General features: G+C 61.2%; 50 protein-coding genes (2 of these 50 only partly in view). 25 read left to right on the top strand and 25 right to left on the bottom strand.

Going from position 1 to position 57,671, the window contains the following annotated elements:
• Together minD and minC are read right to left on the bottom strand one after the other, a co-directional pair.
• Positions 1-163, bottom strand: the 5' end (the start) of a protein-coding gene (gene minD / locus AC4CWF_RS25995; protein WP_491288177.1) for a septum site-determining protein MinD. 653 nt of this gene lie to the left of the window's left edge; only the first 163 of its 816 coding nucleotides appear in the window; its start codon is at positions 161-163; its stop codon lies off the left edge, out of view.
• Between the two features lie 29 nt (positions 164-192).
• Positions 193-924 (bottom strand): septum site-determining protein MinC, encoded by a 732-nt coding sequence (gene minC, locus AC4CWF_RS26000; protein ID WP_491288178.1) that lies wholly within the window; start codon positions 922-924, stop codon positions 193-195.
• Between the two features lie 588 nt (positions 925-1,512).
• On the opposite strand from minC, the gene AC4CWF_RS26005 reads away from it, so the two are divergent.
• Positions 1,513-2,253, top strand: a complete 741-nt coding sequence (locus AC4CWF_RS26005) for a FadR/GntR family transcriptional regulator (protein WP_491288180.1) — start codon at positions 1,513-1,515, stop codon at positions 2,251-2,253.
• An 18-nt stretch (positions 2,254-2,271) separates the two neighbouring features.
• Here the strand turns inward: AC4CWF_RS26005 and AC4CWF_RS26010 are convergent, their stop codons facing one another.
• Positions 2,272-3,057 carry a discoidin domain-containing protein gene (locus AC4CWF_RS26010; RefSeq protein WP_491288182.1) on the bottom strand — a complete coding sequence of 262 codons (786 nt, stop codon included), beginning with the start codon at positions 3,055-3,057 and terminating at the stop codon, positions 2,272-2,274.
• A 76-nt stretch (positions 3,058-3,133) separates the two neighbouring features.
• Complete coding sequence (locus tag AC4CWF_RS26015) at positions 3,134-4,927, bottom strand: heparinase II/III domain-containing protein (RefSeq protein WP_491288183.1); 1,794 nt, start codon at positions 4,925-4,927, stop codon at positions 3,134-3,136.
• Positions 4,928-5,185: 258 nt separating this feature from the next.
• Between AC4CWF_RS26015 and AC4CWF_RS26020 the strand changes: the two genes are divergently transcribed.
• The 7 genes from AC4CWF_RS26020 (at position 5,186) to AC4CWF_RS26050 (ending at position 13,249) form a co-directional block, all read left to right on the top strand.
• Positions 5,186-6,115: a carbohydrate ABC transporter permease gene (locus AC4CWF_RS26020; protein ID WP_491288230.1), complete on the top strand. Its 930-nt coding sequence runs from the start codon at positions 5,186-5,188 to the stop codon at positions 6,113-6,115.
• A 3-nt stretch (positions 6,116-6,118) separates the two neighbouring features.
• Positions 6,119-6,955, top strand: a complete 837-nt coding sequence (locus tag AC4CWF_RS26025) for a carbohydrate ABC transporter permease (protein ID WP_491288185.1) — start codon at positions 6,119-6,121, stop codon at positions 6,953-6,955.
• 4 nt (positions 6,956-6,959) lie between these two features.
• On the top strand, positions 6,960-8,132 hold the full coding sequence (locus AC4CWF_RS26030) for a glycoside hydrolase family 88 protein (protein ID WP_491288187.1): 1,173 nt from the start codon (positions 6,960-6,962) through the stop codon (positions 8,130-8,132).
• 15 nt (positions 8,133-8,147) lie between these two features.
• On the top strand, positions 8,148-9,257 hold the full coding sequence (locus AC4CWF_RS26035; protein WP_491288189.1) for an ABC transporter ATP-binding protein: 1,110 nt from the start codon (positions 8,148-8,150) through the stop codon (positions 9,255-9,257).
• 21 nt (positions 9,258-9,278) lie between these two features.
• Positions 9,279-9,992, top strand: a complete 714-nt coding sequence (locus AC4CWF_RS26040) for a DUF624 domain-containing protein (protein WP_491288192.1) — start codon at positions 9,279-9,281, stop codon at positions 9,990-9,992.
• 55 nt (positions 9,993-10,047) lie between these two features.
• The gene (locus tag AC4CWF_RS26045; RefSeq protein ID WP_491288194.1) at positions 10,048-11,328 is read left to right on the top strand and encodes an ABC transporter substrate-binding protein; all 1,281 of its coding nucleotides are present in this window, start codon (positions 10,048-10,050) and stop codon (positions 11,326-11,328) included.
• A 76-nt stretch (positions 11,329-11,404) separates the two neighbouring features.
• Entirely contained in the window at positions 11,405-13,249 is a 1,845-nt protein-coding gene (locus AC4CWF_RS26050) for a DUF2264 domain-containing protein (protein WP_491288196.1), read from the top strand.
• Positions 13,250-13,287: 38 nt separating this feature from the next.
• On the opposite strand, the gene AC4CWF_RS26055 is transcribed toward AC4CWF_RS26050, so the two are convergent.
• Positions 13,288-13,923, bottom strand: a complete 636-nt coding sequence (locus tag AC4CWF_RS26055) for a nucleoside/nucleotide kinase family protein (RefSeq protein ID WP_491288198.1) — start codon at positions 13,921-13,923, stop codon at positions 13,288-13,290.
• A 421-nt stretch (positions 13,924-14,344) separates the two neighbouring features.
• Between AC4CWF_RS26055 and AC4CWF_RS26060 the strand changes: the two genes are divergently transcribed.
• The gene (locus AC4CWF_RS26060; protein WP_491288199.1) at positions 14,345-16,111 is read left to right on the top strand and encodes a putative bifunctional diguanylate cyclase/phosphodiesterase; all 1,767 of its coding nucleotides are present in this window, start codon (positions 14,345-14,347) and stop codon (positions 16,109-16,111) included.
• 17 nt (positions 16,112-16,128) lie between these two features.
• On the opposite strand, the gene AC4CWF_RS26065 is transcribed toward AC4CWF_RS26060, so the two are convergent.
• Positions 16,129-17,028 carry a LysR family transcriptional regulator gene (locus tag AC4CWF_RS26065; RefSeq protein WP_491288200.1) on the bottom strand — a complete coding sequence of 300 codons (900 nt, stop codon included), beginning with the start codon at positions 17,026-17,028 and terminating at the stop codon, positions 16,129-16,131.
• A 125-nt stretch (positions 17,029-17,153) separates the two neighbouring features.
• Between AC4CWF_RS26065 and AC4CWF_RS26070 the strand changes: the two genes are divergently transcribed.
• Positions 17,154-18,086, top strand: a complete 933-nt coding sequence (locus tag AC4CWF_RS26070; protein WP_491288202.1) for a ring-cleaving dioxygenase — start codon at positions 17,154-17,156, stop codon at positions 18,084-18,086.
• A 45-nt stretch (positions 18,087-18,131) separates the two neighbouring features.
• Positions 18,132-18,833 (top strand): pirin family protein, encoded by a 702-nt coding sequence (locus AC4CWF_RS26075; RefSeq protein WP_491288204.1) that lies wholly within the window; start codon positions 18,132-18,134, stop codon positions 18,831-18,833.
• Positions 18,834-18,889: 56 nt separating this feature from the next.
• Here the strand turns inward: AC4CWF_RS26075 and glpD are convergent, their stop codons facing one another.
• Together glpD and AC4CWF_RS26085 are read right to left on the bottom strand one after the other, a co-directional pair.
• Complete coding sequence (glpD, locus tag AC4CWF_RS26080; protein WP_491288207.1) at positions 18,890-20,401, bottom strand: glycerol-3-phosphate dehydrogenase; 1,512 nt, start codon at positions 20,399-20,401, stop codon at positions 18,890-18,892.
• 91 nt (positions 20,402-20,492) lie between these two features.
• Complete coding sequence (locus AC4CWF_RS26085) at positions 20,493-21,281, bottom strand: DeoR/GlpR family DNA-binding transcription regulator (RefSeq protein ID WP_491288209.1); 789 nt, start codon at positions 21,279-21,281, stop codon at positions 20,493-20,495.
• A 288-nt stretch (positions 21,282-21,569) separates the two neighbouring features.
• On the opposite strand from AC4CWF_RS26085, the gene AC4CWF_RS26090 reads away from it, so the two are divergent.
• Genes AC4CWF_RS26090 through AC4CWF_RS26100 form a run of 3 tightly spaced genes read left to right on the top strand, consistent with a single transcriptional unit; the run spans position 21,570 to position 24,602 of the window.
• On the top strand, positions 21,570-22,679 hold the full coding sequence (locus AC4CWF_RS26090) for a hypothetical protein (RefSeq protein ID WP_491288210.1): 1,110 nt from the start codon (positions 21,570-21,572) through the stop codon (positions 22,677-22,679).
• A complete protein-coding gene (locus tag AC4CWF_RS26095) occupies positions 22,660-23,514 on the top strand; it encodes a DUF4198 domain-containing protein (protein ID WP_491288212.1) in 855 nt (284 codons plus the stop codon). Before AC4CWF_RS26090 ends, AC4CWF_RS26095 begins: the two co-directional genes overlap by 20 nt.
• Positions 23,511-24,602: a HupE/UreJ family protein gene (locus tag AC4CWF_RS26100; RefSeq protein ID WP_491288214.1), complete on the top strand. Its 1,092-nt coding sequence runs from the start codon at positions 23,511-23,513 to the stop codon at positions 24,600-24,602. The genes AC4CWF_RS26095 and AC4CWF_RS26100 overlap by 4 nt, the downstream gene beginning before the upstream one ends.
• A 9-nt stretch (positions 24,603-24,611) precedes the next feature.
• Here the strand turns inward: AC4CWF_RS26100 and AC4CWF_RS26105 are convergent, their stop codons facing one another.
• From AC4CWF_RS26105 to AC4CWF_RS26145, 9 genes are all read right to left on the bottom strand, one after another.
• The gene (locus tag AC4CWF_RS26105) at positions 24,612-27,476 is read right to left on the bottom strand and encodes a patatin-like phospholipase family protein (RefSeq protein ID WP_491288216.1); all 2,865 of its coding nucleotides are present in this window, start codon (positions 27,474-27,476) and stop codon (positions 24,612-24,614) included.
• Positions 27,477-27,508: 32 nt separating this feature from the next.
• Complete coding sequence (locus AC4CWF_RS26110) at positions 27,509-29,401, bottom strand: GMC family oxidoreductase (protein ID WP_491288218.1); 1,893 nt, start codon at positions 29,399-29,401, stop codon at positions 27,509-27,511.
• 65 nt (positions 29,402-29,466) lie between these two features.
• Complete coding sequence (locus AC4CWF_RS26115; protein WP_491288220.1) at positions 29,467-31,998, bottom strand: hypothetical protein; 2,532 nt, start codon at positions 31,996-31,998, stop codon at positions 29,467-29,469.
• A gap of 390 nt (positions 31,999-32,388) precedes the next feature.
• Positions 32,389-33,678, bottom strand: a complete 1,290-nt coding sequence (locus AC4CWF_RS26120; protein ID WP_491288222.1) for a Gfo/Idh/MocA family protein — start codon at positions 33,676-33,678, stop codon at positions 32,389-32,391.
• Positions 33,679-33,745: 67 nt separating this feature from the next.
• Positions 33,746-34,852, bottom strand: coding sequence for an ABC transporter ATP-binding protein (locus AC4CWF_RS26125; RefSeq protein WP_491288224.1), 1,107 nt, complete (start codon positions 34,850-34,852; stop codon positions 33,746-33,748).
• A gap of 29 nt (positions 34,853-34,881) precedes the next feature.
• Positions 34,882-35,727, bottom strand: a complete 846-nt coding sequence (locus tag AC4CWF_RS26130) for a carbohydrate ABC transporter permease (protein WP_491288232.1) — start codon at positions 35,725-35,727, stop codon at positions 34,882-34,884.
• A 52-nt stretch (positions 35,728-35,779) separates the two neighbouring features.
• Positions 35,780-36,673 (bottom strand): carbohydrate ABC transporter permease, encoded by an 894-nt coding sequence (locus AC4CWF_RS26135; protein WP_491288226.1) that lies wholly within the window; start codon positions 36,671-36,673, stop codon positions 35,780-35,782.
• 71 nt (positions 36,674-36,744) lie between these two features.
• Positions 36,745-38,028 carry an ABC transporter substrate-binding protein gene (locus AC4CWF_RS26140; protein ID WP_491288228.1) on the bottom strand — a complete coding sequence of 428 codons (1,284 nt, stop codon included), beginning with the start codon at positions 38,026-38,028 and terminating at the stop codon, positions 36,745-36,747.
• A gap of 282 nt (positions 38,029-38,310) precedes the next feature.
• Entirely contained in the window at positions 38,311-39,060 is a 750-nt protein-coding gene (locus AC4CWF_RS26145) for a FadR/GntR family transcriptional regulator (RefSeq protein WP_491287848.1), read from the bottom strand.
• A gap of 281 nt (positions 39,061-39,341) precedes the next feature.
• Between AC4CWF_RS26145 and AC4CWF_RS26150 the strand changes: the two genes are divergently transcribed.
• The 4 genes from AC4CWF_RS26150 (at position 39,342) to AC4CWF_RS26165 (ending at position 42,533) form a co-directional block, all read left to right on the top strand.
• Entirely contained in the window at positions 39,342-39,725 is a 384-nt protein-coding gene (locus AC4CWF_RS26150) for a hypothetical protein (RefSeq protein ID WP_491287849.1), read from the top strand.
• A 198-nt stretch (positions 39,726-39,923) separates the two neighbouring features.
• Positions 39,924-41,336 carry a PepSY-associated TM helix domain-containing protein gene (locus AC4CWF_RS26155; protein ID WP_491287850.1) on the top strand — a complete coding sequence of 471 codons (1,413 nt, stop codon included), beginning with the start codon at positions 39,924-39,926 and terminating at the stop codon, positions 41,334-41,336.
• Positions 41,337-41,445: 109 nt separating this feature from the next.
• Positions 41,446-41,943 carry a copper chaperone PCu(A)C gene (locus AC4CWF_RS26160; RefSeq protein ID WP_491287852.1) on the top strand — a complete coding sequence of 166 codons (498 nt, stop codon included), beginning with the start codon at positions 41,446-41,448 and terminating at the stop codon, positions 41,941-41,943.
• Positions 41,940-42,533 (top strand): SCO family protein, encoded by a 594-nt coding sequence (locus tag AC4CWF_RS26165; RefSeq protein WP_491287854.1) that lies wholly within the window; start codon positions 41,940-41,942, stop codon positions 42,531-42,533. Before AC4CWF_RS26160 ends, AC4CWF_RS26165 begins: the two co-directional genes overlap by 4 nt.
• A 6-nt stretch (positions 42,534-42,539) precedes the next feature.
• Here the strand turns inward: AC4CWF_RS26165 and AC4CWF_RS26170 are convergent, their stop codons facing one another.
• From AC4CWF_RS26170 to AC4CWF_RS26200, 7 genes are all read right to left on the bottom strand, one after another.
• Positions 42,540-44,177 carry an acyltransferase gene (locus AC4CWF_RS26170; RefSeq protein ID WP_491288234.1) on the bottom strand — a complete coding sequence of 546 codons (1,638 nt, stop codon included), beginning with the start codon at positions 44,175-44,177 and terminating at the stop codon, positions 42,540-42,542.
• A 145-nt stretch (positions 44,178-44,322) separates the two neighbouring features.
• Positions 44,323-44,721, bottom strand: a complete 399-nt coding sequence (mnhG, locus tag AC4CWF_RS26175; protein WP_491287856.1) for a monovalent cation/H(+) antiporter subunit G — start codon at positions 44,719-44,721, stop codon at positions 44,323-44,325.
• On the bottom strand, positions 44,718-44,999 hold the full coding sequence (locus tag AC4CWF_RS26180) for a K+/H+ antiporter subunit F (protein WP_491287858.1): 282 nt from the start codon (positions 44,997-44,999) through the stop codon (positions 44,718-44,720). Before AC4CWF_RS26180 ends, mnhG begins: the two co-directional genes overlap by 4 nt.
• Positions 44,996-45,472 carry a Na+/H+ antiporter subunit E gene (locus AC4CWF_RS26185; RefSeq protein ID WP_491288236.1) on the bottom strand — a complete coding sequence of 159 codons (477 nt, stop codon included), beginning with the start codon at positions 45,470-45,472 and terminating at the stop codon, positions 44,996-44,998. Before AC4CWF_RS26185 ends, AC4CWF_RS26180 begins: the two co-directional genes overlap by 4 nt.
• Positions 45,472-47,103 carry a monovalent cation/H+ antiporter subunit D gene (locus tag AC4CWF_RS26190; RefSeq protein WP_491287860.1) on the bottom strand — a complete coding sequence of 544 codons (1,632 nt, stop codon included), beginning with the start codon at positions 47,101-47,103 and terminating at the stop codon, positions 45,472-45,474. The genes AC4CWF_RS26185 and AC4CWF_RS26190 overlap by 1 nt, the downstream gene beginning before the upstream one ends.
• Positions 47,100-47,438: a Na+/H+ antiporter subunit C gene (locus AC4CWF_RS26195; RefSeq protein ID WP_491287862.1), complete on the bottom strand. Its 339-nt coding sequence runs from the start codon at positions 47,436-47,438 to the stop codon at positions 47,100-47,102. The genes AC4CWF_RS26190 and AC4CWF_RS26195 overlap by 4 nt, the downstream gene beginning before the upstream one ends.
• Position 47,439: 1 nt before the next feature.
• A complete protein-coding gene (locus tag AC4CWF_RS26200) occupies positions 47,440-50,370 on the bottom strand; it encodes a monovalent cation/H+ antiporter subunit A (protein ID WP_491288238.1) in 2,931 nt (976 codons plus the stop codon).
• An 84-nt stretch (positions 50,371-50,454) separates the two neighbouring features.
• Here AC4CWF_RS26200 and AC4CWF_RS26205 point away from each other — a divergent pair, with 84 nt between their 5' ends.
• The 6 genes from AC4CWF_RS26205 to AC4CWF_RS26230 all read left to right on the top strand — a co-directional run bounded on the left by AC4CWF_RS26205 (position 50,455) and on the right by AC4CWF_RS26230 (position 56,337).
• A complete protein-coding gene (locus tag AC4CWF_RS26205) occupies positions 50,455-50,742 on the top strand; it encodes a helix-turn-helix domain-containing protein (RefSeq protein ID WP_491287864.1) in 288 nt (95 codons plus the stop codon).
• Positions 50,743-51,039: 297 nt separating this feature from the next.
• Entirely contained in the window at positions 51,040-52,383 is a 1,344-nt protein-coding gene (locus AC4CWF_RS26210; RefSeq protein WP_491287865.1) for an extracellular solute-binding protein, read from the top strand.
• A gap of 87 nt (positions 52,384-52,470) precedes the next feature.
• Positions 52,471-53,361: a carbohydrate ABC transporter permease gene (locus AC4CWF_RS26215; RefSeq protein WP_491287867.1), complete on the top strand. Its 891-nt coding sequence runs from the start codon at positions 52,471-52,473 to the stop codon at positions 53,359-53,361.
• Positions 53,362-53,368: 7 nt separating this feature from the next.
• Entirely contained in the window at positions 53,369-54,253 is an 885-nt protein-coding gene (locus AC4CWF_RS26220; RefSeq protein ID WP_491287869.1) for an ABC transporter permease subunit, read from the top strand.
• 39 nt (positions 54,254-54,292) lie between these two features.
• Positions 54,293-55,435, top strand: coding sequence for a sn-glycerol-3-phosphate import ATP-binding protein UgpC (locus tag AC4CWF_RS26225; protein ID WP_491287871.1), 1,143 nt, complete (start codon positions 54,293-54,295; stop codon positions 55,433-55,435).
• A complete protein-coding gene (locus AC4CWF_RS26230) occupies positions 55,432-56,337 on the top strand; it encodes a sugar phosphate isomerase/epimerase family protein (RefSeq protein ID WP_491287873.1) in 906 nt (301 codons plus the stop codon). The genes AC4CWF_RS26225 and AC4CWF_RS26230 overlap by 4 nt, the downstream gene beginning before the upstream one ends.
• Positions 56,338-56,419: 82 nt before the next feature.
• Here AC4CWF_RS26230 and AC4CWF_RS26235 read toward each other — a convergent pair whose 3' ends face one another.
• Complete coding sequence (locus AC4CWF_RS26235) at positions 56,420-57,004, bottom strand: TetR/AcrR family transcriptional regulator (protein WP_491287875.1); 585 nt, start codon at positions 57,002-57,004, stop codon at positions 56,420-56,422.
• A 218-nt stretch (positions 57,005-57,222) separates the two neighbouring features.
• On the opposite strand from AC4CWF_RS26235, the gene AC4CWF_RS26240 reads away from it, so the two are divergent.
• Positions 57,223-57,671 carry the 5' portion of a (2Fe-2S)-binding protein gene (locus AC4CWF_RS26240; protein WP_491287877.1) on the top strand. It continues 28 nt past the right edge of the window, so only the first 449 of its 477 coding nucleotides appear in the window; the start codon lies at positions 57,223-57,225; its stop codon lies beyond the right edge, outside the window.

Raw genomic sequence — 57,671 nt, forward strand, 5'->3', positions numbered from 1 at the left:
GGCGTTCTGCCCCCATGACGAGATCGAGATTGCGAAGCCCGACGTCGAAATCCACGACGACGACCTTTTCGTTGCGCTGCGCAAGCGCGGCCCCAAGGGCTGCTGTCGAAGTGGTCTTGCCAACCCCGCCCTTGCCTGACGTGACGACGATTACCTTGCCCATCTTGCTCTCCTGTTCTTGCCGCATGCGGCTCACATCAGTTTTTCGGCGATGATCGCGTCGCCCTCGAGCCATAGCTGGACCGGTTGTCCATGAAGCTCGGGGGCCAGATCCTCGGCCATTTTGTAAACACCGTCGATTGCCACCAGCTCGGCTTCGAGCTTGCGGCAGAAGATGCGGGCCGATGCATTGCCGACCGATCCCGCCATGGCCCGCCCGCGCAGCGCGCCGTAAATATGCACAGAACCCCCGGCGATGATTTCCGCGCCCGAGGCCACGGAACCGACGACGGTTACGTCTCCCTCGGTAAAGATGATCGATTGCCCGGACCTGACCGGTTCGCGGATCACCAGCGATTGCAGCGTCTGCCGGGGCTCTGCCATCTGGGGCCGGTTATCGACTTTCGATGGTTCGACGGGGGCCTCATTTTCCGGCACCTCGACGTCGGCTGCCGGGCGGCCCCCCTTCAGCGCCGGCGGCATGCCGGGGCCGATGGCGGAATGGCGCGCCCCTTCGATGCCCATGATGCTGACATTGCGCTCGCCAAGGGCTGCGATCAATTCCTTCATCTGCGCACGGTCGAGGCCAAGGTCGGTGACATCGAGCACGACCGGCCGGCCGAGGAAAAACCCGGCAGACCGCTGCGCCAGATCGTCCAGGCGCGTCAGCCAGTCGTCGAGCGGCATGTCCGGAGACAGTACCACCGCCAGGAATGAGCGGCCTTTGATGCGGATGGAGCGGGCGTCTGTTAGCACTTTGGTCATCTACGTAAACAAATCGTTGATCATGCCTAGCGCCGGCATGGTTAACAAAGGGTTAACGATGGAGCATGGGTGAAGCTTGCGCGGCAGTGCCATTGCCGGGCGCCCGTTGATTTCATGAGGATTTTTTTAGCTGCCTTTGCGTTAACGGAATGGACCGGAAAGGCCTTGCGGCGGTTAACCCCTTGGCATGCAAGGGTTCCGGCAAGGCCTGTGTCATCGCCACAACAGAGGGACCGGAATATCTGTTGAGAGCGGTTCATAACGATCTGGCTTTGCGTCCTTCACCCGTTTTCACTGTTGGTGCGCAAGGACGCATCACCTCCGGCGACAGAAATGACTTATTAACCGCATGCGCGCGGGCGCGCGCGGGATCGCATGCCCGCATGCGAGGGCGATTCGCCTGTTTGCCGATGACCGAAGAGGGCCTGGAGATAGGGGAACGGATTTTTCGCGTATTGGTCAGACAGTTTCCGACGTTTTCTCGATATTCCATTGAGTTTTGCTAGAATTCATCATACCTATTTGCGACAAACTGCCTGTCATCGCCGTTCCTGCGAACGCCAGGCGGGCAGACACGGGGGAACGGATGTGACGGTTGAGGTGAAATCGCGCGGCAAGGGCAGCGGGTCGCTGGTGGCGAAGGTGGAGGAGGCCCTGCGCGGGGCCATCGTCTCTGGAACCTATCAGCCGGGCGAGCGACTTCCGAGCGAAATAGAGCTGACGGAGGCGCATGGCGTGAGCCGCACGGTGATCCGCGAGGCGGTGACGGCGCTGCGCTGCGACGGGCTGGTGGAGGTGCGCCAGGGCGCCGGCATTTTCGTGCTGAAGGCGGAGGTCGCGGCTCCTGCCCCACCGAAACTGGATCGGGCGCGCCTCTCGTCGGATCTCGAAATTCTCGAAATCCGCACGCCCTTGGAAATCGAGGCGGCCGGCCTTGCCGCGCAGCGTCGCTCGCCGGCGCAAGAAGAAGCCATCTTCGACTGTCACGCGCGACTGCTGGAACTGATCGAGGCAAACCAGTCGATCCGCGAGGCCGATCTGGCGCTGCACATGGCCATTGCCGATGCCACCAACAATCCGCTCTTCACGCAGTTTCTCGAAATGCACGGCCCGGCGGTCATTCCGCAGTCGCGGGTGGTCTCCGACAATCGCGGCGCCGATCAGACGGCCTATCGCCGGCTGATCCACAAGGAGCACGAGGCGCTGGTGCTGGCAATTTCCGATGGCGACGAAAAGGCCGCCCGCGCTGCCATGCAGGTGCATCTGCGCGGCAGCCAGTCGCGCTACCGCGATCTGCTGAGAGATATGCGCGGCCTCACCGCCGGATAGGGCGGCTGACGGCAGACATCAGGCTTCGGTTCCCCAGACCTCGATCTGCGTCAGCGCCGGATAGGGCGAGGGATCTTCGGCCTTTATCAGGCTGTGCAGGCGCACCCACTCTACGATACGGGGCGGGATGGCAAAGCGTTGGCCGGCCGCGGACTTGCGCAGATCCACCCTCATTGTTTCGCCATCGGAGAAGGTGAGGCTTGCCTTTTCCCACCAGGCATCGTGGGGAAAATCGGCGCGCAGATAAAGCACGAGTTCATCCACCAGAACCGGGCGGCCGAAATCCACGGTGAGGGCGGCCTCCGGATCGCGGTTGATGCCCCAGCTGGTATAGGGCCAGCTGCCGTGGTCGTTATTGGCCTTTTCGCCATCGATGGCGTTTCGGGCCGCAAAGGCGGCTTCGCCGCGGGTTTCCACATTGGCGGAGGCATGCGGGAAAAGCGTTGAATTGCTGTGATCGTCAAGCGGGTTGAAGGCGAGATTGCGCCGCAGCGCCACTTCGGCCGCCGTTGCCTTGCGCACATGAAGCCGATGTAGCTCACCTGAAAATGCCTGCGGTGCATAGGGCACGCGCCGATCACCGAAAGGAACCGGCAGACTGAAACTGGGCTCGCGCAGATAGACCAGGGCTGGTGCCAGAGCCGCATCGAAGGAGACGACGACATGCCCGGGTTCGGAGGCCTGAAGTACCAGCCGATCTCCCGGCTGATAGGCGGCGCGATGGACCAGAAACACCTCGCCTGCGGCCTCCGCCCTTGCCACAACGGCATCTGCGCCATCGGCGATCGCGAGCATCAGGTTCATGGGTCGTCCTCTCATGTTTTTGTCGCGTCCGTTTCCATGCTCTCCAGCCTGAAGGCGGATCGCGCGGTCATGGGCGCTAGACGATGTCGATCTGCAGGCGTGGGCCGGTAAAGGGCACCAGCACCCGGTAAAGGCGCGATGGCCAGGATTGCCTCAGCCGCGCATCATCAATGGGGATGGGTTCAATGGTGGGCGTGCCGGCACCGGCAAGGTGCATCTCGGCGAGACCAGGCAGAACGAGGCGTCCCGCCTCCACCACCGGCTCGATCTCCGTCATCAGCGACAGCATTGCCGGCAGGTCGCCGTCGTGATCATCGACAATCTCGACGCCAAGGCCATGGTGAAGGCGAACGCTGCGCCGGTAGCTGCGCAACCCCGCTTCCGGCGGATAGGCACCGGCAAGCTCCAGGCAGATGCGCGCCTCCTCGGCCAGAAACTCCGCTTTCACATCGCGTGCGTAAAAATTCTCGCTATCGGCCTGCATCACGCCCCCGAAGGTCGCGAGATTGTGGAAGGCCGATTGCATGGTCCAGATCTCGTAGCGGCGGGGCGAAAAGGTCTTTGCCGTGTAGGTTTCCACACCAATATCGATCAGCAGCGGCCGGCCGTTCTTGTAGAGCGTGATGCTGCCGACATCGTTGTGATTGTGGCTTTCGCCATTGGAGCCGCCCTTCACCGCCAGCGCATACGGTCCCTTGCGGGCAATGAAGAGGCCAATGCCGGGATAAAACATGTCCGGCGCGGGTGCGACATCCGGTGTGAGGGCACGGATAGAGCCTGCCGAAACCACCGCCTGGACGCGGTACCAGAGGTTCCATTCGCGGCCCATCAAAGGGTCGGGCGATCGCTTGAAATCCGCTGCGGCAAAATTCGTGAGAACATGCGAGCCGACGGCGGTTCCGAACAGATATTCACGCGCACCGCAGGGTTCCACCACGGCAGCGCTGTCGGCGAAATTGAAATAATGGTCGTCCGCGACGTGCATGTGGACGATGTATTCGGCCATGGCGCGGATTTTTGGCGCTTGCCAGACGTCGGCAAAACAGCCGGGCGCCACCGCATCGAGTACGGTCATTGCGCCGAACAGGCAGAGCGCTGCATGGCGGTAATAAACGACGCCTTCCTCGCAGGCGCCATCCTCGGCATAATCCTTCAGGAAGGCATCGAGGCTTTTCAGCGCTTTTTGCAGAACCGCGCGGCGGATCTCCTGGGATGTCGGAAGGCTGAAGGTGGCGATGAGAACGTTCTGGGTAATCCAGGCCGTCCAGTTGTTCATCCGCTCATCACCGTTGCCCATCCACCAGAAATGCCGGGAGAGATAAGGCTGAAGGATGCGCCGGTCGATGTCCTGCTCGATGCGGCGGCAAACGGCCGGATCGACGGCATCAAGGCTCTCGCGCAGAAGCGAAAGTGTGGTGGCCAGAATGGCTGCGGTTTCGGCGGCAAACAGGTCGATGACCGGATCGAACGCGTCCGGCAGCGGCAGGCGCGGCCCGCCGCGCTGATAGGAATTGTGGGCCGGCAACTGCCAGCCGCTTTCCTCGCAGAGGAGGAAGATGCCATCGATGATGGCACCGAGAAAGCGCCCCTGCCCCTCCACCTTTTCGGCCAGAACCAGATCGTTCAGCATCAGACGGCGCTCGAAATACAGTGCCTCGAAGCGCGAGCGATTGCCGTTTTCGCCGTATTCCCGGTAGTGCGAGGCGAGAAGCACAGGCCAGCTCTTGTCCAGCGCTGCAACACCTCTGGCGATCAGCGTTGCCGCATCCGCTGGCGACACCGCCTCCCAGCCGCCAGCGCCTGCCACGCTGAGATCGGGCCTGAAATCGGCCAGATCTTCCGGCAGAGTGTTCACCCGTTCGAAAAACAAAGACAGCGCTCCCGGTTAGCGGCGCACCTCCTGCCGCAAACACTGCCTATCATACCTATTTTTCAGTTTCCAGCATATTTGTCTGACTGCATAGCAAGTTGTTTGACCAATGCAAAAATTGTGTTATGCAGGGTCCGGGAGGCGGGATGCACCATGAGTGCAAACCCGCGCGAAACGTGCAAATCAAGGCGTGAGACAGCGAACCCTCAAGGAGCGCGTCACACGGGGAGGAAGCTGGTGAGCATCACGAGTCCGGCCATGTCTGACAGCCCGGCGGGGTTTGCGCCCAAGAAGAAGGTGCGCGTCGTCTCCAAGCGCCGCCGGCGCGTCGAAAATGCGCTGATCGCCTATTCCTTCATCGCGCCGAACTTTCTGGGTTTTGCCGTCTTCACGCTCGGGCCGATCCTGTTTGCTTTTGCACTGGCCTTCATGCACTGGGATGGCTCCAACCCGATTACCTTTGCAGGCCTTGATAATTTCTGGCGCCTGTTCGAGGACAAGGCGTTCATCGACGCCTTGTGGAACACCATCGTCTTCACCGTCGTCTCGGTGCCCGCCACGCTTGCCTGTGCGCTGGGGCTTGCGGTCCTGCTCAACCAGAAAATCTTTGGCCGCGATTTCTTTCGCACCGCGATGTTTTTCCCTTATGTCGCCTCGCTGGTGGCAGTCGCCGTGGTCTGGAACATGATCTTCAACCCGGAAATGGGTCCGGTGAACATGATCCTCTATACGCTGGGGATCGCGCCGGAAAACCTGCCCGGCTGGGCGGCAGACCGCCACTGGGCCATGGTCACCGTCATCCTCTTCGGCATCTGGAAGAGCATGGGTTATTACATGGTGATCTATCTCGCCGGCCTGCAGGGCATCAATTCCGAGCTTTACGAGGCAGCCGGCCTCGATGGCGCCAATGCCTGGCAGAAGTTCCGCCATGTCACGCTGCCGCAGCTCGCGCCCACCACCTTCTTCGTCACCGTGATGCTGACCATCCAGTCCTTCAAGGTCTTCGATCAGGTCTACATGATCACCCAAGGGGGGCCGGGCACCTCGACGCTGGTTCTCGTCTACCACATCTATAACGAGGCCTTCATCTCCTGGGATCTTGGGTATTCCAGCATGATCGCACTCGTCCTGTTCTTCCTGGTGCTGGCTGTCACCGTCGTCCAGTTCCGCCGCCAGAGGGAGGATTGAGCCATGCGCATTGCCGGGAAAAAGATCTCAGCTGGCACCATCGCCGTCTACCTGACGGTGATTGTCGTCACCATCATCATGCTCCTGCCGTTTGCCTGGATGCTGTCGGCCTCGCTGAAGCTCAGCCGCGACGTGTTTGCCTTCCCGATCGAGTGGATCCCCTCGCAGCCGAGATGGGAAAACTACTTGGATATCTGGACAAAAATCCCGCTGGCGCTGTTCATCTACAACACGTCGAAGCTGACGATCATCGTGACGGTGCTGCAGCTGCTGACCTCGAGCTTTGCGGCCTATGCCTTCGCCAAGCTGCATTTTCCTTACAAAAACACGCTGTTTCTCGGTTATATCGCCACCATCGCCATGCCCTGGCAGGTCTACATGGTGCCGCAGTTCCTGCTGATGCGCGAGTTCGGCCTCAACAACACCCATCTGGCACTGATCTGCCTGCAGGCCTTTACCGCGTTTGGCGTCTTCCTGATGCGCCAGTTCTACATGTCGATCCCCACAGAGCTTTGTGAAGCGGCCCGCATCGATGGCATGAACGAATACCAGATCTGGGCGAAAATCATGCTACCGCTGTCAAAGCCGGCGCTGTCGACGCTCACCATCTTCACCTTCGTCACCACCTGGAACGATTTCCTGGGGCCGATGATTTATCTTACCCGCACGGAACTGAAGACGATCCAGATCGGCCTTCGCATGTTCATCTCGCAATATTCGGCCGAATACGGGCTGATCATGGCCGCCTCCGTGGTGGCGCTCATCCCCGTGCTGATCGTTTTCCTCGCGCTGCAACGCTTCTTCGTCGAAGGCGTCGCCTCATCAGGGATCAAGGGCTGACCTTATGAATGCACTCTCCCCCACCTCCTCCGCAGCCATCACGGATGACGAAGTGCGGGCCGCACTTGATCAGGCAGTTGCCCAGGTGCGCCGCAACCTGCCCGCCTTCACCTATACCGCGCAGAACCATTCGAGCGTCGGCAATGTCTATCCGCCGGTTGCCAACGACCAGTGGACGGCGGGTTTCTGGCCGGGCGAAATCTGGCTTGCCTTCGAGCATAGCGGCGACAAGATCTTTCAATATGCGGCGCAGATCCAGGTGCAGAGCTTTCTCCATCGCATCGAAAACCGCATCGAGACCGACCATCACGACATGGGCTTTCTCTATTCGCCCTCCTGCATCGCCGCATGGAAACTGGTCGGCGACGAAGACGGCCGCAGGGCAGCGCTTCTCGCCGCAGACCAGCTGATCGAGCGTTTCCAGCCCATCGGAAAGTTCATCCAGGCCTGGGGCCGCCGCGACAATCCGAACGAATATCGCTACATCATCGACTGCCTGTTGAACCTGCCGCTGCTCTATTGGGCAAGTGCGGAGACGGGCGATGTGAAATACCGCGACATCGCGCTGACCCATGCGCGCACGACGCTTGCCCATTCGGTACGCCCGGACAACTCCACCTATCACACCTTTTACCTGGACCCGGCAACCGGCGAACCGGTGCGCGGCGTGACGAAACAGGGGTATGCCGACGACAGTTTCTGGGCGCGCGGACAGGCCTGGGGCATTGCCGGCATGGCCTTCTCCTATCGCTATGAGCCCTTGGCCCAATACCGCGAGACGTTCGAGAAGCTTTTGTCCTTTTATCTGGAGCGGCTGCCGGCCGATCTCGTGCCCTATTGGGACTTGATCTTCACAGAAGGATCGAGCGAACCGCGCGACAGTTCTTCGGCCTCCATCGTCGCCTGCGGACTGCTGGAAATGGCGGATCTCGTTGGTGGCGACGATGCGGTGCGTTACCGCGACCTTGCCCGGCGCATGATGAAAAGCCTGGTCGATCATTATGCCGTGACGGATCCCAGCCTTTCCAACGGGCTTGTGCTGCACGGCACCTATTCGAAAAAAACCCCACACAACACCTGCCGCGGCGAAGGCGTCGATGAGTGCGTGTCCTGGGGGGATTATTATTACATGGAAGCTTTGACGCGCCTTGCGCGCAGCTGGTCTTCCTACTGGTGAGCGCGTGAGGGATTGATGGCAAGCATTTCGCTGAAGAAGCTGAACAAGACGTTTGGTGCGCTGACCGTGGTGCACGATATCGATCTCGAAATCGCCGACAAGGAATTCATCATCCTCGTCGGCCCCTCCGGCTGCGGCAAATCCACGACGCTACGCATGATCGCAGGCCTTGAGGAAATCTCCGGCGGCGAGCTTCTGATCGGCACAGACCTGATGAATGACGTGCCGTCGAAGGATCGCGACATCGCCATGGTGTTCCAGAACTATGCGCTCTACCCGCATATGACGGTTTACAAGAACATGGCCTTCGGGCTGGAACTGCGCAAAGCCCCACGCGACGTGATCGACCGGAAGGTGCAGGAAGCCGCAAAAATCCTCGACATCACCCATCTTCTGAACCGCAAGCCGAAGGCGCTCTCCGGCGGCCAGCGTCAGCGCGTGGCGCTAGGGCGCGCCATGGTGCGCAATCCGGAAGTGTTTCTGCTCGATGAACCGCTGTCGAACCTCGATGCCAAGCTGCGCGGCACCATGCGCGCCGAAATCACCAAGCTGCACAAAAGGCTGGATGCCACTTTCATCTATGTGACGCATGACCAGGTGGAGGCCATGACCATGGCCGATCGCATCGTCGTGATGAAGGACGGCCATATCCAGCAGGTGGATACGCCCCAAAACCTCTATGACCGCCCGGTCAACATGTTCGTCGCCGGCTTCATCGGCGCGCCGCAGATGAACCTTCTGCCCGCGACGATCCGGCGCGAGGCAGGGCGGTTCAGCGCAACGGTCGACGGGCAGGTGCTGCCCCTACCGCACGCCTTCGATGAGGCCCGCATCGCACCTTACGAGGGGCGCGAGGTCATGCTCGGCATCCGGCCTGAGAATTTCCATGAGCTGGCCCCGGCCGATATCGACCCGCAAAACACGGGCCCCTTTGCCGCGGTCGTGGAACTGACCGAACCGATGGGCTCGGAAGTGCATCTCAACATGCTGGCCGGCGGACGTCAGCTGATCGCGCGCGTTTCGCCGCGCTTCAAATCGAAAATCGGCGATGCGGTGACGCTCACCGCCGACATGACCAATGCGCAGCTGTTCGACCCGCAAACCGAACGTTCGATCCTGTACTAATCCAAAGGGAAGAGACAACAGATGCAGTGGCTGGACGCCATGTGGACGAAGGAGGGCAAGGGCATCGACAAGGATGCCCCGAAGCGGACCGGCCTTGCCCTCTTCGTCCAGATTTTTGCGCGGGAATGGTGGGAGCTGGTGAAATTGAACCTGCTCTTTATTCTCGCCAGCCTGCCGCTCGTCACCCTGCCTGCCGCTACCTTTGCCACGGCCAGCATCTGCCGGTCGATGGTGGAGGATCGCAACGTCTACCTGCTGCGCGATTTCTCGGAAGCCTTCCGACGCCATGCGCTGGTCGCCACCGTCTGGGGCATCGTCACAGGCGCAGTCCTGGCGCTTGGCATCTTCGCCATTGCGATCTATGGCGCAGCGGCCCGCGAAAACCTCGTTTATGCAGCACCGCTGACGGTCAGCCTCGTGGCAACAGTCTTTGCCGGTCTCTGGGCCATGCATTTCATGGTGCTGAGCGTGACCGCAGAGGCGCGCCGCTTGCGCGATCTGCTGCGGCTTTCAGCGCTCGCCACGCTCTGGCGTCCCCTGCCGCTTCTCGCCGCGCTCGCCTTCGTGGCAGCGCTCTGGCTCGCACATATCCTGTTTTACCCCGTCTCCGTCTTCATGCCGGCGACATTCAATTTCTCTCTTGGACTGTTCGCCGTGATGTTCGGCGCGCAGCGGGCCGCGACACTGGTTCTGTCGCGGCCGGCAGAGGCATCCGGGGAGAAGGAACCATTCTAAGGGCACCGCAGAAGCGGCGCTTCAACCAGGCACAATCAGGGAAGGAGACTTGAGGATGTATCTGGAGATTTTCGGGAGAACGATGAAGGCGGCGGTTGCCGGTTTCACCATGGCAGCAGCGCTGGGAGGCACGGCACTTGCGCAAGGGGCAGCACCCGTCACGCTCAAATGGGCGCTGTGGGACTGGGACAAGGTGGCTTTCTACAAGCCGCTGATCGAGGCCTACACGGCAAAACACCCCAATGTGAAGTTCGAGCATATCGATCTCGGCTCGCAAGACTACACGCAGATGATCTCGACGCAGCTGACCGGCGGCTCGACGGATATCGACATCGTCACCATCAAGGACGTGCCGGGTTACGCCAACCTCGTGCGCGCCGGCAATATCGCCCCGCTCAACGAGTTCATGACGTCGCAGAAGATCGAATCCGCGCCTTACGGTGGCCTGATCGAGGCATTGACGGTGGACAGCAAGGTCTATGCCCTGCCCTTCCGCTCGGATTTCTGGGTGGTCTATTACAACAAGGATATTTTCGACAAGGCAGGCGTCGCCTACCCCACCAATGACATGACCTGGAAGCAGTTCGACGAGACCGCCGAAAAGCTGAAGGGCGGTTTTGGTGCCAACAAGACCTATGGTGCGCTTCTGCACACCTGGCGCTCAGCCGTGCAGCTTCCCGGCATCCAGGACGGCAAGCAGACGCTGGTGGACGGCGATTATGCTTTCCTGAAACCCTGGTACGAGCGGGCGCTGGCACTGCAAAAGAGCGGCGCGATCCCCTCCTACGCCTCGCTGAAAACATCGAACACGCATTATTCGGCGCTGTTCTTCAACGGCACGATCGGCATGCTGCCGATGGGTACATGGTTCATCGGCACGCAGATCGCCAAGGTGAAATCGGGTGAATCCAAGAGCGTGAACTGGGGCATCGTGAAGTTTCCGCATCCGGACGGCGTTGCAGCCGGCACCACGGCAGCGCAGATTTCGGGCCTGTCGGTCAACACCAATTCCAAGCAGAAGGAAGCGGCGCTCGACTTCATCAAGTTTGCGAGCGGCCCGGAAGGGGCGGAAATCGTGGCAGCCACCGGCACCCTGCCGGCCATTCGTTCGGCTGACGTGGCAGACAAGATCACGGCACTGCCGGGCTTCCCGACGGATGCCAACAGCAAGGCAGCACTTCAGGCCGGCAAGTCCTATCTGGAAATGGCCGTCAACCCGAACGCTGCCAAGATCGAGGTGGTTCTGAACCGCGTGCATGATGCCATCATGACCGACAATATCGCTGTCGATGCGGGCCTGAAGGAAATGACCGATGGCGTAAAGGCCATCAAGTAAAGCAACAGAGGCGGCCGTAGGCATAACGCCCGCGGCCGCAACTGATCTTCAATGTCCAGCATCCGGATACAAGCTCGTGATCTATGATCCTGCCAAGGCAAACCCGCTCTTCGGAAATCCGCTAAAAACCCGCGCCGATCTCGCCAAAGCGGTCACCGACCTGTTCGAGCCGCTTCTTCCCTATTTTTCCGAAGGCGGCGCGCGCGTGCGCCTGAGCGCTGCCGGCGCGATCTTCGATCATGCGGCAGCCGATCTCGAAGGTTTTGCCCGTCCGCTCTGGGGCATCGTGCCGCTTGTGGCCGGTGGCGGCTTTTTTGCCTATTGGGATCTTTATCGCCGCGGCCTCGACAACGGCACCAATCCCGAACATCCCGAGTATTGGGGCGATGTGGCCGACCGCAACCAACGTCTGGTGGAACTCGCCGCCATCGGCTTTGCACTGGCGCTTGTGCCGCAGCATCTCTGGGAACCGCAGCCTGAAGAGGCAAAGCAGCGCATTGCTGCCTATCTGAAGGCAGCGCGCGAGCGCGACTATGTCGACAACAACTGGAAATTTTTTCGCGTGCTGGTCGACCTCGGGCTGGAACGGGTGGGCATCCCGGTGGATGCCGCAAAGACCGTTGCCTATCTCGATGAGTTGGAAGGTTTCGATATCGGCGAGGGCTGGTATCGCGACGGACCGGTGCGGCGCGTCGACCATTACATTCCGTTTGCCATGCATTTTTATGGCCTCATCTATACGGTGGTCGCCAAGGACGACGAGGCCCGCAAGTCCCGGATGCGGGCGCGGGCGGAAAAATTTGCCGGCGATATCCGCCACTGGTTCGGGCCGGACGGGGCAGCGCTTGCCTTCGGCCGCAGCCAGACCTACCGCTTTGCCGCCGGCGGCTTCTGGGCCTCGCTTGCGTTTGCCAATCTGGAAGCCCTGCCCTGGGGTGAGATCAAGGGTTATTACATGCGCCATATCCGCTGGTGGTCACAGTTGCCGATTGCCGATCGTGATGGCGTGCTCTCTGTCGGTTATGGCTATCCGAACCTCCTGATGAGCGAGAGCTACAATTCCGCAGGCTCGCCCTACTGGGCCTTCAAGTTTTTCCTCGCGCTCGCCTTGCCGGAGGATCACCCGTTCTGGCAGGCGGAAGAGACCGAACAGCCGCAATTTGCCGATCCGATCCCGCTCGAAAAGCCGGGCATGGTGGCCATGCACACGCCCGGCAATGTCGTTGTCCTGTCATCCGGGCAGGAGCACGACAAGATGCGCGGCTCCAACGAGAAATATGCGAAATTTGCCTATTCGACGCGTTACGCCTTCAATATCGAGGCCAATGACCGGCATTTCGATGCGGCAAGTTTTGACAATATGCTGGGCCTGTCCGATGACTGCGTGCATTTTCGCATGCGCGAGACACTGGAAGAGGCACTGATTGCTGACAACATGCTCTATTCCCGCTGGAAACCCTGGGGCGACGTCACCGTCGAGACCTGGCTCATTCCTGCCAATCCCTGGCACATCCGCCTGCACAAGCTCGTCACGCCACGCGTGATCCACTCGACCGAAGGCGGCTTTGCCATTTCCCGCGCCGATTTTGCCCGTGACCGGAGCGAGGAAGGCGAAGGCCGCGCCGTCTGGCATGGGCAGACGGATGTGAGCGCCATCGTCGATCTGGGCTTGGTCAAGCGTCAGGGGCGCGCCCATCTGCCGATTGCCAACACCAACCTCATCCATGCCAAGACCAACCTGCCGCAATTGCGCGGGCAGATCGCAGCAGGCGAAACATGGCTCGCCACAGCCGTTCTTGCGCTGCCGCTTGGCGATGCGGCAAACACTGCACTCGACAAGCCCCCGTCCCTGCCGAACAGGGCCGAGATCGAAAAAATCTTTGCCGACGACGGCCGCAGGGTCGCAGCCTTCGATATCTGAGGCGTTTTTGCAGGAATGGGGCGGCTGCGCGTGAGCGGTTAATTTCGCACGCGCAAGTCCGGTTCCGCGCTGCCTGCCATGATGGCGATGCCGTTCGGCAAGTCATTGCCCTCGACCTTGCGGCCGACCACGTCCTCATCGAGGCCAAGACTTTCCCAGCGTGCCCGCAGGCGCCGGCGCAGTTCCTCGATCTCGACTTCGACCAGCACCGTCAAATCGAACAGCGGCTTCAGCCGGTCCCAGGGCTGCTGGCGCATCAGGAGGTAATTGCCCTCGCAGACGATGATGCCGGTTTCCTTCGGAATCAGCCGGCCGCCGGCGCGGGCAATCTCGATTTCCCGGTCGAACACCGGCACGGCCACCACGTCATCCACGTTCGCCTTCAGGCGCGCCAGGGTGTGGCGCAGGCCATGAACGTCAAAGGTATCGATCGCCCCCTTGTTTGCCAGCCGCCCCATGTCGTTGAGCACCGCATCGTCGAAATGAAAGCCGTCCATCGGAAAGACGGCGGATAGGCCCGGCTGGCGGCGGTTGATCTCCTCCACCACCGCATCGGCCACCGTCGACTTGCCGGATCCCGGAGCCCCGGCAATGCCCAGCATCAGGCGTTTGCCGCGATAAAGGTCCATCATGCGATCGGCGAGATCCTGGGCGGTTTCTTGAAGACGTGTCACTGGCATTCCCGTTGTTTGACATGGCAGGGCGACGCGCTTTTGCGGGCGACGCCTTCGACAGACAAAGCCTCAGCTTCGCACGCAGATCAAGCGGCAAAACGCAACCCCACCCGCACGCAATGGCCGATGGCTCACCTGCCAGCAATTGAAGGCAGACACCGGATGTTAACCTTCCCGTCATTCGACAACGCTAATTTAGGCGAAGTCCATTGGCGTTTGGAAACAATGGGTCATATTCAACCTCGGCAGCTATCGCGATAGCTCTTGGCATGACGCCTGGCCAAACGGGTTTCCCGGAATGAACCGCCTTTAGCGCGGCGGGACCCTGAGCAATGGCCCGCCGGATTTTTCTCTAGACACACCACACCGCGCGGCCTTGCGCCTGCATCTAGCAGGCCACCGTGTGAGGATATCCGCCATCATGCATGCCTCCGACGAACTGGCGCGGCTCAGCAGCCTGCGCAACCTGCGGCTTCTCGACACCCTGCCCAGCGAAAGCTTTGACCGCATCACGCGGCTTGTCGCCTCCTATTTCAACCTGCCGATCGCAGCGGTGTCGTTGACCGATGTCGATCGCCAGTGGTTCAAGTCCAAGGTGGGCGTCGAGCATGACGGCATTCCGCGCTACAAGGCGCCCTGCGCGGAAGTGGCCGAAACCGGGCGCATGCTGGTCATCCGCGACTTTCAACAGGACGATCATTACGCCGACAGCACGCTTGGCAATGCCGGCATCCGCTTTTATGCGGGCGCGCCGCTCCTGACGCCGGACGGGCATGGGTTGGGCGCGCTCTGTGTCCTTGGCGCCGAACCACGCACCATCACCGATGATGAAATGGCGACATTGACGGATCTTGCCGCGATGGTCATGGACCAGATCGAACTGCAGCATGCCGTCGGCCGCATCGACGCCTCCAGCGGATTGCCGAACCGTTTCCAGCTGCTGAACGACCTGTCCGACCTTCAGAAGAACCATGGCGAGCAGCGCATCATCAGCCTTCTCGACCTTGCCCAGACGGCGCAGTTCGACCGGCTGTCGCGCGTCATGGGACCGTCTTATCTCGACGGGCTGATCCGAACCGTCGCCCGCATCCTCAAGGCTCATGTCGGCGAGCAATCCACGCCGTACCATGTGGGGCCAACGCAATTTGCCTTCTTCGCGCCTGAGACAGCCGATCCGGACACCTATTCCGAGTTGCTTGCCAAAACGCTCCGGGACATCGAAAAACACGGCGATTTTCACATGAGCATGACGCCCTCCATCGGTGTCATGTCGTTTGATCCTGCACAAATGCTGCCGGAGGACGTGCTGCGGTCCCTGCAGAGCGCCGTGCAGGACGCGCGCGACAGCGATACCGGCGTCGGTTCTTTCTCGTTTGCCACCGACATGCGCCATCGCCGCAATTTCCGTCTGCTGCAGGATTTCCCGATCGCGCTCGATGCGGACGACCAGCTTTTCCTTGTCTTCCAGCCGCGCATGGATCTTTCAACCGGCGAGGTGGAGATCGCCGAGGCGCTGCTGCGGTGGAACCATCCGGTTCTCGGGCCGATTTCGCCCGCCGAATTCATCCCCATCGTCGAGGCCTCCACTTACGCGCGGGCACTCAGCGCCTGGGTGATCGAAGAGGCCTTGCGGAACATTGCAGCCTGGGAGGCAATGGGGCTGAAATTCAAGCTGTCCATCAATCTGTCGGCGCTCAACCTGGAAGAACATGATTTCTTCGAGCGCATGATGGAGAAGCTGAAAGAGCACTGCGTCGATCCCGGCCGCATCGAGCTGGAACTGACGGAAACCGCGATGATGAAGGAGACCGACCGGGCGCTCGACCTCCTGCAAAGACTGACCGCCACCGGCATCCGTCTTGCCATAGACGATTTCGGCACCGGTTATTCCAGCCTTGCCTATATGCAGAAGCTGCCGGCCAGTGTGGTGAAGATCGACCGATCCTTCATCGCCGATATGGCAAACGGCAACCGGGAACGTGTTCTGGTGCGCTCGATGATCAACCTGTCGCACAGTCTTGGCTACCGGGTGGTGGCCGAAGGCGTGGAATCGGCAGAAGCTTCTGACCTTTTGCACGCCATGGGCTGCGACGAGATCCAGGGCTTCTGGCTGTCACGCCCGATGCGCGGCGATGCGCTTCTGGACTGGCTGGCCCACCAGATGCCGCGCAAGCTCGAAGTCGCCTGACGGAAACCTGCGTTCGGTCAGATCGGCCGGACGCGGGTGACATAATCCTCGAAGAAATTCGAAAAGGCGGCAATGCGGGCGGAAAGCCGCTCATAGGGCGGATAATAGAGGGTGAGCCACAGCTGCGGCATCTGCCAATCGCTGAGCACCTGAACCAGCCGGCCGGCCTTCAGCGCATCCTCCACAATGAACAGCGGCAGCAGCGCCACCCCCTGGCCGTTTTCGGCCAACCGTGCCATCACCTCACCATTGTTGGTGGCAAGCGCCTGTCCGGCGCGGATGCGGCGGTTCTGCCCGTTGCGAGACAGCTCCCAATTCTCTCCCAGCGCCTCGGCATCATAGGCAAGGCACAATGGCGGCTGCAGATCGTCCGGGCTGTCGATACGGCCATGGGCGGCCAGAAATCCCGGCGAGGCGACCAGCATGCGCGTGACCGGGCAGATCTTGCGCCAGATCGTGGACTTGTCGCGCGGCGCTTCCGAAATGCGGATTGCCACATCACAGGCGCCCGAGAGAATGTCGATGAACTGGTCAGTCAGTTGCAGGGACACCGAGACGGCACGGTGTTCGCTGCGAAAACCGGAAATCATGTCCGGCAGGATCTGCTGGCCAAGGGATAACGGCGCATTAACCCGGATCAGGCCGCCGGTCTCCCCCTGGCTCTCGCGCAATTCTTCGGCGGCCCGGTCGAACTCCTCGATGACAGGGCCGATCCGCGCCGCATAACTTGCGCCGGCAGAAGTCAGCGAGACCTGACGTGTGGTGCGCAACAGCAATTGTACGCCAAGGCTTTCTTCAAGTGCGCCCACCGCCCGCGTTACCGTGGGCGGTGTGAGCGACAATTGACGGGCAGCCGCCACAAAGCTGCGCTGGCGCGCCACTTCAAGAAAGATACGGATATCGGTCAGATCCTGCATGGATCATTATTACCATAAGAGAAATAATATAGTCAATATTATTGCTATTCAGCATTTCCTCGATCTGCCGCACTTTGTGCTCACGGCGCCAGACAGTGGCGCGCAACCGCCAAAGGATCACTTCCATGCTGAACCAGATCAAGGGCCTCCACCACGTTACCTCGATGGCCGCCGACGCCCAGCAAAACAACAGTTTCTTCAGCGGCACGCTCGGCCTGCGGCGCGTCAAGAAAACCGTCAACTTCGATGCACCGGAAGTCTACCACCTCTATTACGGTGACGATGCCGGCACGCCGGGGTCGGTGATGACCTATTTTCCCTTCCCCGATATCGACAGGGGGCGTAGCGGTGCCGGCGAAGTGGGCGAGACCTATTTTGCCGTTCCCAAGGGGTCGATAGGCTATTGGAAGGAACGCCTGGCCGAAAGGGACGTGCCGCTGATCGGTGAGGAAGAACGCTTCGGCCAAAGCTACCTGCGTTTTGCCGGTCCCGACCGGGATGGTTTTTCGCTCATCGAAACCGACGCCGATCCACGTCTTGGCTGGTCGAAGGCCGGCATCGGCACGGCGGAAGCGGTCAAGGGCTTTCAGGGCGCAAGCCTCCGGCTGAAAGATGCCGGTGCCACAGCCGAGCTTTTGACCTTCATGGGTTATCAGCAGGTCGACACGCAGAAGGAATGGACCCGCTTTATCATGCCCGGCGGCAATGGTGCCGATATCATCGATCTCCAGACGCTGCCGCAGGCAGGTTCCGCAGCACTTGGCGCCGGCTCGGTGCATCACATCGCCTTTGCCGTCGATGATCGCGCAGCACAGCTTGAGGTGCGCAGAGCGCTGATGGACACCGGTTATCAGGTCACGCCGGTCATCGACCGCGATTATTTCTACGCGATCTACTTCCGTACGCCGGGCGGCGTGCTGTTTGAAATCGCCACCAACGAACCCGGTTTCGACCGGGATGAAGATACGGCCCATCTCGGGCAAGCCCTGAAACTGCCTGCCCGCTACGAACCGTTCCGCGAGCAGATCAAAGATCTCCTGCCGCCGATCAACGATTAACGGGCGCTCCGGCGCCCCCATCACCCCGAACCATGGAGGCTGACAATGACCCTCATTCACGAAAGCATGAACCGCGGCCATACCGATACGGGCTGGCTGAACAGCTATCACACCTTCTCCTTCGGCGGCTTTCAGGATCCGACCCGCATGGGTTATGGCGCCTTGCGCGTCATCAATGAGGACTGGATCGCCCCCGGCTCCGGCTTTTCCGAGCATGGCCATGCGGACATGGACATCCTGACGCTGGTTCTCTCAGGCAAGCTGAAGCACAAGGATACGCTGGGCAATCTCGTCACCATTGCGCCCGGCGAAGCACAGCTGATGTATGCCGGAAGCGGTGTGCGCCACTCGGAAATGAACGCATCCGGCGAAAAGTCGGCGCATTTCCTGCAGATCTGGCTCATCCCCAATCTCATGGGCGGCACGCCGATGTATCAGCAGGCATCGCTGCCCGCAGGCCGGGATGACGGCGGCTGGTCGTTGCTGGCAAGCGGCACTGCCGGTGATGCGCCGCTACAGCTGCAGTCCGATACGCAGCTTTTCATCGCAAATGCCCGCGATGGCGACCGCACACCGCTTCCCGCCCGCTCGGGTCGTCTTGCCTTCCTGCACATTATCGAAGGCGTTGCGATGCTGGAAGGGGAACGGCTGGCCACGGGTGATGCCGTGGAAATCGGCGCCGACCAGTTCGAGGATCTCGTCTGGACAACCGACGGGCGCGCGCTGCTGTTTGACATGGCGCGCTGACACATTCTTGATCCTGCCGCCTGAAAGACCTTGTTTCGGGCGGCAGAACGAGCCGGTCAGGCAACAGTTGCCGTCTGCAGATAATCCTCAAGCGCTGCGACCTCATCGGGCGTGAGGAACAGGCCCTGTTTCGTGCGCCGCCAAAGGATATCCTCCGCCGAAACCGCCCATTCCTTGTCGAGCAGCCAGCGCACTTCCGCCTCATAGAGCGTGCCGCCGAAATGGCGGCCGAGATCTTCCACCGTCTTGGCAGAGGAAAGCATGGTGCTGGCATCCGTGCCATAACAGCGGATCAGGCGCTCGGCATGGCCACGGTTCAGGAACGGCGCCTTCGACATCAGCTGGTCCACGGCCCTAGCAGCGCCGGTTACCGGAAAATCACCGCCCGGCAGGTGGCTGCCGGCCGTCCACGGTTTGCCCTTGGCCCCGATTGTCTCGGCGATCTTTTCAAGCGCGTGCTCGGCAAGGCGCCGGTAGGTGGTGAGCTTTCCGCCAAACACGTTCAAGAGCGGCGCGCCACTCTGAGGCGTTTCCACTTTCAGCACGTAATCGCGTGTGGCCTCCTGGGCCTTGGAGGCACCGTCATCAAACAGCGGCCGCACCGCCGAATAGCTCCAGACGATATCGCCGGGCACGATCGGCTGCTTGAAATATTCGCTGGCGGCATTGCAGAGGTAATGCACCTCCTCGTCGCTGATGCGCACGGTCTTCGGGTCTTCCTTGAAGTCCCGGTCGGTGGTGCCGATCAGCGTGAAATCACCCTCATAGGGAATGGCGAAGATGATGCGGTTATCCGGGTTCTGGAAGAAGTAAGCGCGGTCATGGTTGAATTTCTTGCGCACGATGATGTGGCTGCCCTGCACGAGGCGGACATTGCGGGCGTTGTTGTGGCCCATCGCGCCGGCCAATACCTGGTCCACCCAGGGGCCGGCGGCATTCACCACCATGCGGGCGCGATGCGTCTGGGTTGACCCGTCGCGCGTCGATTTCGTCGTGATCACCCAGTGATCGGCTTCGCGCTGCGCCGACACAACCTTGGCACGGCTGAGAATGGTCGCACCCCGGTTTTGCGCATCGCGGGCATTCAGCACCACCATGCGGGCATCATCCACCCAACCGTCGGAATATTCAAACGCCCGGCGAAACTCCGGCTTCAGAGACCTGCCGGCCTCGTCGCGGGAAAGGTTGAGCGTCCTTGTCGCAGGCAGCAGCTTTCGGCCGCCCAGATGATCGTAGAGAAACAGGCCAAGCCGCACCAGCCAGGCGGGCCGAACGCCGCCCTTCTGGATCGGCAGCACGAAGCGCAGCGGCCAGATGACATGCGGCGCCATGGCCCACAGCACCTCGCGCTCCATCAACGCCTCGCGCACAAGGCGAAATTCGTAATGTTCGAGATAACGCAATCCGCCATGGATCAGCTTGGTGGCGCCCGACGAGGTGCCGGAGGCGAAATCGTTCATTTCGGCCAGGGCCACCGAATACCCGCGGCCGGCGGCGTCGCGGGCGATGCCACAGCCATTGATACCGCCACCGATGACGAAAATATCGAATACGGGCGCGCCCGTCATCTGCCGTCTCCTGTTCGCAGTACAGCGATTTTTTAAATTCCGAAATCCAATTTATCTAAATCGAAATACAAACGAATGTCAAACGAAGTCATCACTCCGGCCGGATCGCGTCCGTCTGGGGCGCGGTTTCGATCAGGCGCACATCGTTGTCGGTGCACACGGTGCGCAGGCCGGGCAAGGGGCAGTGATCGGTGATGAAGGTGTGGACCTGCGACAGGTGGCCAATCCGCACCGGCGCCGTGCGCTCGAACTTGGAGGCGTCCGAGACGAGGATCACATGGCGGGCATTGGCAATAATGGCCTGCGCCACCTTGACTTCGCGAAAGTCAAAATCAAGAAGCGCACCGTCCTCATCGATCGCCGAGGCGCCGATGACGGCGAAATCCACCTTGAATTGCCGGATGAAATCCACCGCCGCCTCGCCGACGATACCGCCGTCCGTTCCGCGCACGACGCCGCCGGCAATGACGACCTCGATCGAGGGAAACACCCGCAAGCGGTTGGCAACATTGATATTGTTGGTGATCACCATCAGTTCGCGATGCTCGGTCAATGCATCACCCACCGCCTCGGTCGTTGTTCCGATATTGATGAACAGCGACGAATTGTCGGCGATGAGGGCCGCCGCCGCGCGCCCGATCGCCTGCTTTTCCGCAGCCGCCATCGAACGGCGAGCCTCGTATTTGACGTTTTCGTTGCCGCTCGGAAAGACTGCACCGCCATGGATGCGGGTGAGCGCCCGCTCGTCGCAGAGGTCGTTCAGGTCCTTGCGGATCGTCTGTGGCGTGACAGAAAAGCGCGCCGCCAGTTCATCCACCAGCACCCGCCCCTCTTCGCGTGCAAGGGCCATGATTTCCATCTGGCGTGTTGATAGCTGCATGACGGCTCCTTTTCGTTTGGCTTCAGATTAGACCAAAACGAAAGGCGATCAACAGGCGACGCAACAGGCTGTCCGGCACAAAATCTACCTTGAAGCGTGTCATGTTTAATGCAATTCTACCAATGCGGGTATTTTACTCGGCATTCTATTGCTGACTGTATTTTCCTCAGGGGCTTGGAGGCGGGAATGGGCAGGTATTTTTGGCAGATGGTACTGTGGATGGAGAGGGTCCGTCGGCCAAGCCGGACGGCAGGCGCGGGAACGAGGAGACTATGGGCAGGCCTCGTCATGGCCTGCCTTGGATGGGCAACGACAGCGGTTGCCTCTGACCATGCCGATCCGAGCAACCTGATGGGGCCGGAAAGCAATATTACCGACCTCATCTTCTTTCCAGACGGCGACCGGCTGATCCTGATCTTCAATGTGCGCCGCGCCTTGAGCACGAAGCCACCGTACGATCTTTCCCCTTATGTCTACGAGGTGAACCTCGATCTCACCACGCCGGTCACCTTCGACAATGCCGGCGATGTCGCCCGCTACGGCGGAACGGTGGCTGAGCCGGCAAAACTTCATGCCGATGCCAAGGTTCGCATCCGGCTGAACAATGAGGCGGGCCTTGAGCGCATCGAATACGAGGGCCTGCAGAACATCAACGATATCCGCACGAATTTCGGCGTGCGGGACGATCCGTTCAACTTTCCCCGCTTTTACGGCGTCAACGCCATCACCATGGCGTTTAGCATTCCGCGCAATGCTTTTCCCGCGGGCCAGAAGGACTTTATCCTCTGGGGCACGACGGAAAGGGATGGCAAGCAGATCGACCATGTCGGCCGATCCATCCGCACACAGCTGCCGCGCTTCGGCTTTCTCAACACGGTTGCCGCCAGCGCGCAGGTGCCGGCGCTGATGGAGCATTCCACCCGCACCAACGACATCTACAATTTTCTGAGGGGCAACACGCAGTGGTGGTCAAACGCGCTGGCCGAACTGATGGAAACGACGTTTCTCCTGCGCACATACGACAACCAGCCCGACGTGATGATCTACAGCGACCGGTTTGCGGCCGGTTATCCGAACGGAAGGTTGATCGGCGATGACGTCGTGGCGCAGACCTGCGCTTCAGGCGACTGCCTGCTGATGGATATTTCCTTCATCGAAGGCGGCTTTCCCCGTTCGACCAAAAACGACAAGGCGTTTCTGCCGGAGTTTCCGTATCTCGCCGAACCCTGGCCGGAAAAGCCGCCGGCACCGGCTCCCACCCGCTCGCTGACACCCTATATCGTGGCCGGCATCATCCTGCTGCTTCTGGTCTCCTGGGCCATTGTGCAGGGGCTGCGCGTCATCCTGCGCGAACTCTGGCGGGCGATCCGGAACGTTTATGCGCTGGCGACGACCTGAGCGGGTGAAAGGGCGCTGGCCTGCATCCTGGCCAGCGCTTAAACGTGCAGCGCGGCTCCTTGTTGCAGCGCTCCTTGTTGCCGGCCCGGCCCCTGCCCATGATTTCTGGATCGAGCCGTCGCGCTTTACCCCCGGCGCCGGTGCTGCCGTCGCCATCGATCTGAAGGTCGGCGAGGAATTCATCGGCGATTCCGCGCCGCGCCGCGCCGGAGCCACCGATCTCTTTGTACTGCAGATCGGAGACGGCGCACCGCGCCCGATCTCCGGCGCAGACGGCCTGTCGCCGGCGGGCATGATCGCAGCAGAGGGCGGGCGCACCGCGCTCATTGCCTATAGCGGCGCCGGCGGCACCGTCGCCCTGCCCTCCGATCGCTTCGAACGTTATCTCGAAAGCCATGGCCTGGAATGGGTGATCCGCGAGCGCGCAACGCGCCATGAAAGCCTGGAGCCTGGGCGGGAAAATTTCTATCGCCATGCAAAGACGCTGCTCGGCGGGGCAGCGGCTGACCCTTTTCTGGGCGGCAAACCTCTTGGACAGAGGCTGGAAATCCTTGTCGATGGCGATCCAACGCAGGATCGCACACCAGGCGTCAGTGGCCGAGTTCTCTGGCAAGGAGATCCACTTGCCGGCGGCCTCCTCATTGCAAGAGCAAAGGACGACCCGCGCCACCCGCAGAGCGTCCGCACCGGCACCAACGGCCGGTTTTCCCTGCCACTTGCGCGCGGCGGCATCTGGCTGCTGCAGATCGTCTGGATGGAACGGGCCGGCTGGTTCCGTAGCGAAGACTGGCAAAGTCATTGGTCGTCCCTCACATTCCAGAAGCCGCAGCCATGATCAAAGACTGCATCCTCCCGTTCGCGCGGTTTCTTCTGCTGCTCTTCTCGGTGTTGATGGGACAGACCTCAGCCGCCCATGAAATCGGCGAAAGCCGGGTGATCATCGCGCGTGAGGCTGCATCCTGGACCGCCCTTTTCACCACGGCCCCGACAGCGCTCATCAACCGGCTGGAACTTCAGGCGGGGCTGCCGCCCAGCCGTGATCTCGATGAGGCACAGGCGCTTGCCCTTCTCAAGCGGTTCGAAGTCGAACTGCCCGCGTATTTCCATGTCACCATCGATGCGGCACCGTCGCCCGTCACAGTGGAGATCGAGCGCCTTGAACTCCCGGCGGATATCTCGCGCCCGGCGCTGCTCGTGCTGAAGGTGGCGGGCGCCATGCCGGACAATGCCAAAGCGATGATCTGGCAGTTCGATCTCCTCAAAAGCCGCTATGCACTGCAATTGTCCGAGCGAACCGTCTGGCTGGAGGGTGACGAACCGAGCCCGCCAATGCCGTTTTCCCCCGACCCGGCCGAAACACTGCCGCGGCTTGTTGCGCAGTATCTGCTGCTTGGCTTTACCCACATCGTGCCCGGCGGACCGGATCATGTGCTGTTCGTGCTGGGGCTCGTTCTGCTGACGACCCGCGTGCGGCCGCTCATCACACAGATCACCGCCTTCACGGTGGCCCATTGCCTGACGCTGCTGCTGGCGCTTCAGGGCGTCATCGCGCTGCCTGCCTCGATCGTCGAGCTGCTGATCGCACTGTCAATCAGCTCTATCGCCATCGAAAACATTCTGGTGCGGCAGATGACGCCGTGGCGGCCACTGCTGGTTTTCGGCTTCGGGCTGATGCACGGTCTCGGTTTTGCCGGCGTGCTGACGGAACTGGGGCTTCCGGCACAGGATCGCCTTGCCGCCGTTCTCGCCTTTAATCTCGGCGTCGAGGCAGGCCAGCTTGCCGTGGTCGGGCTTGCCTTCGGGCTGGTTCTTTTCTGGTGGAAAGACCGGCCGTGGTATCGCACCCGCCTTGTTCATCCCGCATCGGCGGCCATCGCGCTCACCGGCCTCTATTGGACGGCCGAACGGGTGATCGGTTTCTGACGGCAAAGCTTATTCGGCAGCGGCTGCATCAACCCTTGCCGTGCAAAGCGGCACGACCTTTTTCGGGATCTGCTCCGTACGCGACAGCGCGATCAGGATAGCTTCCAGATCTCCGCCCGGCACAGTCTGGCTGATGCCGGAGAAGAGTTCGTCAACGATCTCGAAACCCAGCGAGCGATAACTTTCGAACTGGGATTCGTCGAACCACTGGTCGGCGGTCGGATCATGCGGGAAGCTTTCATCCTCGTTGGCATAGGCCCGGATTCCGGCCTCTTCCGTGCCGTGATAGCTTGGTTTGATGTAGAGGATATAACCATCCTCACCCGCCCCGTCGGCATCGGCGTAATGGATGCGGCCGACGGTGCAGTATGGCGCAACGCTTGGCTTGTCTCCCGAGCGAATGCGGGCCTGCAACTGGTCGAGATGGGCAAAGGACACCGACACGCCGAGATCGATCTGGATCTTGCGCACGGCATTGCCGAGATCGGCGAAGGTGAAATCGGGATCGCAGCCGGCATCCGACAGCACGATCAGCCGGCAACGCCGCCGCACCATTTCGTAAAGGCCGAGGTTTTCGAAATGCCCGCCATCGGAAAGATTGATATAGGCGCGGTCGGACGTGGTGCGCCCGAAAGCTTCATCGAACCAGGGAACGATGGCCTGACGGGGACCGCTGAGCTGCCAGGTGTTTTTGCCGGGCTGTCCCGGATTGCCAAGCCACCAGCCGAGCCGGATGTTGAACAGCGCAAAGAGAAGCGTGATAGAGGGCGCAGAATTGTAGCCCATGTTGGGATTGGCCGCAGCGCCGGAAATGGCCATCGCCGTGCCGAGCGAAATCCCCTGCTTGCCGCCATAGCTGTCCGCGGGCCGGTAGGCGCCGGCATAACGGCCGGTATAACCTGCCCAGCGCGGGCACGGGTCGAGAGAAGCGGCACCGGCGTGGCGCGGTGTCACGACAAACGAGATCGCCTTGCGCTGTTGCCAGGCCTTGTTGCTTGTGGATACGACGTTCAGCGTGCAGTTGACCACGTGGAAGAGGCGCGAGACGCGGGGCTCATGCGTCGCGTTGGCCTGCGGCCAGATTTGAGACATGGGCGGATTGTCATCCATATCAAAGCCGGTAAACGGGTTCGGCTTTCGCGTCTTGTGGGTGGCCCCGAGATAGGCCCGAACCAGCCGGTTGCGATAGAGATCGTGAAGAGAGAAGCGGTTGATGTTGACGCTGCGCGAAACGACATATGCAAGCGCCCCGAGCACGGCTCCGCCCAGAAGAAGCCTCCCCAGCACTTCGACTTCTGCGACCGGCGGCTCCAGATTCCGACCAAACAGCAGCGTATCGAGTTGCGTGCCCTCGACACTGACCGTGGCAGGCGCCTTGGTGGCATTGGCGAGAAGCAGATCCAGCAGCGATCCCCCCAACAGAACGTAATCAAGCACACCAGAGAGAACGATCAGCAGCAGGGCGAGAAACACCTGGCCACCGGCGACCTGGAGAAATTTGCGCAACCGCGCCAGCGATCCGGCCACCACCCCGCGCTCGCCGCCACCCCCATCGCCGCCGCTGCTGGCAAGTGCAACACCTGCGGTTGCCGCAAGACCGCCACCGGTCAGCGACTGGTAGACATAGCTCGTATCGTTCAGCAAGGCGTCCATCAGGCGCGAGCCGAGCACACCCAGCACGACGGCTGCCGTCCAGCAGACACCGGCCGCCACAAAAAGGCCTGCGGCGCGCGCAAGCCATTCCCGCTGTGCGTCGGAGCGGGTTTCGCTGCTGGTGGCGGCGACATAGATGGTCTCGGCAGTGATCTGCGCCATCAGCAGCCAGGGCGGGCCGAAGACGACAAGTGCCAGAAGTCTGGCCGGCGCATAGGCGATATCCACCACCAGCATCAGGCCGACGGACACGACGCCCCCCCAGACGAGGCCCGCCACCATCCAGCGGGCAAGCCTAAGCCAGGGATTGTGCGGCTGGCCGATATACGAAGGAAAGGACAGGAGGAAGCTTGCGGAAAACATGGTGACCCCAAAAACAAGGACAATCGGGGTCGAGGGTGCCGCTGCATCCCAGCCGATGGGAATGATGGCCCAGGTGGTCACGAAGGCGCCACCAAACGCGGCGGCCAGCAAATCGAACCTCACGAAGTGGACCTGATCGCCACCGCCGCCATCGCTGCGGGAATAATTGGTCAGCGTATAGCGCTGGCCGATCAGCAGCAGCAGCAAGCCGCCGCCGAACAATATCCATCGGGCGGCCGGCATATCGGCCAAAGGGCCTGTAGCTCCAACCGAGGAAATGCCCACCAGCACGATTTTCAATACCAGAAGTGCTGCCGCCAGGGCCGAAATGACCAGAAGCCAGATCAATACAAGGTTGCGCACCACGATGGAGGCCGCCGTCCAGGTATCGACTGACGTCAGCCCCACCTGCGGTGTCAGATAATTGCTGTCGCGGCGCAGGTCGCGGATGGCCGCGGGCTCCGCATCCGGCCCTTCCGGCCGCTCGGTCAGCTGTCGCTGCACCTCGGCAAAACTTTCGCGGCTGAGCCAGGCGGAAAGCCAGCTGCCGATATAGCCACCGCCCGACACGGTGGAAAGATAGCGGAAGCGGCCGAGCAGGGCATCCTGCGGCTCTGCCGGCTCGTGTCCCGGTCTTCGTGGATGGGTGGCGAGCGCCTGGATGACGCCCAGCGCAAAGGTTGCACTGCGGATGCCGCCGCCGGAGATGCAAAGGGCCGAGCGGTTCAGCTCGTTCAGTCGGCGGTTCAATTCGACGCCGCCGACACTATGGGCAATGACCTCGCCCTCGATCTCGAATGCCTCCTGCCGCAGCAGGGTTTCGGTATCGAGCGGCATCGCCGTCTGGTTCTTGTGCATCACATCCCCTCCATCTGGGCTGGCGTCCACTTTCAGGCGCGGCCGGATTGCTGCAGGATCACATCGGCAGCCTTTTCGCCGATCATGTAGACGGCGCTGACGATGAAGAAGCCGGGAATGCGGGGAAAGACGCTGGCATCCACCACCCGCAGTCCCCGCACGCCGTGCACGGTAAAATCGCTCGCCAGCACGCCAAAACGGTCACGCGGGCCGATCGGGCAGGTGCAGGAGGCGTGGTGGCCCCAGGCATTGTCGCGCACGAATTGCGCCAGCGCCTCGTCGCTTTGCACCTGTTCCCCCGGCAGATGCTCCTTGACGATCAGGCCGAGCTTCTTCAGCGGCGCCGTCATGGTGCGCACGAACTTGATACCGGCGACGACGGATTCCAGATCGGCGCCGTTGCCGTCATTGCCTTCCTCAAAATAGCGAAACTCGATCTGCGGCCGGTCGCGCGGATCGGCCGTACGCAGCGTGACGGAGCCTGCCGTATTGACCGTATGCGCCTTCAAAATTGCCCAGGTGAGGTAATTGAGATGGGCGGGAAACAGCGCCGAATAGCCGGGGAAATAACCGCGAAACAGGCCCAGCAGGCCAAAGCAGAAGAGATCCGGCAGCGGCCGCTCCGGCAGCGAGCGCTTGATGACGGCAATGACGGCGCCGTTTGTCGTATAGACGCCGTGGCGCCGGTTTTTCCATTCCTGATACTGCGGATCGCCGGCGGCAAACTTTGCGCCTTTCAGAACTTCCCAGTCGGTGTTCATCTCGTTGACGACGCCGACCTCGTAACGGTCCTGCATGTTGCGGCCGACGCCCGGCAGATCGACGCGCACCTCAATCCCGTGCTCCTCCAGATGTGCCTTTGGCCCAATGCCCGACAGCATCAGAAGCTGCGGCGTGTTGAAGGCGCCGCCCGACAGGATGACCTCACGCGAGCACAGGATGTCCTGGCGAGCAGGCGCAGTCGCTGCTGGATTATAGGCGGCGCGGTAAAGCCGCGTGCCCTGCATCACCTCGACGCCGATGGCGCGGTTGCGCTCATCGAAGAGGACGCGGGTAACAAGCGTATCGAGAAGCACCGTCAACCGGTCGGGATAACGCTCCTGCACCTCCAGCACCCGCTCGCGCGTGCCCAGCCGCTGGTGGTTGCGGTTGGAAAGCGGCGGATAACGGATGCCGGTGGCGTTCTTGGAAACAAGACGCCAGTCATTGGGATCCCCCTGGCCCTGCACAGTCCATTCGAGCCCTTCCTCCCGGTTGGGCTGGGCCTTGCCCGCCTTGACGGCGCTGTCGAGAATGGTGGTGACGAGCCCTTTATCGCCGAGCGCCTGGAGCGGAATGGCCTTTTCGGTCCGCAACCAGCCTTTCCACCCGTGCCGTGTCGGGTTGATGCCGAGCTTTGCCAGCCAGCGATAGAGAAAGAAGCGGTGATGGCAGTTTTCCATGCGCTCGAAGATCTTGCGCATGTTGTGGTGGTTCCAGCTGTCGTCGCCGGTCAGTTCGGCAATGCCGTCCCAATCGGCATTGTGCGGATAGACCATGATCTGCGCATTGTGCGCGGTACAACCGCCGAGCGTTCCGGCGCGTGGATAAAGCACGCCGTCTTCTTCGGGCACGAATTTCGGATCGCGCTCCTGCAGCTTGGAGCTGGAATAATGCCGGACGAAGAAATCCCAGCGCATGCCGGTGTTTTCGGAGGCGAAGGGATGCAGGACCGGCACGTCATAGTCATCGGGCAGGCGGTTTTCACCGGGATAAGCGGGATCACCCCCTTTCAGCGTGCGCGGATCGCCGCCCGCTTCGATGAGGAGAACCGTTGCACCGGCTTCCGCCAGACGAGCCGCAAGCGTTCCGCCCCCGGCACCGGACCCCACGACGATATATTCGAAATCTTTGCTGTCACGGCTGGCGACATTGTCCATGGCCATCGACCCATCCCCCAAAATTTGCCCGGATAAGGAAAAAGGGCGGGGCTGTTACACCCCGCCCCCGTTCAGAAGGTCTTCAGGAAGGCGATCAGCGCTTCCTTGTCGGCATTGCTGAGACCTTGCGGTGCTGGCACGCCGCCAATGCTCGGCACGCGGTCACTGCCGAAATAATGGCCACGGTTGACCTCGAAATCCGCGCATTTGCTCAGCGCCAGAAGCGGATCCTTGAGGTTTGCAAACACCTTGATGGCATCGGCATCGCTGGCATTGGCGCCAAGCTCCTTGAGGTCCTTCTTGATCTTGAGGAGAAGCGAGACAAGCTTCACGTCCTGGTCGAGATTATGGATCTTGTTTGCCTCATCGAGGCGCAGTTCGAGGTTCGACAGGATATTGACCGGCGTGCCCTTCGGAATTGGCCCGATCTTGACGCCACCCTCGCCGAACAGCCACGGCAGGAAGCGTTCCAGGGGACCAACGACCTTGGCAAGACCATCAGGCAGATAACCGGCCGGCACTTCCAGGTAAGAGGTCGCATCCGTGCGGTAGATCTCGCCGACGCCCTTTGCGCCGAGGACCGAATCCTTCTTGCGCGTGTCGGGCCACAACATCTGGCGGATACCCGACTCGAACGCCTTGACGCGATAGTCGGCGCTTGGGTTGGGGCTATCATAACCCATGTCATCGCCGACACTGTTGTTGAGGAGGTAAGGCGCCGTCGACCAGAGGCTGGCAAGGTTTGCCGGTCTCGTATAACCGCGACCGCCGGCCGGCATGGCATAATCCCTCGGCTCGCCGGTAAACGGATCCTTGATCTTGATCGTGCCGACCGAAGGCAGGTCCTTGTAGGACTGCGAGGTGAAATTATCCCAGATATTGCCGGCAATGCCGTTTGTGGCGAGCGGCGAGCAGGCATTCGTCTCCAGAAGCGTCACCGGCACGCGCATTTCCGTCGAGAGATAATTGCCGTCGAGGAAATCCGGGCGAAGCGCGATGTCCACCATTGCCTTCTTGTAGTCAGGCGTCTGGACATAGGCCCAATAGGCGTTCCAGCGCTTGATATAATCAGGCCCGGCACTGTCGCGCGGATCGACGCCGGCCGGAAACTCCGGCTGCTTGGCCGAGTGGCAGGCGGCACAGGTTTCACCAAACACCGTCTTGCCACGGGCAAGCGTCGCCTCGTCGGTCGTCAGGAACTGCTGGCCCGAAGGAGCATCCTTCAACCGATGCGGCGCACCAATGGACTTGTTGAGGAAGAACTGCGCCACTAGCGGCGTCTGCTCTTCCGTTGCCTGCCAGTAAACGGAGTTCTTGCGACCGTCCTGGATGCGGATGGGCGAAACATCCTTGCCGCCGACAAGCGGGTTGAAGTGTAAAAGCCATTCCTCGCTGAACAGGCCGATATTGATATAGACGCGGTTGAGCGCGCCGAGCACGCCGACGGAATCGGCACCGTCCTTCAGCACATGCGGCGTCCAGACCGTGTCCGGCGCCTTGTACGTGGCATTAAACGCCTCATAGCCTGGAAAATCCTTGAACTGCTTGTTGTCGAGCCCGCCGCCGCCAAGCTTTTCCTTGCCGAGCCGAAGCCCAAGCTCCACCCGCTCCTTGGTCTGGTAGACCGCGTTCATGGTGCGCGGATTGTTGATATAGTCGGTGGAGACCAGCGACGTATCGAGCGTGCCGGGCTTTGCCGTATGCACCAGCTGGAAGATGAAGTTCTTCTGGTCGGCATCCCAGGAGAAGATGCGGTCGATCCAGAAGAACTGGGCACCAACGACCGAAGAGAGATTTTCCCATTTGGGATTGTTCGGATCGGCGGGCGAATTGGTCGGGTCGGGTCCGACGTGACAGAAACCGCAGCCCATGCCAACCCGGTAGGGCCGCACGAGATCCTTGCGGTTGTAATAGCTCGGATCCTTGTAATACCGTTCGGCATCCCAGTCCTTGGCGGCCTTTTCGTCAAAGGCCGGATTGGGAAACAGGCGCAGGCCGACAATGCCCGTCGGCTCGCCGTAATAGGAACCGACCGGCAGCACCTTGCCGGTCTTCGGATCTTTCGTCTTGCCGCGCCCGCCAAGGGCCACGCCCTTGTATTTATCGGCATTGGCAAAGGGATCGGCGGCGCATTTTTGATCGCGTACATCAAGCCACAGGCCAAAATGCTCCGGATCGGGCGCCGTCGGCTTGGTAAAGCAGGGTTCGTTGACGAGCCCGAGATAACCCCAGCGGTTGTCGCGCGTGGCTTTGAGGCCGGGATGGCTGGAAATGGTTTTCAGGAGATCAAAGCTGCCGAAGGAAGAATTGGTCAGCCCATCCCACAACCGGTCATTGCCGCCGGTCCAGACGATCCAGTTGTTGCGCCCCTTCACCTCGGCGTCAGAGAGCTTCACGCCCTTATAGCCTCCGTCCATGTCGGCAAAGAAATCCTCATCTGCTGCGGGGAAGGATTTGAGGTCGCGGCCGGCGAGCATCGCCTCATCCTTGACCTGCCCCGGCTTTGGCCCTGCCCCGCCCATCAAAAGCGACACCGCCACGGCCACACCCGCCACGACCACGACCGCGCCAGCGGTCCACCACACAAACCTGTGCTTCGCCATTCCGCCCCCTTAACACCTAAAGGTGTATTTTTACATTAAATCACCAATAGGTAGAGTTAATGCTCGTTCAAGTGGATTGGCAACTAAAATTATTCTTCCTCTAGTAGTATTTTAAAATAACGCGCGCAAAAAGAGCAAACCTCCAAGAAGCTGCGGCACGGTGAAGAGGCGGAAAACGGGAAAAGCAAATAAAACTGCGGCTTCCGGCAACGACGCGGATCCTGGTCTTCATCGGATACGGCCGAGATGGTGGGGAAGCCGGATGGCGGCATTTGGCAATGGCTGGCCAAGTTGCGCCGGCGGCACGCAATCAGAAGCATACAGGCAGGCGCAGCCACCTGTTTATCAGGCGGCTGCGTCGAAACGTGCAGGCGGGGTTTGGCGCGGACGTCAGATGCGGATGTTGCGGGCGCGCAGCATCGACTGGATATTGACCAGCGAGCCGCTTTCAATCGAGGCATTGGCGGCAATGCCGGTGAGGATCGACCAGGCGCCCGCCACGTGATCGGATGCGCGACCGTATCTGTCGGGCTCCATGCCCTCGGGGTTGAAGATATAGCCGAGCATCACCGGATCTGCGCCACCGTGCTGGCCTTGCGCCTTCGGCACGTCGAGCATTTTTGGCCGCTCGCCGGCAAGATGCAGCTCGGTGGTGATCGCGTCATCATCGGCATGGTCGCGCACGCCGCCGAACACACCATGCACTTCCACATGCCGATGGGTGATCTCGCCCTTGGTGCCCTGGAACTTGATCTCCAGCCCTTCCCACGGCGAATAGGCCGTCAGCGTATAATTGGCGGTGACGCCAGAGGCATAACGGATATGGGCCTGCATCGTGTCTTCGATGCCGATCTCCTCATCGAACACGCAAAGATCGCGGAAATAACCGTCCTCGTGCTCGGCTTCCAGATAGAGCGCGCGCAGCTTCTCGTCGGCTGCCAGATCCAGTCGAACCGGACAGACCTCGGCAACCGGACAGATGGCGCAGCGCGGGCCACGGTTTTGCAGACCCATTTCGACGGCCGTCTCCGGCCGGTAGAACACGCGCCGACCGGACGCCAGCACCTCGGTCGGCACCGTGCCCAGCCACCAGTTCAACAGGTCGAAATGGTGGGTGGATTTATGCACGAGAAGCCCGCCGGAGTTTTCCTTCTGGCGGTGCCAGCGGCGGAAATAATCGGCGCCATGCACCCGGTCGAGATGCCAGCGGAAGTCCACCGCCGTCACCGTGCCGATGGCGCCGGATGAGATCAGTTCCTTGATCTGCGTGCGGGCCGGTGAATAACGATAGTTGAAGGTGACCTTCACCTGACGGCCGGTGCGCGCCTGCGCATCGACGATCATTTTGAGCCGCGACAGATCAATTGTCAGCGGCTTTTCGCAGATCACGTCGCAGCCCGCCTCGAAGGCCCGCACGATATAATCCGCATGCAGGAAATCGGGCGTTGCCACCACAACGGTATCCGGCCTCTGCTCGGTTATCAGCCGGTCGAAATCGCCAGCCAGATAGGTGGCGACCCCGTTGGTGCCGGGTTTCGATACCAGTTTTGCCGCTTCGCTCAACCGATGCGGATTGCTGTCGCAGAGCGCGACGATTTCGTGCCGGTCGGCATAATCTTCGGTGACGGCGTCACGGAACATCTGGTGGCGGGAGCCGCACCCAACAATGGCAATTTTCAACGTCTTCTACCTCGTCTCATGAGCGCTCACGTCCGGGAGGAGGACGCCCGCTCTTCCTGCAATCGGTTCAGTTCGCGCCGGATGCGCCCTGGTTCGCAAAAGCCGCGGCCCGCGGCTCGACCCGCTCTCCGCTCGCATCGAAATAATGCAGATCGGCCAGATCAAAGCCGATCGGAACGGTCTGCCCGGCGCGGTAGGCGGCCTGACCGCCGGCCGTTGCCAGCAGGATCTGCCCGGTGGACAACGCGATATGCAACAGCGTCTCGTTGCCGAGATATTCGACAAGCCGGATCACCCCCTCGCCCACCACATCGCCGCTCCCGATGCGCAAAGAGCCTGGCCGCACGCAAAGCGTCAATGTGTTGTCTGTGGTTGGAAGTGGTGGCAGGGCGAAATCCGGCAGTCCCTCGACGCTTGCCACGCGCCCGCCCGCGGTCACCTTTGCCTCAAGTTTGTTGATTTTTGGCGAGCCGATGAAGCCGGCAACGAACAGGTTCTGCGGGCGCGTATAAAGCTCCTGCGGGGTGCCGACCTGCTCGACCTTTCCCGACCGCAGCACCACGATGCGGCTTGCCATGGTCATGGCCTCCACCTGGTCATGCGTCACGTAAATCATCGTCGTGCCGAGGCGGGCGTAAAGCGAGGCCAATTCGGCGCGCATCTGCACGCGCAGTTCCGCATCGAGGTTGGAGAGAGGCTCGTCGAACAGGAAGAGCTTTGGCTCGCGCACGATGGCCCGGCCGATGGCCACACGCTGCTTTTGTCCGCCCGAGAGCTGGCGGGGCTTGCGATCCATCAGCGGCTCGATCTGCAGGATGCGCGCGGCATCGGCCACTCGGCGCTCCACCTCGGCGCGCGGCATGCGGAAATTCTGCAGGCCGAAGGCGAGGTTCTTTCGCACACTCATATGCGGGTAAAGCGCATAACTCTGGAACACCATCGAAAGCTCGCGCTTGGAGGCCGGCAGGTCGTTCACCACCTTGCCGCCGATGGAGACGATACCGTCGGTGATATCCTCAAGCCCGGCAATCATGCGCAAAAGCGTCGACTTGCCGCAGCCGGAGGGGCCAACCAGCACCAGAAATTCCCCATCATGGATATCGAGGTTGAGGCCCTTGATGATCTGCAGTGCGCCGTAGCTCTTGCCGACATTGCGAAGTGTCAAACCAGCCATTTTGATTTCCCTATGTTCTGCGACGGCGCTTATTTCATTCCGGACGTGGCAATGCCGCGCACGATGAATTTCTGGAAAAGGAGGAAGAAAAGGACGACGGGCACCAAGGAGAGCACCGACATGGCAAACATCTGGCCATAGGCGGACTGTCCCTCCTGATCGAGGAACAGGCGAAGGGCGAGCGGCACCGTGTAGCTCTTGATATCGTTCAAATAGATGAGCGGTGCCAGAAAATCCTCCCAGACCCAGATCATCGAGAAGATGGAAGCCGTGCCCATCGCCGGCAGCGACAGCGGCAGGATGATCGCCCAGTAGATCTTGAAGGGCGAGCAGCCATCGATCATCGCGGCTTCATCCAGCTCGCGCGGCAGCTGGCGGAAGAACTGCACCATCAGGAAAATAAAGAAGGTGTCGGAAGCCAGAAACCGCGGCACCACCAGCGGCAGATAGGTATCCACCCAGCCCAGCTGCAGGAACTGCACATATTGCGGGATGAGCACCACATGGTAGGGGATCATCAGTGTCATCATCATCAGCGCGAAGAAGAAATTGCGCCCGGTAAACCGCAGCCGCGCAAAGGCATAGGCCGCAAACGAGCAGGAGATGAGGTTGCCGATGACCGACAGGATCGTGACGATAGCCGAGTTGACATAAAACACCGAGAAGGACTGCGGCAGCGCATGCCAGCCCGCGGTGTAATTGTCGAACTTGAAGGTCGAGGGCCAGAGGTCGAGATTGCCGAAAATCTCGTTTTCCGGCTTCAGCGACGCCGATAGCAGCCAGAACAGCGGATAAAGCATGATGAAGGACACGCCGAGCAGGAAGGCGTGCTTCAACAGCCGGCCGTTTCGTTCCCGCTGCTTGCGCTTGAGCATGAAGACGTGGGCGACACGGGTCGCCTCGTCCAGCTGGATGGCGGCCTCGAGATCAGTCACGCTCGTTTTCATAATGCACCCAATATTTCGAGGTGAAGAAGGCGATCGCCGTGAAGATCGCGATGATGATCAGCAGCACCCAGGCAAGCGCCGAGGCATAACCCATGCGGAAGAACTTGAAGGCCTCGTTGAACAGGTAGACCGTGTAGAACAGCAGGCTGTCGGCCGGTGCGCCGCTGCCGTTGGAAATGATGAAGGCGCTCGAAAACGTCTTGAAGGCTTCGATGGTCTGGAGCACTAGGTTAAAGAAGATGACGGGAGCAAGCAGCGGCAAGGTGATGCGGGTAAACTGGCGCCAGCGCGGCGTGCCATCGATTTCGGCCGCCTCGTAGAGATCGCGGGGTATGCCGCGAAGGCCGGCGAGAAAAATCAGCATCGGCGAGCCGAACTGCCACATGGCAAGGATCACCAGCGTGTAGAGCGAGGTATCCGGGTTGGTCAGCCAGTCAGGTCCGGCAATGCCGAAATAACCGAGGGTCTGGTTGACGACGCCATTTGCATCGAAAAGCTGGCGCCAGAGAATGGCAATCGCAATGGAGGCCCCAAGCAGCGACGGCAGGTAGAAGATCGCCCGATAGACGCCGATGCTGCGCAGGCCCTTGTCGAGCAGCATGGCAACGCCGAGCGCCATGATCAGCCGCGCCGGCACCGACAGCGCCACGTAATGAAACGTCACCTCCAGCGCCGTCCAGAAACGACGGTCGCGGGTGAACATGTAGGTATAGTTGTCAAAGCCGATCCAGCGCGGCGCATTCACCATGTCGTACCGGGTAAACGACAGGTAGAGCGAGGCAAGGATCGGCCCCAGCGCCAAAAGGAAGAACCCGAGGAACCAGGGCAGCAGAAACAGGTAACCGGGGGCATTGCGGGCAATGAAACGTTTCATGGCAGGGCCTTTGCGAGCGTTCCGGGCTTTCCCACAAGGAAAGAGGTTCATTGTGGGAAAGCTGGTCAGTATCAGCGGGCGCGCTCGATAATGGACGCGGCCTCTTCGATGAACATGGATGCGGCATCGGCCGGCTTCGTGCGGTCGAGGACCACATCCGTCCCGATGCGCATGAAGGCGTCGCGAACCTCGCCGGCCCCCTTGGGCGGCGGTGGCGGCACGGGCGCAACCTTGCCCTGGATGGCATCGAAGAAATTGACCGACAACACTTCCACCGGCTTGAGGTTCGGCTTCAGCGCCTCGCGCACGCGCGGTGAACAGGGAATGCCGCGCTCAATGCCCAATATTGCCGTGATCTGCGGGTCGGTCACCCAGTCGTTCATGTAAAGCATTGCGGCCTCCACATCACGGCTGTCGCGCGACAGCGACAGGAACATCGATGGCTTGATGAACTGGCCGGGCCGGCCGTTGGCCATTTTCGGCACCATGCCGGCACCGATCTCGTCCTTCATCAGCGCCTGGATGCCGACAAGCTGGTTCGACCAATGCTGGCCCATGGCGGTGTCGCCGGTCACGATGCCGGTGTCCGACAAGGGTGGGCTCAAAACGATGGTCTTGCCCTTGTCACGCACGACACCTGCCTTGCGCAGATCGGCCCAGTATTGCCAGAACGCGGTCGTATCCTCCACCGTCGCCTGGACATTGCCTTCGGCATCGTAAAATTCCCGGCCGTTCTGGCGCACGAAGGATTCCAGCATGTCGATGGTGAGCGAGAGATCGTCAGACCCCTTCATCTTGCCGCCGGACTTCGCGGTGACCTTTTCGCAGACCTGAGCGAACTGCTCATAGGTCCAGTCCAGCACATCCACATCGATGCCGGCTTCCTGAAAAATGCGGCTGTTATAGACCATCACCTGGCTGTTGGAGCCGATGTTGAGCGCATAAAGCTTGCCATCCACCATGCCGCCCTCAAGCGGCGCCTTGTCGAAATCGCCAATCATCAGGCTCTTGCCGATGAAGCCGTCCAGCGGCTGAAGTGCGCCGCGGCGCACATATTCGAACAGGTAGCGGTAATCCATCTGCACGAGATCGGGCATGTTGCGCCCGGCCGTCTGCGTGGCGACCTTTGTCCAGTAATCGCCCCAGCCGATCGTCTCGCCGGACACCTCGATGTCGGCATGACGCGCCTGAAATGCCTTGATGACCTCGAAGGTACGCCGGTCGCGCTCGGGATTGCCCCACCAGAAATGCCGGATCGTGCGCGCGGATGCCCGGGCAGGCCGGCTTGCCAGCCCCGACAGAGCAGCCGTGGCCGCCGCGCCATGCAGAAAATTCCGTCGTGTGAAACATGCCATGACACCCTCCTCCTTCGTGCTGGCAATTCTTCAACCGGAAGGCCTCCACTCCCCCGGTTGCCGCAAGGCCCTGAGGCCAAACGGCAGGCTTGTCCTTTTCACCCGACCTCCACCGGGTGCGCCTGCAAGTCCTGAAAAAGACCTGAAGCGGCAGACATCGTCAGGCTGTGACCATCGCCTTCGTTCGATCCGTCGATCGACGGGACAAGGTCATTCCATGACGCCAACAAGTCATATAGTCATCATATGACTTGTGCAAGCCTTCAGACGAAACGCAACGGTTTACGGCGTTCCTGCGGTTTTTGGCCGCAGCGCCCGGGCAATGGCGCGGTAACGGTCCTGCGAACCTTCCAGATGCCGGCGCATGGCAGCGCGGGCGGCCTCCGGATCCTGCGCGGAAATGGCATCGGCAATGCGGCCATGTTCCTCCACCACCTGCCCGAGATAGGCTTCGCTGTGCGAGGAGGCGAGATTGGGCAGGTTGGCGCGCGGAATGGCGTTCAAACCGAAGCGGATCAAGGCGTTGACGTAGAAGCTGTTATGGGTCGCGCGGGCAATAGCGAGGTGAAAATCGTAATCCGCCTGCGAGGCGGAGGCCTTTTCCGCCACGAGGTCGGCCATCTCGTCATTGCAGGCGCGGATCTCGAATTCCTGCGCGGAAGAGCGTCTTACGGCGGCAAGGGCTGCACATTCGGTCTCGATGCCGACACGAAGCTCCAGCATTTCCAGCGTTTTTGGAATGGAGCCCTGATCTTCGGGGCTGAGATAAGGCTCGTTACCCGGCGGCATGTCGCAAACGAAGACGCCGCGTCCCTGCTCGGCCTTGACGAGGCCCGCCGCCCGCAGTTCCGCCAAAGCCTCGCGGATCACCGTGCGGCTGACGCCGAAGCGCTCGATCAGTCCCGGCTCCGTCGGCAATTGCGCGCCTGCCACCAGGCGGCCATCGGTAATGTCGAGACGCAGCTGCGCAATCACCCCTTCCGCAAGCCTCGGCTTGCGCGGCTCCTCTTTCAACGATGGCATCTTGCGCATGACTGCCTCCAGGGGCGCCGCCTGAGTTAGACGATGAAAATTCATAATATGAATTTATTTTCACCTTTAACCACGCCGTGCCACCCGAGCGCAAGGCCTGTCGTTGCAGCCAAGAGAAACTGACCGGCAGCAAGCGGCCGGCAGGCGGAGACATGGACATGGGCATGGGCATGGGCAAAATTGACGCATTGCCGTCATCAGGGGCCGCGTGTAATCATCATCGCATGACGAAGCGATAAACGGGCAGACTTGCAACCGAGATGACGAGGCCGGAGAGATCCATGACCGGGATGGTGCGCATCTTGTGTGCGGTCGCCCTGTTGTGCCTCGGATTTGCCCACAAGGCCCCGGTCCTTGCAGCCCCGGGCGGAATTCCGCTGAACGAAATCGCAGCCTTAGTGCTGCCGGATGGCACACTCCCCGTCCTTTGCATCACCAGCCACGACGACGGCAAGTCGCATCCCCATGAGGATGGTCGCGGCACCGGCTGCGAGGCCTGCCGTCTCAATGCCTCCGTCATCCTGCCCGCGCCGCCCGCTGTGGCGCCGGCGATTGTCGTCCGGGTTCGCAACACCGTTCTGCCAAAACGTTTCGAGGCGTATCATCGCCAGCTTTATCCCCCAAACACCGGCCCCCGCGCACCGCCTTCCGGCCTGATTGCCTGAAACCCCTGCCGCCTCTTTAAGGCTGCCGGATCCTTCAGCCTGCGCCGGTCCTGACCCTGCCTGATGTGGCACGCTGGCGCGCAAGCCGGATTTTTTTAAAATGTTGCCGTTTTCCATGTCTCCAGCCGTGGCGCAGCCTTCACCGCTGCCCTCCCTGCGTTGTCTTTCCCCCGCATCCCTCTTCAGGATATCCGCCCGATGAGCACCGTTGCGCAGGATATCGAAGTAAAACCCGCCGCCGGCTTTCAGCGCCGGTTCTATATCACCGCCTGGCGCTGGCATTTTTATGCCGGGCTTTACGTGGCGCCGTTTCTGGCGATGCTGGCCGTGACCGGCCTCATCATGCTGTGGTCGTCGGTGCTCTCCGGCCGCGATGGCGAAAACCTCTATTCCGTGACGCCCGCAGCGCAGACGGTCGCAGTCTCGCAGCAGGCAGAGGCCGCGCTTGCCGCGGTGCCTGACGGCGTGCTGAAACAATATATCGCGCCGCGCACCGACAAGCAGGCCGCCCTCTTTCGCGTCAACAGCGACACGCAGTCGATCATGGTGGCGGTTGATCCCTATCGCGGCGCGGTGCTTGGTCAATGGGAGCGCCGCACCGCTCTCTACGATCTCGCCGACACCATCCACGGCACGCTGTTGATCGGCACCGTCGGCGACCGGTTGATCGAGATTGCCGCCGGTTTTGCGGTGATGCTTGTCATCACCGGCCTTTATCTCTGGTGGCCGCGCGATACGGGCTGGCGCAGCGTTCTCGTGCCGCAGTTTTCGTCTGAGGGCCGGCAATGGTGGAAATCGCTGCACCGGACGGTCGGATTTTACGTCAGCCTCATCCTTCTGACCTTTCTGCTGTCGGGCCTCACCTGGGCTGGCATCTGGGGTGAAAAGTTCACCCAGGCCTGGAGCACGTTCCCGGCCGAAAAATGGGACAATGTGCCGCTTTCCGACGAAACCCATGCCAGCATGAACCATGATGGCGTGAAGAACGTGCCGTGGACGCTGGAGCAGACGCCGATGCCGGCCTCCGGTTCGAGCGCCGGCATGACAGGCATTGCCGAAGGCCAACCGGTCGATCTGAATGGTGTGGTGGCACTTGCCCGTGCGCTCGGCTTCGACCACCGGTTCCAGCTGTCGTTTCCGGGCGGCGAAACAGGCGTCTGGACGATTGCCCGCGACACCATGAGCAATGACAGCAGCAACCCGCTGTCGGACCGCACGGTGCATGTCGACCGCTACACCGGCCGGATCCTTGCTGACGTCGCCTTTGCCGATTACGGCGTGGCCGGCAAGGCCATGGCTGTCGGCGTTGCCTTCCATGAGGGCGACATGGGGGTCTGGAATATCGCGCTCAACACGCTGTTTTGCCTCTCCATCCTCTTCCTCTCGGCAAGCGGCGTGGTGATGTGGTGGAAAAGGCGGCCGAAGCGGGCGGGCCTTCGCCTGATGGCGCCGACCGCGACCGAGCCCGGGCCGCTCTGGAAAGGCGGCGCGTTGGTGATGCTGGTGCTTTCTGTTCTGTTTCCGCTCTCCGGCGCGGTGCTTCTGACCGTCATCGCAGCCGACCTTCTGATCTTCAGGCATCTGAAACCGCTGAAGCGGGCCATCGGCTGAAAAGCCTGCGTCAAAAAGCCTTCGGGCAGCCGGGCGGATAAACGCCCGACTGCCATACCCGAACACCGTCAAACCCTCTATTTGAAACCCACGAGAAAACAGGAACAGAATGATGAAAAGACAGATTGCAGCGGCCTGCACCGCCTTGTTTCTCCTCCTCGCGCAGGGCGTTTCTGCCCACGGCTTCAAGGTCGGCGCGCTCGAAATCGGCCATCCCTATTCCCGCGCCATGCTGCCGGGCGCCAAGGTTGGCGGCGGTTACTTCAAGATCGTCAATACCGGCGACACCGCCGACCGGCTGGTCAGCGTCACCTCGGATCGCTCACCCGACGTTCAGATCCACGAGATGAAAATGGACGGCGCCATCATGGAAATGCGCCCGCTGCCCAACGGCCTGGATGTACCCGCCCATGAAACGGTGGAGCTGAAGCCCGCCAGCTATCACGTGATGTTCACGAACGTCACCCAGCCGTTCAAGGAAGGCGAGATGATCAAGGCGACGCTCAACTTCGAAAAGGCAGGTCCGGTCGAGGTGGAATTCGTCGTTGGGCCAGCCGGTGGCGATAAGGCGGGCGGCCATGACGCGCACAAGGACCATGGAAAATGACCCGCGCGCCGCTTTCACTGGCAGCCTTTGGCCTTGCCGGCATTCTCGTCACGGTTCTCGTCGCCATCATGGTGTGGGTGTCGGCCGATAGTGCCCGCGCCCGCCCCGGCCCGTTCCATGCCGCATTTTCGCTGATTGACGACCGGGGCAACCCGGTCGACGAGACCCTGTTCAAACGTGGACCGGCGCTCGTCTATTTCGGTTATACCCATTGCCCGGAAGTCTGCCCGACCACCCTGTTCGAAGTATCCGGCTGGCTGAAGCAGCTGGGGCCGGAAGGCAAAAAGCTCGGGGCCTATTTCTTCACCATCGATCCCGCGCGCGATACGCCCGAGGTCATGCATGAATACGTCACCTCGATCACCGACCGCATCACCGGGGTCACCGGCACCGATGCCGAGATGAAAAAGGTGACGGAGGGCTGGATGATCCATGCCGCACGCACCTATGGCGATGATAGCGACTATCACATGAGCCACACGACATCGCTGCTGATGGTGGGCGCCGACGGGCGGCTGAAGGGGATGATCCCCTATGGCTCCGATGACGAGGCGGCGCTCAAGAAGATCCGCACGACGCTGCTGCGCTGAGGCACGTTACAGAAGGGCTGGGGCAAGCCGGTGGATGCCGCGTGGCCTGAAAGACAGGTTGGGCGACAGGCCGAGACACTCCGCAGCAAGCCAGATCACGCAGAGCCACATTTCCGTGCCCTGCAGGCTCGGCCCCTGGCCCTCGGCAAAGGCAAAACCGTTACCCGCCACCCAGCGCCCGCAGATCATGTCGAGGATGGAGCGGGCGATCTGCCTTGCCTCCTCGCGCCGATGATCGGTCTGCCTCAGGCAGAGCATCAGCGGATGGATCGTATCGAGCAGGTTGCAGGCGTTAAAGCTTTTCCCCGAAAACCCGTCATGCTGGCGATAGTTGAGGAGAACCGTGTTGATGGCTGCTTCCGGATAAGGCACCGGCAGCCCGAACTGCGCATAGGAACCACGCGTCAGGCGATAAAAGCCGTTGACCGGCTGCAGAAAACCTTCGGCCTCCGTCGGGCGCCCCCAGAGACCGGTGGTACGATCGGCATTGAGCGCCAGCCAGCCGAACAGCGTATGACGGTGTCGACCGCCACCAAAATAGCGGGCATTGAGATAAAGTGCCGTGGCAATGGCATCGACGGTGGCGCCGCTATGCCAGGCCCGCGTGGCCCAAGGCAGGCCTTCCAGCCATTCGACAAGCTGGAAACTGTCCATCTTCTCGACGAGATCGACCGGCCGCAGAGGGGCAGCGCTCAAACATTCCAGCGCATAACCAACCGCCAGCACATTATAGAGTGCTGTCGGATCATCGCGCAGCAGCCCTTCGCGGCGATGGTTCGGATCGGGAAACAGCCCGGTTTCTTCATCCTGACAGGATTGCAGGCGGGCGATCGTGGCAGCCTTGTCGAACCGCTCAGATTCAGCACCGAAGGCTGACGCAATCTCGATGGCATCGCAGAGATGGCGGATCCGCGGCGCAACCGTGCCGCCGGCATCGGCGGAGAGGTATTGTCCGTCTTTGCCATAGTGATCGAGCACGGCCCGCCAGTCTTCGCTTGCGGTGAGGTCAAAAGCCAATAACTGCCTTTCCGCCAGAGCCTCCGGGCTTTCCACCGGGGACGCAGCCTTGCCGCGCATGCGCACGACCCGCGCCGGCACGCCGCCGACAATGGCATAATCAGGCACATCCTTTGCCACCACCGCACCGGCCGCGATGATGGCACCACGCCCGACCGTCACACCATCGAGAAGCACGGCATTGGCGCCGATCCAGACGTCATCGCCGATAACGATGCCGAGCGACGTGAGCGGCTGGCGATAGATCGGCGTCTCCAGATCGTCAAAGCCGTGATTGAAGCCGATCATGCTGACATGCGAGGCAATGCGCACCCCGTTTCCGATGCGCAATTTGCCGGAGAGGCAGGCATACGGATTGACCGAAACGTTTTCGCCCATCTCCACATCGCCGCGCACCAGCGCGTGGCCGGCAATCCAGGATGCCGCCCCCATCACCAGCCGGTCGGTGTGGATATTGGCGTTTTCGGCAATGAACACGCCCTCTGCAAAACGGGCGCCCGCATAGGTTTCGAGATCGCGCAGGCGTTTGCTGTGGGTCTCGTCCTCAATATCCGAGGGGCGTCTTTCCCATGGGAGGAAATCGAGGCGATGCCTACCCGGCCCCGCGACAGCCTCGGCATCCGGCATTGTCACCGGCTGCGGCGAACTTTCACGCTCACGATCCATAAGAGCCTCCGATCCCTGCCGGATAGCTGTATGACCAATGCGCGAAATAATCAATCGAGACGCATCATAGATCAGACCAATTTAGCAGCCTGTATGATGTGAAGGATCAGTTCTCCTCGGTGTTTCCCTTGACCACCTCGACGTCCTTCAGGTCATGCTGGTGTTTTTCCGGCACATTGCCGTTGTTTTCCGCCCGGTCGCGGTGAAGGGCGGCGCGTGCCAGCAGCATGAAGGTGATCGGCGTCGTCACCGTCACGAAAAGGCCGATGAGGATTTCATGCAGGACGGGGCGCGAGGAGGCGACGGAAAAATAGACCATCGAAGCCAACATGACGCCGCCGACACCCCAGCTGGTGCCAAGTGTCGGCGCGTGCAGCCGCTCATAGAAGGTCGGCAGGCGTAAAAAGCCGATGGCCCCGATCAGCGCCAGCAGCGATCCGCCGATCAGAAAGACCGCGACAACGATGGCCGCCCACAGCGGCAGGTCGGAAACCGGCTGTATCATTCGATCACCTCGCCGCGCATGAGGAATTTCGCCAGCGCCACGGTTGCCACGAAGCCGAGCATGCCGATGACGAGGGCGGCCTCGAAATAGATGGTGCGCCCGGTTCCGATGCCGAAGGTGACGAGCATCAGCATGGCGTTGATGTAGAGCGTATCAAGCCCGATGATGCGATCCTGCGCGCGCGGGCCGCGAAACATGCGCACCGAGGCGATCGCCATGGCAAGCGCAATCAGCAGCTGGGCAATGGAAATGGCGGTGAGAAGGATCACGGCGCTCATGCAAAAATCTCCAGCAACAGGGCCTCGTAGCGATGCTTGATCGTGGCGATCCACTGCTCTTCGTCGATGAGGTCGAGCACGTGGAGAAGCACCGTCCCGTCGCGGCTGTCATATTCCAGCCAGGCCGAGCCCGGCGTGCTCGTGAGGATGATCGCCATCAGGGCCAGTGCCGTGCTGTCGCGGATCTCCAGCGGCAGCAGCAGGAAGCCCGACGTGTGCGGGCGGCGCTTGCCCTTGAGAATGAGAGCCGCCACCGCAAGGTTCGAGCGCAGGATATCCACGAACACCACGGCAAAGAGTTTGGGCACCAGCCACCACTTGCGCAGTTTCGGCTTGTCCGGCCGAAGCGAAGCAAGCGCCCAGGAGGCAAAGATGGCAACCAGGGTTCCAAGCACCAGATGGCCCCAGCTGAAGCCGTTGAGCAGCAGCCACATCATCAGCAGGCAGAAGGCAAGAACGGGATAAGGCAGCATCATTCAACCTCCCCGCTCTTGGCGTTGCGTTCCTTCCAGCCCTCGACGGTCGCGGCATCGCGCACGGCATCGATATAGACGGCCGGATTTGCCAGCGTGCGGATGGTGGTATCCATATATTGCATGGCCGGCCCCGCCTGCACCGACAGCGCAAGCGTCAGCGACAACAGGAACATGACCGGCACCAGCTCGATTACCAGCACGCGCGGAACCACGTTCTCCAGCGAACTCCAGAAGGTGCGGATACCGACGCGGGTCATGGCGATGAGAGCCGCAACGCCCGACAGGATGACCAGCACACAGAGCAGCCAGACCGCCGGCGTCGGCGGCACGCCGATGGCGCCGGTGCCCATCATGGCAGAGAGCATGGCGAACTTGGCAATGAATCCGGAAAGCGGCGGCAGGCCTGCAAGCAGAATACCGCAGGCAGCAAAGCAGGTGCCGAGGATCGCCATCGTGCCCGGCATGGTCACACCCTCGCCCTCTTCCGGGCGGTCCTCATCGCCATCGCCATAGGCTTCCATGGTGACGGCCAGCACGTTTGCGCCGGCATCCTGCCCGCGCTCCACCAATTCGATCAGCATGAAGAAAGCGCTGATAGTGAAGGTGGAGCTGACGAGATAAAGCAGTGCGCCAGACGAGATCACGCCGTCATTGATTCCGAGCACCATCAGCATCGTGCCGGAAGAGACCAGCACGCTATAGCCGGCCATGCGCCCCAGCGCCTGAGAGGCAAGCACGCCGATGGTGCCGAAGATGAGCGTTGCCGTGCCGCCCCAGAGCAGAACGGTGGCGCCGAAGCCGGCGGATGGCCCCTCGCCAAAGAGCAGCATGGTCAGCCGAAGAATGACGTAGATGCCGAGCTTGCTCAGAATGGCAAAGATGCCGGCGACCGGTGCAGAGGCTGCACTATAGGCTGTCGGCAGCCAGAAGCAGAGCGGCCACATGCCGGCTTTGATAAGGAAGGCAACGCCCAGCACGCCGGCGCCCGCCTCCATCAGCATCCGCCGGTCCGGCTCGATCTGGGGGATGCGCGCGGCAAGATCCGCCATGTTGAGCGTACCGGCCGTTCCGTAAATGAGGCTGACGCCGATGAGGAAGAACAGCGCCGCCACCAGGTTGACGGCGATGTAGTGAAGCCCCGCCTTGACGCGCAGCGGTCCCGAGCCATGCAGCAGGAGACCATAGGAGGCCGCCAGCATCACCTCGAAAAAGACGAAGAGATTAAACAGGTCGCCGGTGAGGAAGGCACCGTTCAGGCCCATCAGCAGCAGCTGGAACATGCTGTGGAAATGCGCGCCCACGCCATGCCAGCGCGCCAGCGAAAAGACCAGCGTTGCGATGGCAAGAAGTGCTGCCAGCAACAGCATAAGCGCCGAAAGGCCATCCAGCACCAGCACGATGCCGAAAGGTGCTGCCCAGTTGCCGAGGAGATAGACGCCCTCGAAACTGTTCGGGCCGCTTTCGATGCGAAACAGGATGATGGCGATCATGCAGAGAATGATCGTCGAGGCGAGGCTGATCATGGCCTTCGTTACGCGCTTGCGCTCGTCGAAGAACAGCAGCACGGCGGCCGCGATCATGGGCACCAGGATCGGCGCGATGATGAGGTGGTGGGCCCAGCCGTTCATTTGCGCTCATTCCTCCCGTCCACATGATCATTGCCCGTCAGGCCGCGCGAGGCGAGCAGCACGACGAGAAACAGCGCCGTCGTGGCAAAGCCGATGACGATGGCCGTCAGCACCAGCGCCTGCGGCACCGGATCGGACAGCGTGGAGGAGACGACGCCATCCTCAAGGATCGGCGGCAGGTTGCTCTTCACCCCACCGACGCCGAAGATGAACAGGTTGACCGCATAAGACAGAAGCGCCAGCCCGACGATGACCTGATAGGTGCGCGGGCGAAGGATCAGCCACACCCCGCAGCCGGTCATCACGCCGATGGCTATGGACAGCACGAGTTCCATGTCAGGCCTCCTCCGCCTTTGCCGCGGCATCGTTGCTGCGCACCCGCCGGATGCGCACCGACTGGTGGGCGAGAGCGACCATGATCAGCACCGTGGAACCGACGACGAGAGAGAACACACCGAGGTCAAACAGCAGGGCGGTTGCCGCCGGCATCTTGCCGATCAGCGGCAGCTCGATATAGCGGAAATGCGAGGTGAGGAAGGGATAACCGAGGAACCAGGCACCGATGCCGGTGGCGACCGCGATCAGCAATCCGCCGCCCATCCAGCGCAGCGGCAGGATGCGCAACCGGTCTTCCGCCCAGCGTGTGCCGCCGGCCAAATACTGCACCAGGAAGGCAATCGACATGGTGAGTCCCGCCGAAAAGCCGCCGCCCGGCATGTCGTGGCCGCGCATGAAGATATAGACGGCAAAGGTGATGATGACGGGAAACAGCCACTGCATGATGAGCGAGGGCACCAGAAGGTAATCGCGCACCGTATCGCCGGGCGCCCGCTCCGGCTGCTCCTCGTCAAAACGGTTCTGGATGCGCTGCTGCTCCGGCATCTCGATACTGTCGGACGCGGGCCGGAAACGGCGCAGCAGGGCAAAAACGGTGAGCGACACGACGCCGAGAACAGCGATTTCGCCCAGCGTATCGAAGCCGCGGAAATCCACCAGGATTACGTTGACGACATTGCGGCCGCCGCCCTGCGCATAGGCGTTTTCGAGAAAGTAGGTGGCAATCGCATCCGGCACCGGCATGGTCATCACGGCAAAGGCGATGAAGGACATGCCGACACCGCAGGCAATTGCCAGAACCAGATCGCGGAAGCGGCGAAAGCGGCCGCGCAGCGAAATGAAGGCGCCCATGTCAGGATTGCGCTTCGGCAGCCAGCGCAGGCCGAGAAGAATAAGAACCGTGGTGACGATCTCGACCAGCAGCTGGGTGATGGCGAGATCCGGCGCCGAGAGCCAGACAAAGGTGATGCAGACAATGAGCCCGACGCCCCCCAGCATAACGAGAGCCGCCAGCCGGTGGTATTTGGCCATATAGGCCGCCCCGAGCGACAGTGCGATGCCAATGGCCCAGAGCGCCGCAAAGGCTGGATCAATGCCGGTGAAACGAAAAAGGCGTGGCTCGAAACCCGAGACGTAAAGCGGCAGCAGGCCCGCCAGGAAACCGCAGGCAACAACCCAGCGCAGTTGCGGCTGGAGATTGCGCGTGCCCATGCGGCTTTCGGCAAGGCGCGCCCAGCGCCAGGAAACGGTGACGAGAACACGCTCGAAAATGCGCTGTCCACGCAGGTTGCGCAGGAAAGGCGGCCCATCGGCACAGCGGGCAAAATATCCGCGCAAGAGGACATAAAGCAGCGCGCCGCCGACAAGCGCGATTACGCTCATCAGCAAAGGCAGGTTGAAGCCATGCCAGATGGACAGGCTATATTCCGGCGTCTGGCTGCCCAGCACGCTTTCCACCGCCATATGCAGGAAAGGCCCGATGGAATAGGCCGGCACGATGCCGACGACAAGGCAGACGATGACCAGGAATTCGATCGGAAAGCGCATCCAGTGCGGCGGCTCATGCGGCTTTTCAACCGGCAGATCTTTGGGTTTGGGCCCGAAGAACACCGTGTGGATGAAGCGCAGCGAATAGGTGACGCTGAAGGCGCCGGCAAGCGTTGCGATATAGGGAAGCGCCTTGTCGAGGATGGAATCGGCATGCGTTTCCACCGCTTCGGCAAAGAACATTTCCTTCGACAGGAAACCGTTCAGAAGCGGCACACCCGCCATCGAGGCGCTCGCCACCATCGCAAGCGTGGCCGTAATCGGTAAAAACCGGAACAGCCCGCTTAATCTTCGCATGTCGCGCGTGCCGGTCTCATGGTCGATGATGCCGGCGGCCATGAACAGCGACGCCTTAAAGGTGGCATGGTTCAGCATGTGGAAGATGGCCGCGACCGTCGCCAGCGGACTGCCAAGGCTCAAGAGCGTGGTGATGAGACCGAGATGGCTGATCGTGGAATAGGCGAGCAGCCCCTTCAGATCCTGCTGGAACATGGCGAAATAGGCGCCGAGCAGAAGCGTCAGAACGCCAGCAAGTCCGACCAACCAGAACCATTCATAGGTGCCCGACAACACTGGCCAAAGCCTCACCAGCAGAAACACGCCGGCCTTCACCAGCGTTGCGGAATGCAGGAAAGCCGAAACGGGCGTTGGCGCCGCCATGGCGTTGGGCAGCCAGAAATGGAACGGAAACTGCGCGCTCTTGGTGAGCGCCCCGAGCAGGATGAAAATCAGCGCCGGAAGATAGAGGGCGTGGTTGCGGATGACATCGCCTGAAGCCAGCACCTTGTCGAGATCGTAGCTGCCGACGATGTTGCCGAGGAGCAGCATGCCGATCAGCAGGCAGAAACCGCCGATGCCGGTGATCGTCAGCGCCATGCGCGCGCCGTCGCGGGCGGTGGAATTGTTGTGCCAGTAGCTGATCAGCAGAAATGAGAAGATGCTGGTCAGTTCCCAGAACACCGAGATGAGGATGATGTTGCCGGAAATGACGATGCCGAGCATGGCGCCCATGAAGGCCAGCAGGAAGGCAAAGAAGCGCGGGATAGGATCGTCTTCCGACATGTAATAGCGGGCGTAAAGCACGACGAGAAAGGCAATCGCAGTGATCAGCATGGCAAAGATCCATGCAAAACCATCCATGCGCAGCGTAAAATTCAGCCCGAACTGGGGAAGCCATTGCGCCTCGAAGCGCAGCACATTGCCATTGGCAAGCGCCGGATAGAAGCTCGCCGTCAAAAGCGCCGCAAGCAGCGTGACGGCACCCGCCACGAAAACGGGAAGATCACGCGAGGTGGTGTTGAGGATCAGGCCTGTTGCCAGGCTACCCAGAAACGGCAGAGCCAGAAGAACAACCAGCAGGAATGGCTCGAACGTTACCCCAATGCCGCAATTCCTTTCCGTCTTCCGTCGCGCAGCTTGCAAATCTGGCAAAAGCCGCGTCTGGAAATCTGCGAATAACTACTATATATGATTGATATCGACCAATATGGGCAACTGACGGCAATGGGTCAACCGCAGGCTATCAAAATATTAAGCCCGGCTCTCTGTCGCGCCGCCCGTGGGCTGCTCGACTGGACGCAAGCGGATCTCGCCGACCGCTCCGGCGTGTCGCGCAGCACCATCCGCGATTACGAAGGAAGCCGTCACGAGGCCCACCGCGCCACCGAAGCGCAGCTGCGGCTGGCCTTCGAACAGGGCGGCATTGATTTCATCCATCTCGACGACAAGAAGATCGGGATCTGCTGCGGCAACTGACGGGAGATCGCCTGCGGCCTTGTCCTTTTCAAGTCCCGGCCTCGTCTTGTCCGTGCGCCTTTCCTGCAAAAATCCCTGCGGAACCGGCCTGCCGGCTGGGTAATGCCGTGCAGTGTCCGGATCTGCACGGCGCATGCTCGCATGGGGGGCGCATCAGACCTGTCATCGATCCGCATCAAAAACTTCATCAACCCGTCACGGAACGTTGCTCGATCCATCACAAATGGCCGGTAAACCGCCCCTCGATTTCCGGGGGGACAGACGCCGGAAACATAGTCCTGAAACGAGGCACTCGCGATGAAGATTTTTGCTTTGAAGACCGTTCTGGCCGGCCTGATGGCCGCCACGACGCTGGGGGCAGCACCGGCCTTTGCTGAAAAAACCAAGTTCGAATTCTGGTACGGCCTTTCCGGCGATCTGGGCGAACGCGTGCAGGATGCCTGCAAGAAGTTCAACGACACGCAGACCGATTTCGAGATCGTCTGCACCTCGCAGAACGCCTATGACGCGACGCTGCAGAACACCATTGCCGCTTACCGCGCCAAGAAGCAGCCGGCCATCACCCAGATCTATGACGCCGGCACGCTAGACCTGATGCTGTCGGGCGCCTTCATCCCCGCCAAGAAGCTGATGGCTGACAACGGCTACAAGATCGACTGGAACAACTATTTCGGCGGCATTGCCAACTATTACGCAACGGCCGGCGGCGAGCTGCAGTCCTTCCCGTTCAATTCCTCGACGGCGATGTTCTATTACAACGAGACCGCTTTCGAAAAGGCCGGCATCACGTTCAAGCCGGAGACCTGGGAACAGGTTGAAGAAGCCGCCCGCAAGCTGAAGGCCGCAGGCTACGAGTGCCCGCTCGGCTTCAACTTCGATACCTGGGCAATCATGGAGCAGTTCTCTGCCATCCATAACCAGCCGATCGCCACCAAGGCCAACGGCTATCAGGGTCTTGATGCCGAAGTCGTCTTCAACAAGACGAAGTTCGTCGATCACGTCAAGTTCTTCAAGAAGATGCAGGACGAGAAGCTGTTTGTCGTCAAGACCAAGCAGCTTGGCATGGATATCGTTCCCGCCTTCACCTCGCAGACCTGCCAGATGATGCAGACCTCGATTGCCGACCACGGCACCGTTGGCAAGACGCTTCCGGAAGGTGTGAAGTGGCAGGCCGCCATGCTGCCGGTCTGGAAGGGCACCGAGCGCAAGAACTCGCTCGTCGGCGGTGCATCGCTTTGGGTTATGGCCGGCCGTCCGGACGCTGAATACAAGGGCGCTGCCGCCTTCCTCAACTTCCTCGGCCAGCCGGAGATGGTTCAGTGGTGGTCGACGGTTACCGGCTACATCCCGGTCACCAAGACCGGCTTTGATGCCATGAAGGCCAACGGCTTCTACGACAAGGCACCCTACAAGGGCCGTGAACTGGCCATCGCCAGCCTGACCTACACGCCGACCTCGGAAAACACCCGCGGCATCCGCCTCGGCGGTTTCACGCAGATCCGCAAGGAAGTCTCGACCTCGCTGGAAGCCATCTTCATGCAGAACGCCGACGTTCAGAAGGAACTGGACCAGGCGGCCGAGCGCTCCAACGTCGTGCTGCGTCGCTTCGAAAAGACCTATGCCGGCCAGAAGCTGAACTGATCCTCTTCTGCCTGATATCATCGGGGGAGCCTGCCGCAAGACGGCCGGCTCCCCCTCTCCTGCTGATCGTCTTGCATTGGTCCACTCATGGAAAAACGCGCCGTTTTCAAGAGCTGGTGGCTGCCTGTTCTGTTTGCCCTGCCGCAGCTCGTCCTGATCCTCCTGTTCTTCTATTGGCCGGTTGCGGCTGTGGTGAACTGGGCCTTCACGCTGGAGCCACCGTTCGGCGGTGCTGCGGAATTTGTCGGCTTTGCCAATTTCACGGAAGCACTGTCTGACCCGTTCTACTGGAATTCGGTCGTCGTCAGCCTGATCTTTGCAACCGTCGGACCGTTTTTCTGTATTTTCATCGGATTGACACTGGCGCTTGCGGTCGATCGCCAGCTGCCCGGGTCCGGCTTCTTCCGCTTTTTCTACATCCTGCCCTTCGCCATTGCGGGTCCTGCCGCCGGCATGGCCTTCCGCTTCATCCTGTCGCCTGAGCGCGGGCTTGCGGCCTCCATCAACGCGATGTCGCCGGATCTGTGGAACCCGGCCAAATATGGCAGCCATGCGCTGGCGCTGGTCATCATCATCTTCATCTGGAAGTGGTCGGGCTACACGTTCATCTTCCTGCTTGCAGGTCTGCAGTCCGTCCCTCGTGCGCTCGGTGAAGCTGCCGCCATGGATGGTGCCGGACCTTTCCGCCGCGCCATCGACGTACAGGTGCCGCTTCTCGCACCCACCCTGTTCTTCCTGCTGGTCACCATGATGACCGAAGGTTTTGTCGGCGCCGATACGTTCGGCATCGTGCACTCCGTCACCGGCGGTGGTCCGAACCACGGCACAGAGGTGATGGTCTACCGCATCGTCGACGAGGCCTTCCAGGGTCTCAATTATTCCGGCGCGTCTGCACAGAGCATCATCCTGATCGGGCTCATCATGGTCTTCACCTTCATCCAGTTCCGCTTCATCGAGAAGCGGGTGCATTACAAGTGAGGCCGGAATGATCCAGCGCACCCCTTATGCCGATGCCTTCACCTACGCCATCATGGTGATCGGCTTCCTCCTGCTGCTCGGCCCCTTCCTCGTCGTCCTCGCCGGCGCCAGCCAGACCATGCCGCAGGTGAATGCAGTCCCGTTCAGCTTCCTGCCGCAGGGCGAATTCATGCAGAATGCCAGCGCTGCCTGGGCGCGGGCGGATCTCGGAACGGCCATGACCAACAGCCTGATCATGGCGGCCCTGGTTACGGCCGGCAAGGTCGCGCTGTCGGCCTGCACCGCCTTTGCCATCGTGTTCTTCCGCACGCCCCTGAAGCATGTGTTCTTCTGGAGCGTGTTCATTACGCTGATGCTGCCGCTCGAAGTGCGCGTCGTGCCGACCTATGCCGTGGCCGCCGACCTCTTCCAGCCGATCAAATCCATCTTCGGGTTTTTCGGCCTCGAAATCGGCATCGAGTGGAATCTCCTCAACTCTTACGCCGGCCTGACGCTGCCGCTGATTGCCACGGCAACCGGCACCTTTCTTTACCGGCAGTTCTTCATGACGCTGCCGGACGAGTTGGCGGAAGCCGCCCGCATGGATGGCTCGGGCTCGGTACGTTTCTTCTTCGACATGCTGCTTCCGCTGTCGCGCACCAACATGCTGGCGCTGACCACCATCATGTTCGTTTATGGCTGGAACCAGTATCTCTGGCCGCTGCTGATGGTCACCGACCCGTCCTACAAGACGGTGATGATGTCGCTGCGCGCCCTTCTGCCCTCCGACAACGGTATTCCCGACTGGAACGTGACGCTGGCCGGTTCGCTGATCATCATGGCCCCGCCGGTCATCGTCGTCGCAGTCCTGCAGCGCTGGTTCGTGCGCGGCCTGGTCTCCTCCGAAAAGTGATCGCCCGCGCGCGTCTCCCGAAAACAAGGTTTGACTAAAATGGCTGATATCCAGATCCGCGCCGTGCGCAAGAGCTACGGCAAGACCCCGACGCTGCACGGCATCGACCTGTCGTTCGATTCCGGCGAATTCGTCGTCATCCTCGGCCCCTCCGGCTGCGGCAAGTCCACGCTGTTGCGCATGATTGCCGGCCTCGAAGACATCACCGCCGGCGAGATCGCCATCGACGGGCGTGTCGTCAACAAGCTGGAACCGCGCGAGCGCGGTTGCGCCATGGTGTTTCAGAACTATGCGCTTTATCCGCACATGACCGTTGCCGGCAATATCGGCTATGCGCTGAAGGTGGCGGGCGTGGCCAAGGCCGAGCGTGAACGACGCATTGCCGAGACCGCAAAGATCGTCGGCCTGCAGGATTATCTCGAACGGCGGCCGGCAGCACTGTCCGGCGGTCAGCGCCAGCGTGTGGCCATGGCCCGCGCCATCATCCGCGAGCCAAAAGTATTCCTGTTCGACGAACCGCTGTCGAACCTCGACGCAAAACTGCGCGTCACCATGCGCGCGGAAATCCGCAAGCTGCACCAGCGCCTTTCGGCCACCTCGGTTTTCGTCACGCATGACCAGGTGGAAGCGATGACACTTGCCGACCGGCTGGTGGTGATGAACCGCGGCCATGTCGAGCAGGTCGGCCGGCCGCTCGATATCTATCACCGCCCGGCCAGCACCTTTGTCGCCTCCTTTATCGGGGCGCCGGCAATGAACCTGTTTACGACGCGCATCGAGGTGGAAACCGCAACCGTGCGCCTCGACGGCGCTGCCATCGCCATCGATCCGCTGGTGGCGCATGCGCTGCGCGGCCGTGAGGTGACCGTCGGCATTCGCCCCGAGCAATGCCGCCTCACATCCGAGGGCAAAGGCCTTCCGGCGCGCATCGATTTCGTCGAGGAACTCGGCGTCGGCCGCGTCATCCATTGCGACATCGCCGGCGAGGCCTTCGCCGCAGCCGTGGCGGAGGATGCCGACGTTTCCGCCGGCGACACCGTCTGGCTGTCGCTCCCCCCGGAGCAATTGCACTTCTTCGACGCCGAGACCGGCCGCCGCATCGAATTCCCCCTCCCGGGCACCGACATCGCTGCTGCACGCGGCAGCGCATCCACGACACAGCACACCGGAGTTCTTTCATGACCGACATCATTTCCGCCATCGGCTTCTGCAACCGCACAGGCAAGGGCGACCTCACCACGCTTGACGCATCGCTGCGGGAAATCGCCGACACCGGCGCAGACGCCTGCGAAATCGGCATTTATGGCGAAGAAATCGTCTCGGGCGGCCGCATCATCGAAGACCGCATGAGCCGCGTCACCGAGATCGTTGGCCAGTACGCGTTCAAGAAACTGTCGCTGCATGGCCAGATCAGCTCCAACTTCATGGACCGTGAACACCTTGTCCTGCAAAAGCAGGTCGTGCGCGCCATGCTGGAAATGGCAAACCGTCTCGGCGCCGGCATTCTCGTCCATCACTCCGGCTCCGCCCAGCTGGCACCAGGCGAAAATGGCGCCGATCTCGACCAGATGGAGCGCGAGGCTCTGTCGGAAATGGCCGACGTCGCCAAGGGTTATGGCGTGCGGATCGTGCTCGAAAACATCTTCACCACCGAAAGCGGCCAGTATCGCCAGACGCCGAGCCAGGTGGCCGAGACGGTCCGCGCCATCGGTCACGACAATGTCGTTGCCCTCATCGATTTCAGCCATGCCTATATCGAATCCACCTTCAAGGGTCTCGATTTCCGCGACCAGTTGCGCGCCATGGCGCCGGTCACCGGCCATCTGCACGTCCATGACAGCTTCGGCCGTCCCTATACGATGAACAAGTTCTTCCACCCGGCAGAAGCCACAGCACTTGGCATCGGCGACCTGCACCTGCCGATCGGCTGGGGCGATATTGCCTGGGACGAGATCTTTTCCGAACTGAGCTTCCTGCCGGACACGACGCTGATCATGGAAATCGGCGCCGAACGCTTTATCGACCAGCAGCCGGCCTGCCTTGCCCGCGCCCGCGCGCTGGCACAGATGGTGAATGCCCGCTGACGTTCGCCGCATGAAAAGGGGTTTCGGTCATCCGGAACCCCATTACACTCAAGCTTTCCGCAGGCGAAGGCCGAGAAAAAAATTATCGACGGGTGCGAAGCCCGTCCATCAGAAGCCCGATCAGGCGGTGGCAACGGTCACGCCAATCGGGAAGATCCGGCATCGAGTAAATGCCAGACAGCGCATGCAGAAGGTCACTCGTTTCCATGTCGTCGCGGATCAGCCCCTCGGCGGCCGCCTTGGCACGAAGACTTTCCAGCGCCTCGCGAATACGGTTCGCCCCATCGGCAAACAGGCCTGAATTGGAACTCATCAACACTTTGAGACTTGCGGCCATGCCACGCTTGGCGGCAATATAGCTGACGAAGCGACGCATCCATTCCTCAAGTGCGATATCGGCCGGATGGCGTGCGGCAAGGGTTTCGGCCGCCGCCGCCAGACTTTCCAGTTCGCGCCGATAGACGGCCTCCACCAGATGCTCGCGACTTGGAAAATGCCGGTAGAGCGTACCGATCCCGACACCCGCCTGCTTTGCGATATCATCCAGCGACGCCTCGACGCCATGGGCCGAAAAAGCGCCAGCAGCCACTTCCAGAAGTTTCTCGCGGTTGCGCAGCGCATCGGCGCGCGGTCTGGGAGAAGGTTTTATCGGTTCTGCTGCAGACAAAAAACGGGTCCTGGCAAGGCGGGGACTTGACGACAGTCCATACACCCCTAAGTTAATCGGAGGCGCCTCCGTTTATGACGTAGAGCGCTCTCACTGTTTACCGCATCCGGCAACCGGATGTCATGGATAATGTTTCCGCGCATCCCGCGGCCGACCTTTACGGGCCGCCCGCCAACTGCCCCCCACGCATTTCCTCTTCGTTCCCATCAGGAGCCGTCATGACCCAAACCATTCCCCTGACGCTGGACATCAATGGAACACCACATGCCCTTGCGGTGGAGCCACGCGTGACGCTTCTCGATGCGCTGCGTGAACAGCTTCACCTCACAGGCACCAAGAAGGGCTGCGACCAGGGCCAGTGCGGCGCCTGCACCGTGCTGGTCGATGGCCGCCGCGTTCTCTCCTGCCTGACGCTTGCCGTTCAGGCGGAAGGCTGCGAGATCACCACGATCGAAGGCATTGCCGGCGAAAATGGCGAACTGCACCCGGTGCAGGCGGCATTCCTGGAACACGATGCCTTCCAGTGCGGTTATTGCACGCCGGGCCAGATCCTCTCGGCGGTTGCCTGCATCCGCGAAGGCCATGCCGGTTCCGACGCCGAAATCCGCGAATACATGTCCGGCAATCTCTGTCGGTGCGGAGCCTATAACACCATCGTCGACGCGGT

The sequence above is a fragment of the Neorhizobium sp. PAMB6630 genome (assembly GCF_058242775.1).

Bases quoted from the DNA above. Each gene is read 5' to 3' on its own strand.
- minC (WP_491288178.1), bottom strand. From the start codon at position 924: ATGACCAAAGTGCTAACAGACGCCCGCTCCATCCGCATCAAAGGCCGC.
- AC4CWF_RS26010 (WP_491288182.1), bottom strand. From the start codon at position 3,057: ATGAACCTGATGCTCGCGATCGCCGATGGCGCAGATGCCGTTGTGGCA.
- AC4CWF_RS26020 (WP_491288230.1), top strand. From the start codon at position 5,186: ATGTCTGACAGCCCGGCGGGGTTTGCGCCCAAGAAGAAGGTGCGCGTC.
- AC4CWF_RS26025 (WP_491288185.1), top strand. From the start codon at position 6,119: ATGCGCATTGCCGGGAAAAAGATCTCAGCTGGCACCATCGCCGTCTAC.
- AC4CWF_RS26030 (WP_491288187.1), top strand. From the start codon at position 6,960: ATGAATGCACTCTCCCCCACCTCCTCCGCAGCCATCACGGATGACGAA.
- AC4CWF_RS26035 (WP_491288189.1), top strand. From the start codon at position 8,148: ATGGCAAGCATTTCGCTGAAGAAGCTGAACAAGACGTTTGGTGCGCTG.
- AC4CWF_RS26040 (WP_491288192.1), top strand. From the start codon at position 9,279: ATGCAGTGGCTGGACGCCATGTGGACGAAGGAGGGCAAGGGCATCGAC.
- AC4CWF_RS26045 (WP_491288194.1), top strand. From the start codon at position 10,048: ATGTATCTGGAGATTTTCGGGAGAACGATGAAGGCGGCGGTTGCCGGT.
- AC4CWF_RS26060 (WP_491288199.1), top strand. From the start codon at position 14,345: ATGCATGCCTCCGACGAACTGGCGCGGCTCAGCAGCCTGCGCAACCTG.
- AC4CWF_RS26065 (WP_491288200.1), bottom strand. From the start codon at position 17,028: ATGCAGGATCTGACCGATATCCGTATCTTTCTTGAAGTGGCGCGCCAG.
- AC4CWF_RS26070 (WP_491288202.1), top strand. From the start codon at position 17,154: ATGCTGAACCAGATCAAGGGCCTCCACCACGTTACCTCGATGGCCGCC.
- AC4CWF_RS26075 (WP_491288204.1), top strand. From the start codon at position 18,132: ATGACCCTCATTCACGAAAGCATGAACCGCGGCCATACCGATACGGGC.
- glpD (WP_491288207.1), bottom strand. From the start codon at position 20,401: ATGACGGGCGCGCCCGTATTCGATATTTTCGTCATCGGTGGCGGTATC.
- AC4CWF_RS26085 (WP_491288209.1), bottom strand. From the start codon at position 21,281: ATGCAGCTATCAACACGCCAGATGGAAATCATGGCCCTTGCACGCGAA.
- AC4CWF_RS26090 (WP_491288210.1), top strand. From the start codon at position 21,570: ATGGCCTGCCTTGGATGGGCAACGACAGCGGTTGCCTCTGACCATGCC.
- AC4CWF_RS26095 (WP_491288212.1), top strand. From the start codon at position 22,660: ATGCGCTGGCGACGACCTGAGCGGGTGAAAGGGCGCTGGCCTGCATCC.
- AC4CWF_RS26100 (WP_491288214.1), top strand. From the start codon at position 23,511: ATGATCAAAGACTGCATCCTCCCGTTCGCGCGGTTTCTTCTGCTGCTC.
- AC4CWF_RS26105 (WP_491288216.1), bottom strand. From the start codon at position 27,476: ATGCACAAGAACCAGACGGCGATGCCGCTCGATACCGAAACCCTGCTG.
- AC4CWF_RS26110 (WP_491288218.1), bottom strand. From the start codon at position 29,401: ATGGCCATGGACAATGTCGCCAGCCGTGACAGCAAAGATTTCGAATAT.
- AC4CWF_RS26115 (WP_491288220.1), bottom strand. From the start codon at position 31,998: ATGGCGAAGCACAGGTTTGTGTGGTGGACCGCTGGCGCGGTCGTGGTC.
- AC4CWF_RS26125 (WP_491288224.1), bottom strand. From the start codon at position 34,852: ATGGCTGGTTTGACACTTCGCAATGTCGGCAAGAGCTACGGCGCACTG.
- AC4CWF_RS26130 (WP_491288232.1), bottom strand. From the start codon at position 35,727: ATGCTCAAGCGCAAGCAGCGGGAACGAAACGGCCGGCTGTTGAAGCAC.
- AC4CWF_RS26135 (WP_491288226.1), bottom strand. From the start codon at position 36,673: ATGAAACGTTTCATTGCCCGCAATGCCCCCGGTTACCTGTTTCTGCTG.
- AC4CWF_RS26140 (WP_491288228.1), bottom strand. From the start codon at position 38,028: ATGGCATGTTTCACACGACGGAATTTTCTGCATGGCGCGGCGGCCACG.
- AC4CWF_RS26145 (WP_491287848.1), bottom strand. From the start codon at position 39,060: ATGCGCAAGATGCCATCGTTGAAAGAGGAGCCGCGCAAGCCGAGGCTT.
- AC4CWF_RS26150 (WP_491287849.1), top strand. From the start codon at position 39,342: ATGACCGGGATGGTGCGCATCTTGTGTGCGGTCGCCCTGTTGTGCCTC.
- AC4CWF_RS26155 (WP_491287850.1), top strand. From the start codon at position 39,924: ATGAGCACCGTTGCGCAGGATATCGAAGTAAAACCCGCCGCCGGCTTT.
- AC4CWF_RS26160 (WP_491287852.1), top strand. From the start codon at position 41,446: ATGATGAAAAGACAGATTGCAGCGGCCTGCACCGCCTTGTTTCTCCTC.
- AC4CWF_RS26165 (WP_491287854.1), top strand. From the start codon at position 41,940: ATGACCCGCGCGCCGCTTTCACTGGCAGCCTTTGGCCTTGCCGGCATT.
- AC4CWF_RS26170 (WP_491288234.1), bottom strand. From the start codon at position 44,177: ATGCCGGATGCCGAGGCTGTCGCGGGGCCGGGTAGGCATCGCCTCGAT.
- mnhG (WP_491287856.1), bottom strand. From the start codon at position 44,721: ATGATACAGCCGGTTTCCGACCTGCCGCTGTGGGCGGCCATCGTTGTC.
- AC4CWF_RS26180 (WP_491287858.1), bottom strand. From the start codon at position 44,999: ATGAGCGCCGTGATCCTTCTCACCGCCATTTCCATTGCCCAGCTGCTG.
- AC4CWF_RS26185 (WP_491288236.1), bottom strand. From the start codon at position 45,472: ATGCTGCCTTATCCCGTTCTTGCCTTCTGCCTGCTGATGATGTGGCTG.
- AC4CWF_RS26190 (WP_491287860.1), bottom strand. From the start codon at position 47,103: ATGAACGGCTGGGCCCACCACCTCATCATCGCGCCGATCCTGGTGCCC.
- AC4CWF_RS26195 (WP_491287862.1), bottom strand. From the start codon at position 47,438: ATGGAACTCGTGCTGTCCATAGCCATCGGCGTGATGACCGGCTGCGGG.
- AC4CWF_RS26205 (WP_491287864.1), top strand. From the start codon at position 50,455: ATGATTGATATCGACCAATATGGGCAACTGACGGCAATGGGTCAACCG.
- AC4CWF_RS26210 (WP_491287865.1), top strand. From the start codon at position 51,040: ATGAAGATTTTTGCTTTGAAGACCGTTCTGGCCGGCCTGATGGCCGCC.
- AC4CWF_RS26215 (WP_491287867.1), top strand. From the start codon at position 52,471: ATGGAAAAACGCGCCGTTTTCAAGAGCTGGTGGCTGCCTGTTCTGTTT.
- AC4CWF_RS26220 (WP_491287869.1), top strand. From the start codon at position 53,369: ATGATCCAGCGCACCCCTTATGCCGATGCCTTCACCTACGCCATCATG.
- AC4CWF_RS26225 (WP_491287871.1), top strand. From the start codon at position 54,293: ATGGCTGATATCCAGATCCGCGCCGTGCGCAAGAGCTACGGCAAGACC.
- AC4CWF_RS26230 (WP_491287873.1), top strand. From the start codon at position 55,432: ATGACCGACATCATTTCCGCCATCGGCTTCTGCAACCGCACAGGCAAG.